The sequence below is a fragment of the Sphingomonas sp. 3-13AW genome, from assembly GCF_049311085.1.
GTDB lineage: Bacteria > Pseudomonadota > Alphaproteobacteria > Sphingomonadales > Sphingomonadaceae > Sphingomonas.
This window is the reverse complement of sequence record NZ_JASNVZ010000011.1, coordinates 1-57,671: the sequence shown is the minus strand read 5'-3', so window position 1 is coordinate 57,671 and position 57,671 is coordinate 1. Positions and strand designations below refer to the sequence as shown.

General features: G+C 68.0%; 48 protein-coding genes (1 of these 48 running past the window's edge). 13 read left to right on the top strand and 35 right to left on the bottom strand.

The features are described from left to right. The 8 genes from QP045_RS12870 to QP045_RS12835 all read right to left on the bottom strand — a co-directional run. A protein-coding gene (locus tag QP045_RS12870) for an NAD(P)/FAD-dependent oxidoreductase (RefSeq protein WP_422515390.1) crosses the window boundary here: on the bottom strand, positions 1-1,173 show its 5' portion. The gene continues 57 nt to the left of window position 1, outside the view; 1,173 of the gene's 1,230 nt are visible here — the first part of the coding sequence; the start codon lies at positions 1,171-1,173; its stop codon lies beyond the left edge, outside the window. After that, on the bottom strand, positions 1,170-2,210 hold the full coding sequence (locus QP045_RS12865; protein ID WP_422515389.1) for a Rieske 2Fe-2S domain-containing protein: 1,041 nt from the start codon (positions 2,208-2,210) through the stop codon (positions 1,170-1,172). Before QP045_RS12865 ends, QP045_RS12870 begins: the two co-directional genes overlap by 4 nt. A 70-nt stretch (positions 2,211-2,280) precedes the next feature. Further along, complete coding sequence (locus tag QP045_RS12860) at positions 2,281-2,727, bottom strand: MarR family winged helix-turn-helix transcriptional regulator (protein WP_422515388.1); 447 nt, start codon at positions 2,725-2,727, stop codon at positions 2,281-2,283. A gap of 38 nt (positions 2,728-2,765) precedes the next feature. Then, entirely contained in the window at positions 2,766-4,079 is a 1,314-nt protein-coding gene (locus tag QP045_RS12855; RefSeq protein ID WP_422515387.1) for an MFS transporter, read from the bottom strand. A gap of 38 nt (positions 4,080-4,117) precedes the next feature. Then, the gene (locus QP045_RS12850) at positions 4,118-6,265 is read right to left on the bottom strand and encodes an acetate--CoA ligase family protein (RefSeq protein ID WP_422515386.1); all 2,148 of its coding nucleotides are present in this window, start codon (positions 6,263-6,265) and stop codon (positions 4,118-4,120) included. Between the two features lie 13 nt (positions 6,266-6,278). Next, on the bottom strand, positions 6,279-7,115 hold the full coding sequence (locus QP045_RS12845; protein ID WP_422515385.1) for a p-hydroxycinnamoyl CoA hydratase/lyase: 837 nt from the start codon (positions 7,113-7,115) through the stop codon (positions 6,279-6,281). A gap of 66 nt (positions 7,116-7,181) precedes the next feature. Further along, positions 7,182-8,612, bottom strand: coding sequence for an aldehyde dehydrogenase (locus QP045_RS12840; RefSeq protein WP_422515384.1), 1,431 nt, complete (start codon positions 8,610-8,612; stop codon positions 7,182-7,184). Between the two features lie 84 nt (positions 8,613-8,696). Further along, complete coding sequence (locus QP045_RS12835) at positions 8,697-9,152, bottom strand: MarR family winged helix-turn-helix transcriptional regulator (RefSeq protein ID WP_422515383.1); 456 nt, start codon at positions 9,150-9,152, stop codon at positions 8,697-8,699. A gap of 185 nt (positions 9,153-9,337) precedes the next feature. Between QP045_RS12835 and QP045_RS12830 the strand changes: the two genes are divergently transcribed. Further along, on the top strand, positions 9,338-10,591 hold the full coding sequence (locus QP045_RS12830; RefSeq protein ID WP_422515382.1) for an alpha/beta hydrolase family protein: 1,254 nt from the start codon (positions 9,338-9,340) through the stop codon (positions 10,589-10,591). Between the two features lie 45 nt (positions 10,592-10,636). Here QP045_RS12830 and QP045_RS12825 read toward each other — a convergent pair whose 3' ends face one another. Next, entirely contained in the window at positions 10,637-11,605 is a 969-nt protein-coding gene (locus QP045_RS12825) for a hypothetical protein (RefSeq protein ID WP_422515381.1), read from the bottom strand. A gap of 64 nt (positions 11,606-11,669) precedes the next feature. Beyond that, positions 11,670-12,665 (bottom strand): LacI family DNA-binding transcriptional regulator, encoded by a 996-nt coding sequence (locus QP045_RS12820; RefSeq protein WP_422515380.1) that lies wholly within the window; start codon positions 12,663-12,665, stop codon positions 11,670-11,672. 77 nt (positions 12,666-12,742) lie between these two features. Here QP045_RS12820 and QP045_RS12815 point away from each other — a divergent pair, with 77 nt between their 5' ends. The 6 genes from QP045_RS12815 to QP045_RS12790 all read left to right on the top strand — a co-directional run bounded on the left by QP045_RS12815 (position 12,743) and on the right by QP045_RS12790 (position 21,670). Beyond that, positions 12,743-13,921, top strand: coding sequence for a cytochrome P450 (locus QP045_RS12815; RefSeq protein WP_422515379.1), 1,179 nt, complete (start codon positions 12,743-12,745; stop codon positions 13,919-13,921). Continuing rightward, positions 13,918-15,039 carry a CapA family protein gene (locus tag QP045_RS12810; protein ID WP_422515378.1) on the top strand — a complete coding sequence of 374 codons (1,122 nt, stop codon included), beginning with the start codon at positions 13,918-13,920 and terminating at the stop codon, positions 15,037-15,039. Before QP045_RS12815 ends, QP045_RS12810 begins: the two co-directional genes overlap by 4 nt. Further along, entirely contained in the window at positions 15,036-16,064 is a 1,029-nt protein-coding gene (locus QP045_RS12805; protein ID WP_422515377.1) for a hypothetical protein, read from the top strand. Before QP045_RS12810 ends, QP045_RS12805 begins: the two co-directional genes overlap by 4 nt. 73 nt (positions 16,065-16,137) lie before the next feature. Next, on the top strand, positions 16,138-18,810 hold the full coding sequence (locus QP045_RS12800; RefSeq protein ID WP_422515376.1) for a TonB-dependent receptor: 2,673 nt from the start codon (positions 16,138-16,140) through the stop codon (positions 18,808-18,810). Next, on the top strand, positions 18,810-20,315 hold the full coding sequence (locus QP045_RS12795; RefSeq protein WP_422515375.1) for a tannase/feruloyl esterase family alpha/beta hydrolase: 1,506 nt from the start codon (positions 18,810-18,812) through the stop codon (positions 20,313-20,315). The genes QP045_RS12800 and QP045_RS12795 overlap by 1 nt, the downstream gene beginning before the upstream one ends. Continuing rightward, positions 20,312-21,670, top strand: a complete 1,359-nt coding sequence (locus QP045_RS12790) for an MmgE/PrpD family protein (RefSeq protein WP_422515374.1) — start codon at positions 20,312-20,314, stop codon at positions 21,668-21,670. The genes QP045_RS12795 and QP045_RS12790 overlap by 4 nt, the downstream gene beginning before the upstream one ends. Here the strand turns inward: QP045_RS12790 and QP045_RS12785 are convergent. Genes QP045_RS12785 through QP045_RS12775 form a run of 3 tightly spaced genes read right to left on the bottom strand, consistent with a single transcriptional unit; the run spans position 21,667 to position 24,463 of the window. Next, a complete protein-coding gene (locus QP045_RS12785; protein ID WP_422515373.1) occupies positions 21,667-22,554 on the bottom strand; it encodes an amidohydrolase family protein in 888 nt (295 codons plus the stop codon). The two genes, QP045_RS12790 and QP045_RS12785, sit on opposite strands and share 4 nt — an antisense overlap. Then, positions 22,554-23,576, bottom strand: a complete 1,023-nt coding sequence (locus tag QP045_RS12780) for an amidohydrolase family protein (RefSeq protein WP_422515372.1) — start codon at positions 23,574-23,576, stop codon at positions 22,554-22,556. The genes QP045_RS12785 and QP045_RS12780 overlap by 1 nt, the downstream gene beginning before the upstream one ends. Next, on the bottom strand, positions 23,573-24,463 hold the full coding sequence (locus QP045_RS12775; RefSeq protein ID WP_422515442.1) for a DUF1932 domain-containing protein: 891 nt from the start codon (positions 24,461-24,463) through the stop codon (positions 23,573-23,575). The genes QP045_RS12780 and QP045_RS12775 overlap by 4 nt, the downstream gene beginning before the upstream one ends. A 269-nt stretch (positions 24,464-24,732) precedes the next feature. Here QP045_RS12775 and QP045_RS12770 point away from each other — a divergent pair, with 269 nt between their 5' ends. Beyond that, complete coding sequence (locus tag QP045_RS12770; RefSeq protein ID WP_422515371.1) at positions 24,733-27,576, top strand: TonB-dependent receptor; 2,844 nt, start codon at positions 24,733-24,735, stop codon at positions 27,574-27,576. A 54-nt stretch (positions 27,577-27,630) separates the two neighbouring features. Here the strand turns inward: QP045_RS12770 and QP045_RS12765 are convergent, their stop codons facing one another. The 5 genes from QP045_RS12765 to QP045_RS12745 all read right to left on the bottom strand — a co-directional run bounded on the left by QP045_RS12765 (position 27,631) and on the right by QP045_RS12745 (position 33,078). After that, positions 27,631-28,305, bottom strand: coding sequence for a fumarylacetoacetate hydrolase family protein (locus tag QP045_RS12765; RefSeq protein WP_422515370.1), 675 nt, complete (start codon positions 28,303-28,305; stop codon positions 27,631-27,633). Positions 28,306-28,430: 125 nt separating this feature from the next. Continuing rightward, complete coding sequence (locus QP045_RS12760) at positions 28,431-29,009, bottom strand: opacity protein (RefSeq protein WP_422515369.1); 579 nt, start codon at positions 29,007-29,009, stop codon at positions 28,431-28,433. A 337-nt stretch (positions 29,010-29,346) separates the two neighbouring features. After that, positions 29,347-29,649, bottom strand: a complete 303-nt coding sequence (locus tag QP045_RS12755; protein ID WP_422515368.1) for a hypothetical protein — start codon at positions 29,647-29,649, stop codon at positions 29,347-29,349. 11 nt (positions 29,650-29,660) lie between these two features. Continuing rightward, on the bottom strand, positions 29,661-32,558 hold the full coding sequence (locus tag QP045_RS12750; protein WP_422515367.1) for a M16 family metallopeptidase: 2,898 nt from the start codon (positions 32,556-32,558) through the stop codon (positions 29,661-29,663). A 208-nt stretch (positions 32,559-32,766) separates the two neighbouring features. Then, positions 32,767-33,078, bottom strand: coding sequence for a hypothetical protein (locus tag QP045_RS12745; protein ID WP_422515366.1), 312 nt, complete (start codon positions 33,076-33,078; stop codon positions 32,767-32,769). A gap of 65 nt (positions 33,079-33,143) precedes the next feature. Here QP045_RS12745 and clpB point away from each other — a divergent pair, with 65 nt between their 5' ends. Beyond that, positions 33,144-35,723: an ATP-dependent chaperone ClpB gene (gene clpB / locus QP045_RS12740; protein ID WP_422515365.1), complete on the top strand. Its 2,580-nt coding sequence runs from the start codon at positions 33,144-33,146 to the stop codon at positions 35,721-35,723. Between the two features lie 78 nt (positions 35,724-35,801). Here clpB and QP045_RS12735 read toward each other — a convergent pair whose 3' ends face one another. The 8 genes from QP045_RS12735 to QP045_RS12700 all read right to left on the bottom strand — a co-directional run bounded on the left by QP045_RS12735 (position 35,802) and on the right by QP045_RS12700 (position 43,143). Beyond that, positions 35,802-38,804, bottom strand: a complete 3,003-nt coding sequence (locus tag QP045_RS12735; protein ID WP_422515364.1) for a TonB-dependent receptor domain-containing protein — start codon at positions 38,802-38,804, stop codon at positions 35,802-35,804. 193 nt (positions 38,805-38,997) lie between these two features. Beyond that, entirely contained in the window at positions 38,998-39,618 is a 621-nt protein-coding gene (locus QP045_RS12730; protein ID WP_422515363.1) for a MarC family protein, read from the bottom strand. A gap of 12 nt (positions 39,619-39,630) precedes the next feature. Next, entirely contained in the window at positions 39,631-40,506 is an 876-nt protein-coding gene (gene folD, locus QP045_RS12725; RefSeq protein ID WP_422515362.1) for a bifunctional methylenetetrahydrofolate dehydrogenase/methenyltetrahydrofolate cyclohydrolase FolD, read from the bottom strand. After that, positions 40,503-40,814 carry a DUF167 domain-containing protein gene (locus QP045_RS12720; RefSeq protein ID WP_422515361.1) on the bottom strand — a complete coding sequence of 104 codons (312 nt, stop codon included), beginning with the start codon at positions 40,812-40,814 and terminating at the stop codon, positions 40,503-40,505. Before QP045_RS12720 ends, folD begins: the two co-directional genes overlap by 4 nt. Further along, positions 40,814-41,110 carry a YggT family protein gene (locus QP045_RS12715; RefSeq protein ID WP_422515441.1) on the bottom strand — a complete coding sequence of 99 codons (297 nt, stop codon included), beginning with the start codon at positions 41,108-41,110 and terminating at the stop codon, positions 40,814-40,816. Before QP045_RS12715 ends, QP045_RS12720 begins: the two co-directional genes overlap by 1 nt. Positions 41,111-41,207: 97 nt before the next feature. Further along, on the bottom strand, positions 41,208-42,107 hold the full coding sequence (gene argB / locus QP045_RS12710; protein ID WP_422515360.1) for an acetylglutamate kinase: 900 nt from the start codon (positions 42,105-42,107) through the stop codon (positions 41,208-41,210). A gap of 74 nt (positions 42,108-42,181) precedes the next feature. Next, positions 42,182-42,490 (bottom strand): zinc ribbon domain-containing protein YjdM, encoded by a 309-nt coding sequence (locus QP045_RS12705; RefSeq protein ID WP_422515359.1) that lies wholly within the window; start codon positions 42,488-42,490, stop codon positions 42,182-42,184. Beyond that, positions 42,487-43,143 carry a queuosine precursor transporter gene (locus QP045_RS12700; RefSeq protein ID WP_422515358.1) on the bottom strand — a complete coding sequence of 219 codons (657 nt, stop codon included), beginning with the start codon at positions 43,141-43,143 and terminating at the stop codon, positions 42,487-42,489. The genes QP045_RS12705 and QP045_RS12700 overlap by 4 nt, the downstream gene beginning before the upstream one ends. Positions 43,144-43,328: 185 nt before the next feature. Here QP045_RS12700 and QP045_RS12695 point away from each other — a divergent pair, with 185 nt between their 5' ends. After that, positions 43,329-44,597, top strand: a complete 1,269-nt coding sequence (locus QP045_RS12695) for a NupC/NupG family nucleoside CNT transporter (protein WP_422515357.1) — start codon at positions 43,329-43,331, stop codon at positions 44,595-44,597. A gap of 56 nt (positions 44,598-44,653) precedes the next feature. On the opposite strand, the gene QP045_RS12690 is transcribed toward QP045_RS12695, so the two are convergent. The 4 genes from QP045_RS12690 to QP045_RS12675 form a co-directional block, all read right to left on the bottom strand. Continuing rightward, positions 44,654-46,048, bottom strand: coding sequence for an alpha,alpha-trehalose-phosphate synthase (UDP-forming) (locus QP045_RS12690; protein ID WP_422515356.1), 1,395 nt, complete (start codon positions 46,046-46,048; stop codon positions 44,654-44,656). Continuing rightward, on the bottom strand, positions 46,045-47,844 hold the full coding sequence (locus QP045_RS12685) for a glycoside hydrolase family 15 protein (protein ID WP_422515355.1): 1,800 nt from the start codon (positions 47,842-47,844) through the stop codon (positions 46,045-46,047). Before QP045_RS12685 ends, QP045_RS12690 begins: the two co-directional genes overlap by 4 nt. Continuing rightward, complete coding sequence (otsB, locus tag QP045_RS12680) at positions 47,841-48,596, bottom strand: trehalose-phosphatase (RefSeq protein WP_422515354.1); 756 nt, start codon at positions 48,594-48,596, stop codon at positions 47,841-47,843. The genes QP045_RS12685 and otsB overlap by 4 nt, the downstream gene beginning before the upstream one ends. Before the next feature lie 170 nt (positions 48,597-48,766). Further along, positions 48,767-49,636, bottom strand: a complete 870-nt coding sequence (locus QP045_RS12675; protein ID WP_422515440.1) for a 3-hydroxyacyl-CoA dehydrogenase NAD-binding domain-containing protein — start codon at positions 49,634-49,636, stop codon at positions 48,767-48,769. 73 nt (positions 49,637-49,709) lie between these two features. On the opposite strand from QP045_RS12675, the gene QP045_RS12670 reads away from it, so the two are divergent. After that, positions 49,710-50,807 carry a DUF1176 domain-containing protein gene (locus QP045_RS12670; RefSeq protein WP_422515353.1) on the top strand — a complete coding sequence of 366 codons (1,098 nt, stop codon included), beginning with the start codon at positions 49,710-49,712 and terminating at the stop codon, positions 50,805-50,807. A gap of 12 nt (positions 50,808-50,819) precedes the next feature. Here the strand turns inward: QP045_RS12670 and egtD are convergent, their stop codons facing one another. From egtD to gluQRS, 5 genes are read right to left on the bottom strand one after another with little or no spacing between them, the layout of a single operon-like run. Next, complete coding sequence (gene egtD, locus QP045_RS12665) at positions 50,820-51,791, bottom strand: L-histidine N(alpha)-methyltransferase (RefSeq protein WP_422515352.1); 972 nt, start codon at positions 51,789-51,791, stop codon at positions 50,820-50,822. A gap of 8 nt (positions 51,792-51,799) precedes the next feature. Then, positions 51,800-53,056 carry an ergothioneine biosynthesis protein EgtB gene (gene egtB / locus QP045_RS12660; RefSeq protein ID WP_422515351.1) on the bottom strand — a complete coding sequence of 419 codons (1,257 nt, stop codon included), beginning with the start codon at positions 53,054-53,056 and terminating at the stop codon, positions 51,800-51,802. Between the two features lie 15 nt (positions 53,057-53,071). Then, positions 53,072-53,641, bottom strand: a complete 570-nt coding sequence (locus QP045_RS12655) for a cob(I)yrinic acid a,c-diamide adenosyltransferase (protein WP_422515350.1) — start codon at positions 53,639-53,641, stop codon at positions 53,072-53,074. Further along, positions 53,641-53,868: a twin transmembrane helix small protein gene (locus QP045_RS12650; RefSeq protein WP_422515349.1), complete on the bottom strand. Its 228-nt coding sequence runs from the start codon at positions 53,866-53,868 to the stop codon at positions 53,641-53,643. Before QP045_RS12650 ends, QP045_RS12655 begins: the two co-directional genes overlap by 1 nt. 9 nt (positions 53,869-53,877) lie before the next feature. Next, on the bottom strand, positions 53,878-54,759 hold the full coding sequence (gene gluQRS / locus QP045_RS12645) for a tRNA glutamyl-Q(34) synthetase GluQRS (RefSeq protein ID WP_422515348.1): 882 nt from the start codon (positions 54,757-54,759) through the stop codon (positions 53,878-53,880). Positions 54,760-54,855: 96 nt separating this feature from the next. On the opposite strand from gluQRS, the gene QP045_RS12640 reads away from it, so the two are divergent. Together QP045_RS12640 and QP045_RS12635 are read left to right on the top strand one after the other, a co-directional pair. Next, positions 54,856-55,422: an HNH endonuclease gene (locus QP045_RS12640; protein ID WP_422515347.1), complete on the top strand. Its 567-nt coding sequence runs from the start codon at positions 54,856-54,858 to the stop codon at positions 55,420-55,422. A gap of 66 nt (positions 55,423-55,488) precedes the next feature. Further along, positions 55,489-57,671 (top strand): transglycosylase domain-containing protein (locus QP045_RS12635; protein ID WP_422515346.1); only part of this gene is annotated, 2,183 nt, incomplete at its 3' end.

Genomic DNA, 57,671 nt, shown 5'->3' with positions numbered 1-57,671 from the left:
CACCCGCGCCCCCGCCACCACCAGCGCGCGTCCCTGCACGAAGTCCTTCATCGCGTTGACGCAGTCGAGCGCGATCACCCGCCCGCCCCGCAAATAGATCACGGAAAAGCTGCGGCTGTCCGGATCCCCGCGAACCACCGCCTGGTCGTGGCCGGTCGACAGGCCCATCGTCTGCAACTTCAGCTCGTATTGGGCGGACCAGAACCACGGCACCGCATCATAGGTCGTGGCGACGCCCGCGATGGTCTTGGCCGCCACGATCGCCTGGTCGTTGGCGTTCTGCACCGATTCCAGCCGGATCTCGACACCGTCCGCATAGGGGTTGGCATGGAGCGCGCAGTCGCCGATCGCGAACACGCGCGGCAGGCTGGTGCGGCATCGTCCGTCGACGCGCACACCGTTGCCGGCGGCCGCCCCGGCTTCGACCAGCGGCGCGACCGCCGGCTCGATCCCGACGCCGACGATCACCATTTGCGCAGGCAGCAGCGTATGGTCGCCCAGGCGGACGCCAGTCACGCGGCCCGCCGCCCCCTCGATGCAGGTGACAGTCGCCGCCAGCCGCACGTCGACGCCCTGCGCGCGATGTTCGGCCTCGAAGAAGCGCGACAGGGCCTCGCCGGCGACCCGGGAAAGCACCCGCTCCTGCGCCTCCAGCACCGTCACCCGCTTGCCCAGCTTGGTCAGGACCGCCGCCGCTTCCAGCCCGATGTAGCCGCCGCCGACCACGGCAACCTGCTCGGTGGTGGCAAGCTCCGCTTCCAGCCGGTCGACGTCGGCGCGGGTCCGGATCGAGTGTACCCCCGCCAGCTCCGTGCCCGTACAGCCAAGCCGCCGCGGCGCGCCGCCTGCAGCCCAGATGAGCCAGTCATAGCCGATCTCGCTTCCCTCGGCCGTCCGCACGCGCTGCGCGGTCGCATCGACCGCCACCACGCGTACGCCCGGCATCAGCGTGATCGACCGGTTCAACCAGAAGGAAGCCGGCCGGATCAGCAGGCGCTCGAACGGCTTGTCCCGCTGCAGATACTCCTTCGACAGGGGTGGCCGCTCATAGGGCAGGTCCGGCTCGTCGCCGATCAGGGCAATGCTGCCGTCATATCCCGCCTGGCGCAGCGCGATGCACGCCTGCGCACCACCATGGCCGGCACCGACGACGACCACCCCGAAGTGCGTCACTCCGCGGCTTCCAGACTGGGAGCCGCCTGTGCCTTGATCAGCCGTTCGAGCAGCAGGCGCGATCGCACCCCGCCTGAATCGATCGAGAAGGCGCGCAGCTTCATCGTCGGATTGGCCTCGATCGACCGCTGCTGCGCTTCCAAGACCTCGACGTCCTCTGCGAACACCCGCCCCTGCTGCGCCTTGAACCGCTCGGTAAAGCCCTGGTCGCGAATGTCGAAGTTGCGCGCCATCCCCCAGAAATAATGGGTCGAGGTCTCCGTCTCCGGGGTGAGCGCATCAATCACCATGCCCCGCACGCCCTGGTCGTGGTTCTCAATCGTGGCCCCGGCGCCGACGGGTGCCACGCCCACGTCGATCAGGATCGAGGACGGCGCAATATACTGGCAGATCTGCCAGCGATCGACCGGCCCTTCCCTCTTCAGCGCGTCCCGCCAGAACGGCGGCGCGTTGACCCCCGGCATCCAGCGCGTGACGAACACTTCCTCGCCGCGCACCTCCGTATGGATGGGCGCTTCCATCAGCTCGGGTTGTCCGATCGACCCCTGGTGGGTGTAGGTCTCGTGCGTCAGGTCCATGAGATTGTCGATCACCAGCCGATAGTCGCACTTGATGGGGTAGTAGCCGCCATCAAAGGTCCAGTCGGGATGCGAGCAGGGCCAGAAATCGGGGATCAGCGCCGGATCCGCCTGGGCGGCCTCGCCGATCCACACCCAGATCAGCCGGTGCCGCTCGACCACGGGATAGCTGCGCGCGCAGGCACCCTGGTTCGGCCGCTCCGTCTTGATCGGCATTTCGAGCACCGCGCCGTCGGGTGAGAACAACATGCCGTGGTAGCGACAGCGCAGGTTGTCGCCTTCCTTGATCCCCATCGACAGCGGCAGCAGCCGGTGCGGGCAGGCATCCTGCAGCGCCGCGATCGACCGATCGAACTTGCGATACAGGACGATGGGTTCGCCACAGATGGTGCGACCCATGGGTTGGCGATCGACCTCATGGTCCCAGGCGGCGACATACCAGCGGTTCTTCAGGAACATGCGACTCTCCGTTCGACACGGCTCCTCGACCGGGAGCCTGCGGACAGATCACGCCAGTTTAGTTGACATGTCAACTATCCTCATCGAGCACCCCGACATTGGTGTAGAGCCGCCGCAGCAACTCGATGAGCTGCGCGCGCTCGGCCTCGTCGAAGCCGGTCAGCAGCACGCGTTCGCGTTCCAGTGCGGCATCGATGATGCGATCGTGCAGCGCCTCGCCCGCCGGGGTCAGCGCCAGCAGGCGGGCGCGCCCGTCGCGTGTCTCGATGGTGTCGATGCAGCCGAGCGCGTCCAGCCGCCCTACCGCCCGGCTCGCGGCCGCCTTGTCGATCCCGCTCGCCTGGCAGATCGCGCCCGCGGTCGCCCTGCCCTGCACCTTCAGGTTGGCGAGCAGCCGCCACTCGTTCACCCCCACGCCAAAGCGCGCGAGATACACGCGGGAGGCACCGCGCGAGAGCTTGTTGCCGATCGAGGAGAGGAAAAACGGGACGTACCGGTCGAGGTCGAGCTGCGTCATGCACCCGGCATGACGCCTCCCCCGGCGCTGGGCAAGCGTCAGGCGGTCGCGCCGCCCACCTCCCGGCGGCGGGTCAGTGCCAAGAGGGCGACTGCCGCGATCCCCGAGCCCAGCGCCATGCAGATCGCGACCATCGGCAGGCTCGCGCCGGCCGCGAACAGCGCGCCGGCGACGATCGGGCCGAGCGCCGCACCGCCGCGCCCGATCCCGATGACAAAGCCGGTGCCGCTGCCTCGCACGGCCGTCGGAAAGGCCTGCGCGATCAGGGCATAGAGGCCGACCACGCCGGCGTTGGTGAAGAAGCCGGCGCACGCCGCCACCAGCGCAAGTCCGCTCAGGCTGTCCTGCCCCTGGCCGAACCACGCGACCATCGCCGCCGATCCGATCAGCGCTGCAAGGATGAGCAACCGCAGCGGCACCCGTCGCGTGAGCAGGCTGAGCGCCAGCGCGCCGGCCAGCCCGCCGACATTCGCCCACACCAGCACCCCGCCGGCGGTCGAGGGCGCGTATCCCATGTCGACGACGATCTTGGGCACCCATTTCAGGATGAAGTAGAAGGTCATGATGTGCGCGAAATAGGCGACCGTCAGCAGCACGGTCGTGCCCACCAGTCCCGGCGAGAACAGCGCGCGCAGGGAAGCGGCAGTGCCGGTGACCGGCGCGGGCAACGCGTCCACCGTCGCATGCCCCATCTTGCTCAGCGTCTGGTTGACCCGCGCCAGCGCATTGCGCGGGCGTTTCTGGACCAGGAAGCCGATCGATTCAGGCAGCAGCCACCAGGTCAGCGGCAGGAACAAGGCCGTCACGCACGCGCCGAAGGTGAAGACGTCGCGCCACCCTCCGCTGGCGAGCAGCGCGGACGCAATCGAGCCGCCGACGATCGCGCCGACGGGGTAGCCCGCCGCCATCACCGCCACCGCCAGCGCGCGATTGCGCAGGTTTGCGAACTCGGCGACCATCGCGTTCGTGCACGCGAGCATCCCGCCGATGCCCAGGCCCGTGAACAGCCGGATCACCGACAGCGCGAACACGCTGCCCGAAAGCGGCGCCGCCGCCATGCCCACCGCCATCACCACCAGGCAGCCCAGGATCGTCGGCCGGCGCCCGATCCGGTCGGCAAGGTTGCCGATCAGGACCGAGCCCACCGCCATGCCGATCAGCTCCATCGACAGGACAAGGCCCAGCGCCGCCCGGTCGATGCCCCATTCGGCGGCAATCCCCGGCGACGCGAAGCTGATCGCCAGCACGTCGAAGCCGTCGAGGGCGTTGAGCAGCACGCACAGGCCCACCGCGAGCACCTGCAGCCGGCGCATCGGCTCCCGATCCAGGATCACCCGCGGATCTCGTTCCATCTCGTCTCCTCCCCCGCCGCCGGCCCCGCCCTCGTCCTTTAGCTCGGATCGACCAGCATCAGCGCATCCAGCGCCACCACGCCCTGTCCCTGTGGGTACAGGATCACCGGGTTGAGGTCGATTTCCCGGATGCGCGGATTGGCGAGCATGACCGCCCCCAGCCGCTCGACCAGGGCGGCGAGCGCGTCGAGGTCGAGTGCGGGTGAGCCGCGCCAGCCGTGCAGCAGCGCCGCGGCCTTCAGCTGCCCGATCTCGGCCAGGATCGCGCTCCGCGACATGCCGGGCGCGATCAGGCGAACGTCCTTCAGGATTTCTGCCTGAACCCCGCCGAACCCGACCAGGATCACCGGCCCCCAGTCGGGATCGCTGCGCGCGCCGACGATCAATTCGACCCCGCGCGCGCCCATCTTCTCGACCAGGATGCCGTCGAGCGCGACGCCCGGCAGGTGCCCGGCGACGTCCGCCACCATCCGGTGCCATCCCGCTTCGACCGCGTCAGCGTCGCGCAGGTTGAGCAGCACGCCGCCTGCGTCCGACTTGTGGCTGAGCGCGCTCGACTGCGCCTTCAGGACGACGGGGAAACTGAGCTGCTCGGCCAGCGCGCGCGCCTCGGCCGGACTGGTGGCGAGATGCGACGGTGGAAACGCAAAGCCGAACGGCGCCAGCAGCGCCTTCGCCGCATGTTCGGGGATGACGCCGCCGGCGTCCGGAAGGCGCAGCGCCGCCTCGCCGGATGGCGTTGCCCCCTGCGGTGACGCTGCCTGCGCCCGGATCAGGCGGGTGACGGCGCGAAGGGCGCGCTCGCTTGCCGGGAAATAGGGAATGCCCAGCGAACGCAGCGCCTCGACATGCTCGGCGGGGATCGGTGCCCCTTCGTCCAGGCCGGCGAAGATCACCGGCTTGTCGCCGTCGCGTTCCTGCATCGCGCGCAGGATCGGCGGCACCTTGATGCCGATGGTGACGGGGTCGGTCTGGATGATCCCGATGATGATGGTGCCGATGCGGTCGTCGCCGAACAGCGCCGTCAGCGTCCGCGCGTAGAGGTCCGGATCGACCAGCCCCTGCGCCGTCAGGTCGAGCGGGTTGCTGACCCCGACGAACTCGGGCAGCGCCGCCCGCAGTGCCGGCGAACAGGCGTCCGTCAGCGCCGGGAGCGGCAGCGCCAGTTCCTCGGCAAGGTCGAGCATCAGCGCCTTGAAGGCGCCGGACTCGCCCAGCACCGCCGTGCCGCCGGAGGGCAGCGCCGGGCTGCGCGCGACAATCTCGGCAATGTCGCTGAGTTCCTCGAGCGTCTCGGCAACCACGACGCCCGCTTGCGCGACCAGCAGCCGCATGACGGCATAGTCCCCGGCCATCGCCCCGGTGTGCGTGGCGGCACTTTCGCGCGCGGCGCTCGACTTGCCGGGATGCAGCAGCACGATCGTCTTGCCGGCTGCGGCGGCGGCGCGAGCCGCTGCCAGGAACCGTTGCGGCTGGCGAAACTGCTCGACGATCATCGTGATGACGCGGGTGCCCGCATCGCCCACCAGATATTCGACATAGTCCTCGACGCCGCTTCCCGCCTCGTTGCCGGTGGAAACGGAGAAGGTGAGCCCCAGCCCGCGCGAGGCGATGGTGGTGCCGAGCACCGCTGCCATTGCCCCCGATTGCGACACGATGCCGATGCCGGCTGCGCCGCCGACCGGCGGCGTCACTGCGGTTTCGACAAAGGTCAGGGGCACGCCGTCATAGTGGTTGACCATCCCCAGGCAGTTGGGCCCTTCGATCAACATGCCGGCTTCGGCAGCAATCCGGGCGATGTCGCGCTGTTCGGCAAGCCCGGCCTCACCCCCTTCGGCAAAACCCGCCGAAAAGATCACCGCCGATCCGACGCCGCGCGCCGCAAGCTGACGGATCGCGTCCACCACGCCCGCGCGCGGGATGGCGAGCACCGCCGCATCGACACCCCACGGAAGCGCCTCGATGCCGGGCAGGCAGGCGCGACCGGCGATCTCTGCGCGCTTGGGATTGATGAGGTGGATCTCCCCGGCAAAGCCGTTGCGCTCCAGGTTGGCGAGCACCGAGGCGCCGAGCGCCCCGGGCTTTTCGGAGGCACCGACAATGGCGACGGATCGGGGGCGCAGCAGCCGGTCGATCGACCGCTCCGCTCTGGATTGAACAGGCGCTTCGAGCGTCTCGACCGGCATGGCGCCCTCTCCCTCAGCGCTGCTTGGACTTGTCGTACGCGCCGAGGCCCGGCTTGTACGTCTTGTCGTCGATGAACTGCTTGATGCCTTCCTTGCGACCCTCGCTGTCATAGCTGTTGGCCGCCTCCTGCGCGCGGATCAGATAATCCTCGGCCTCGTCATAGGTCATCACCCCGACGCGCCGCACGGCATCCTTGGTCGCCTTCAGCGCGACCGGGTTCTTCGCCAGCAGCACCTTGGCCACTTCGGTCACGCGCGCCTTCAGGTCGGCGAGCGGCACGGCCTCGTTGACCAGTCCCCATTCGGCGGCCGTCTTGCCGTCGACATTCTCGCCCATCATCGCATGGTACATCGCCTTGCGGAACGGCAGCAGTTCGACCGCGACCTTGGTGGCGCCGCCGCCCGGCAGGATGCCCCAGTTGATCTCCGACAGGCCGAACTGCGCCTCGTTCGCCGCAAAGGCGAGGTCGCACGCGAACAACGGACCATAGCCGCCGCCGAAACACCAGCCGTTGACCATCGCGATCGTCGGCTTCTGGTACCAGCGTAGCCGCCGCCACCAGCCATAGCTTTCGCGCTGCGCCTTGCGCGTGCCCTTCAGGCCCTCTGCCTCGGTGTCGCGGAAATATTCCTTCAGGTCCATGCCCGCGGACCAGGCGACGCCCTCGCCGGTCAGCACCAGCACGCCGACGTCGTCCCGAAACTCCAATTCCTCGAGAACACGGCCCATCTGGCGATTGAGCTTGGGGCTCATGGCATTGCGCTTTTCGGGGCGATTGAAGCTCACCCAGGCGATGCCGTCCTCGACGGTGTAGGCGACGGTTTCCTCTTCGGTACGTTCGATGCTCATGGCGTAGCTCTCCGGTCCGCCGCGGGCGATCCGCGGCGGGGATGATGGTTTGAAACTGGGTTCGCGTCAGATCGGGAAGTGGCCCGGCTGCGTCTCGATGGTGATCCAGCGAAGCTCGGTGAAGGCATCGATCCCGGCCTTGCCGCCGAACCGGCCGTAGCCCGATCCTTTGACCCCTCCGAACGGCATCTGCGCTTCGTCATGCACGGTCGGCCCGTTCACGTGGCAGATGCCTGACTTGATCGCCCGCGCGACCCGCAGGCCGCGCGCAGTGTCGCGGGTGAACACCGCCGCCGACAGGCCGTATTCGGTGTCGTTGGCGAGCTCGATCGCGTGCGCCTCGTCGCGTGCGCGGATGATGCCGACGACGGGGCCAAAGCTCTCGTCGCGGAACAGCCGCATGTCGGGGGTGACATGGTCGATCACATGGGCGGGCATCAACACGCCGTCCGCCTCGCCGCCGACCAGCTGCCGGGCGCCGTTCGCCAGGGCATCCTCGATCAGGCCGCGGACGCATTGGACCGTCCTGGTATCCACCACCGCGCCCAGCGGCGTCTTGCCCGCGCGCGGATCGCCGACCGGCATCGTACCAACCTTGGCCGCGAACTTCTCTGCAAAGGCGTCGGCGACGGCATCCACCACGATGATCCGCTCGGTGGACATGCAGATCTGGCCCTGGTTCATGAACGCGCCGAACGCCGCGGCCTTGACCGCCTCGTCGAGGTCGGCGTCCTCCAGCACCAGCAACGGGGCCTTGCCGCCCAGTTCCAGCAGCACCGGCTTCAGATGCTCGGCGCAACGCTTGGCGATGATGCGCCCGACATGGGTCGATCCGGTGAAGTTCACGCGGCGCACGGCCGGATGGTCGATCAGCGCGCCGACCACGTCGGCCGCGTCGGCCGGTGCGTTGGTGACGATCTGGACGACGCCCTCGGGCATCGCCTCCGCAAAGCTCTCGACGATCAGCTGGTGGGTGCGCGGGCATTGCTCGGATGCCTTGAGCACCACCGTGTTGCCGCAGGCGAGCGGCGTCGCGATCGCCCGCACGCCCAGGATGATCGGCGCATTCCAGGGAGCGATCCCCACCACCACGCCGGCCGGCTCTCGCAGCGCCATGGCGATGCACCCCGGCTTGTCGGAGGGGATGACCTCTCCCGAAATCTGCGTCGTCAACGCGGCGGCTTCGCGGATCATCCCGGCCGCCAGCATCAGGTTGAAACGGGCCCAGCCCTCGGTCGCGCCGATTTCGGACATCATCGCATCGACAAAGGCGTCCGCGCGGGATTCGAGTGCGACCGCGGCCTTGTTGAGCGCCGCGCGGCGCGCATTGGGACCCAACACGCTCCAGGTCGGGAACGCCGCCTCCGCGGCGTCGCACGCTTCACTCGCCTGCTCGGGCGTCTGCGCCGGAGAGGTCGTCGCCACTTCTCCGGTCACCGGGTTGATGCGCGTGAACGTAGCAGCACCGCTTGCTGCCTTGGGATCTGCCTCAGCCATCTCCGCTCCTCATTCTTATTTGTTATGGAGCATATCGATATGGACGAGACGTGCAAGCGCTATCGCGCCGCAAATCATGCACGATCAGCCGCCGCCGGCGCCGATCCGCGAAAGGAGCTGGATCAGGCTCGCCCGCTCCTGAGCCGAAAGGTCCGACAGCAGCATGTCCTCATGCTCGCGAATCCGGCCGATCGCCTCTTCGACGCAGCGTTCCCCGGCGGGCGTCAGCCGTAGTTCAAAGGCGCGCCGGTCCTCGGCCGCAACCCGGCGATCGATCAGCTCGCGGTCCACCAATTCATTGACAAGGCTCACCATGTTGGCGCGCTGAATGCCCAGCGCCTTGCCGACCTCGCCCTGGTTGATGCCGGGGTTTCCGCCCACGATCGACAGGATGCCGAACAGCACCTGGCGAAGCCCGAGATCACCGACCGCATTTGCGAAATCCGTCGCGAACAGCGTCGACAGACGACGCATATGATATCCGACCAGGGTGTCGAGGACGCCGAGCGAAACGCGGTCTTCCTGCTCTTCTTCAATCAACGGCGTTCCTCCAAACCTTGCTGATAGGGGGCTCGTTTCCTGTGATCAATCGCCGCCGCGTCTCCCCCGCACGCAATGACCACAGACATTCGGTAGTATGAGGTCGGCATGGGCACGCCTGTTGGGAGAGTTGCCAAGCATCCATCGATTGGCCAAGATGGATGCAAGCGCTTTCAGGAGGGTTCATGCGCCGTTTGATTTGCAGCCTTGTCGCAGCAACCTGCCTTGCGACGCCCGCCGCTTCCGGTCCGGTCGAACCGACACCTGCCGCCCAGCAATCGCCGCAGTTTGTCGACTCCCTGCCTGCGCAATGGAACGGGACGCTGCTGCTCTATTCCCGGGGCTATTCCCCCCGCCCCTCCGTAGAGGCTGCTCCCGCCCCTGTCCGCCAAGCCCTGCTCGACGCCGGCTATGCGCTCATCGCCAGCGATTATGGCGCTGGCGGCTGGTCGCTGGCAGAGGCCGTGCCCGCGCAGCTCGCGGCGATCGAGCGCTTCACCGCGCTGCACGGCAAGCCGCGCCGGATCATCGCGTGGGGGGAATCGATGGGTGGCCTGGTCACGACCCAGCTCGCCGAACAGCATGCGAACCGGATCGACGGCGCGGTCGCGGCCTGCGCCTCGATCGGCGGCGCGCTCGGCATGATGAACATGGCGCTCGACGGTGCCTATGCCTTCCGCACGCTGGTGGCGCCCGACGCCGGGCTGGAACTGGTCCGCATCACCGATGATCGCGTCAATGGCGGACGCGCGCAGGAAGCGGTGCAGCAGGCGCTTGCAACGCCGGAAGGGCGCGCGCGGGTAGCGCTGGCGAGCGTGCTTGCGGGGCTGCCGGGCTGGACCGACCCTGCCACGCCCCAGCCGGCCGTGGGCGACGCGGCCGGTCAGGCCGCGCAGATGGCAAAGGCGTTCGTGCGCGGCACCTTCCTGCCCCGCACCGATCAGGAACAGCGCGCGGGCGGCGTCTTTTCGTGGAACACCGGCATCGACTATCGCGCCCAGCTGCGGCGCTCGGGCCGTGCCGCCCTGGTCGAGCGCCTCTATCGGGAGGCGGGGATCGATCTGCAGGCGGACCTGAAACGTCTGAACGCCGGCGAGCGCGTCGCCGCCGACCCCGATGCCGTCGCCTATATGCGCGCGCACTATACCCCCAATGCCCGGCCGCAGGTGCCGCTGGTGGCGATGCAAAAGATCGGCGACGGGATGACCGCCCCCGCCCTCCAACGCGGCTATGCGGAGGCCGCCGGGACGCGGGCGCAGAGCCTGTGGCTGGCGGAGGCCGGTCATTGCGGCTTCACCGCGCCGCAACTGCTCGCCGCGATCCGGCAGGTCGAACAACGGCTGGACCGGGGGAAGTGGCCGGCGGTGCCGGCGGGCTTCGTGCCTCATCGCGCGGAACCGATGCTTCGGCCCTGCATCACCGGGGGACGGTGCGAGTAGCGGCATAAAAGGGGGCGCCCGGACGGCGCCCCCCTCCCTTTCCGGTCATCCGATCCGCTTGCGCTCGATCTTCCACTGCGGGTCCGCGCACAGGCCGCAGTCGGTCCCTACGAACGTCTTGGCCGCCTTTGCGTCGCCGGAAAGCTGCCACTCCAGCCAATCGGCACTGATCCGCCCGACGCGGCCGCCATTCGGCTCCCCGAACGTGCCGCCATGACCCACGTCGGCCCAGACCAGAGCCGCGGGCACATGGTCGATCCGCTTGAAATCGTCAGTGCCGTTCGGCCAGGCGACGTCGCTCTCCCCGCCCAGCACATAGAGGACCGGCGTGTGCAGCCGGCCGAGCAGCGCCTTGTTCACGTTGATGCCCGGGATCGGGTTGCTGCCGTCCGCAAAGATGCCGCTGTTGTGGACGATGACTGCGCGAATGCGGGGGTCTTGCGCCACCTGCAGCGCCTGCAATCCGCCGCAGCTGTGTCCGGCGACGGCGACCTTGGCCGGATCGATGCGGCCTTTCAGCGGACTCCCCGAACGGGCGTTCTCGGCCAGTGCCCAGTCGAGCCCGCGCGTCACATCCGCGGCCGTCGTCGCGGCCGGCGGCAAGCTACCGCCAGCGTCAGGCCGGCGACCCGGCCCGGTCCTGGGCGGGGCACCCGGGCCTGAAAGAATGCGGCCCGGTGCCACCACCACATAGCCGTAGGAAGCGAGTTCCAGCAGGTGATGCCGGGCACTGGCGCCATCCGGCGCACAGCCGCCGTTGCCCCACACCACCACGCCCAGCTTCTTCTTCCCAAGCGCGTCGAGATTGCGGGGCTGGTAGATCACATGGTCCGGCAATGCGGGATCGGCCCGCTTCATGGCTGCAAAGGGCCCGGTGCCTGAACTATCCGGCACCGCATCGCGCTGCCGGGCAGCGGCGGCCTGGTCGGCCGGCGCCGGTCCTGGCGCTCCTTGCTGCGCGAGCGCCGCCGTTCCTGCAAACGCCAGCGCGACCGCCAAATATGATGTGCGCATCATCCCCTCCGGTTATTGTTATCCGGTACAGCAGATCACGCGGCCTTTAGCTATGCAAGCCCTTTCATGCGCTCTCACGGGCAATGATGCGCGTGCCGACATCGATGCGTCGTTCGACCGGTTCGCCCGCCGCGCGTGCCTGCAGGACCCGCAGCACCTCCCGCGCAATCCGCCGCCCGTCGACGTCGACAGAGGTGATCGTAGGCCGCATATCGCCGGCGAGGCGGAGGTTGCCGAATCCGGTGACGGCCAGCCGGTCGGGCACGCGGACCCCGGCCGCCTGCGCCTCCACGATCAACCCTTGCGCGATCCAGTCCGACCCGCAGACGACCACGTCCGGCTGTTCCGGCAGGTCGGCCAGCGCCCGGAAGCTCAGTCGCCCCTGCCCGAAGTGACTCGGCACGTTGACTTCCAGGCGCGTCGGCGGAGCCCCGCCGTCGGAGACCCATTGCGTCGCGAACCCCTCCGCGCGCCGCTCCGACCGCGCCGAACACGGCACCACCAAATGCGGGCGGCGATAGCCGCGCCCGCGCAGGAAGCGCGCCATCTCATGCCCTGCCGAACGATGCGAGAAGCCCACCGCCACGTCGATGGGATCGTCGGGCAACCCCCAGGTCTCGATCACCGTCACGCCCTGTGCCCGCAACCGGTCGCGCGTCTCCGGGTCGCTGACGATGCCGGTCAGGATGATCGCGTCGACTCGCCGGGCAAGCGCGGTGTGGATTTCGGTCAGCAGGCGGCTGTTGTCCGCCCCGGTCAGCGCCAGCATCACGCTGTTGCCGTCGGAGGCGAGCACGTCGATCATCGCCTCCATCGTGTCGTTGAAGATCGACTGCGCGATGTCCGGCACCAGCGCGGCGATCAGGCGTGAGCGCCCGCCCGCCAGCGCACCCGCGGTCAGGTTGGGAACATAGCCCGTCGCCTCGATCGCGGCGCGGATGCGCTCTCCCGTGGCCGGAGCCACGATGGAAGGATTGTTGAGAAAGCGCGACACCGTCGCGGGCGACACGCCCGCCGCCCCGGCAACGTCCTCAAGTCTCGGCGATCGCTGACCATTCATCGCCCTTGTCTTTCTACGCTCACGGCCAATCCCGCAACCGGCTTGCAAGCGCTTTCATTCCGCGATACGAGATTGCTATGTCGCATGACTTTGATCCGCTCCAGCCCGAGCAATTCGACAGCGCGCACGCCGATTATGCCCGGCTGCGCCAGCAATGTCCCGTCGCCCACAGCGAAGCATGGGGCGGTTTCTGGGCATTGATGAAGCACGAAGACGTCGCCGCGGCTGCCGCAGACTGGCAGACCTTCGTCACGTCAAAGCAGAACGTCATCCCCAAGGTCGCGTTTACCGGGCGGCGCCCCCCGCTTCATCTCGATCCGCCCGAACACACCCCCTATCGCCGCGCGCTGGCGCCCTTGTTTACGGAGCGGCGCATCAACCGGCTGGAGCCGGACGTCCGCCGCATCTGTCGGGATCTGCTCGCGGACATGGTGGCCAAGGGTGGCGGCGACATCGTCGGCGACTTTTCCGCGCACATGCCGATCGCGACCTTTGCGACCTGGATGAACCTCTCGCCCGAGGCGGTGGCAGAACTTACCCGCGTCGGCCGCGACTATAATGTCGCCGTCCAGTCCGCCGACATGGACACGACCAAAACTTCGAGCCTGCTCCTGTACGACATGGCACGCGCGATCGTGGCGGAACGCCGCGCCTCCCCCCTGCCGGTGGAGGAGGACGCGACCAGCGCGCTCCTCGCCGTCCGCGTCGACGGGGCGCCGCTACCCGATGAGATGATCGTCGGCACCATCCGTCAGGTGCTGGTCGTCGGCATCATCGCGCCCAGCGTCCTGATCGGCTCCATCGCCGTTCACCTCGCCCGCGATCCGGCGCTCCAGCAGCAGCTGCGCGCGGATCCGTCGCTGATCCCCGCCGCGACCGAGGAATTCCTGCGGCTCTATGCGCCGTATCGCGGCTTTGCCCGCACTGCCGTCCACGACGTGACCATCCGCGGCCGCACCATCCCCGCCGACGAGCCGATCGCGCTGGTCTATGCCTCCGCGAACCGCGACGCCGAGGTGTTCCCGGAACCGGACCGCTTCCAGCTCGACCGCCCGAACATGAAGGATTCGCTCGCCTTCGGGCGCGGCCCGCACAACTGCATCGGGGCCGGGCTTGCGCGTCTGGAATTGCGCGTCGCGATCGAGGAACTGCTTGCCGCAGCACCCGGCTTTGAACTCGCCGGCGAACCGCTGCCGACGCGCTTTCCCGAAATCGGCGCGCTCAACGTGCCCGTTCGTTTTCAGGGTGCCGCATGACCCAGGTTCTGCTCGCCACCGGCGATCTCGCGCTCGACCGCGAGAATTATGACGAGAGCTTCGTCGCCACCGGCGACACGCTGCGCGCGGCCGACATCGTCTTTGGGCAGCTCGAAACCAGCTTCGCCGAAAAAGGCGTCCGCGCGCCCCAGGCGCGGCACGCCGTGCTGGCGCGGCCGGATGGCGCAGTCGCGCTCGCGCGCGCCGGGTTCGACTGCATCTCGATGGCGGGCAACCATGTACTCGACTGGGGCAATGACGCCTTCTTCGAGACGAAGCGCAATCTGGAGTCCACCGGCATCCAGGTCGTCGGCGCCGGCGCCAGCATCCATGAGGCGCGCCAACCGGCCCGCTTCAACCTGCCGGACGGCACCCGCGTGGCGATCCTCGCCTATTCCAGCATCCTGCCGATGAGCTACTGGGCCGACGAACGCCGGCCGGGCTGTGCCCCGATGCGCGCGTTCACCGTCTATGAGCAGATCGAGCATGATCAGCCGGGCACGCCGCCGCGCATCCACACCTATCCCCACCGCGAGGATCTGGCCGCGATGGAGGACGATATCCGCAGTGCCAAGGCGGAGGCCGATGTCGTCGTCGTCTCCCAGCACTGGGGGATCCATTTCGTCCGCGCCGCCATCGCCGACTATCAGCGCGACGTCGCCCGTGCGGCCATCGCCGCCGGTGCCGACGCGATCCTGGGCGGGCACGCACACATATTGAAGGGGTGCGAGGTGATCGACGGCGCCCCCGTCTTCCACTCGCTGTGCAACTTCGCGACGGACCTGCGCATGGACCCGGTCCATGCCGCATCCAAGAGCTTCAACGAGATCCGGGTGCTTGCAGAGGAGTGGGAGCCAGACTTCGACAGCCTCTACAATTTTCCCAAGGCGTCGCGCCTGTCGATGGTGGCGCGGCTGGAGATCGCCGACGGCCGGATTACCCGGTCGGGCTTTTTCCCGCTCTACATCGATCGCGACGCCGTGCCGCGCATCGTCACCCCGGACGATCCGCGCCACAAAGAAGTGGTCGATTACATGCGCGCGATCACGCGCGAAGCGGGGCTGAACGCCGGCTACCGCGTCACTCCCGAAATGGTCGAACTGGTGGAGGCCGAATGATGCGCTGGAAAAGCCTTCCGATCGAAGGGTTCGTGGGGCTCTATTTCCTCGCGTACATCCCCAACATCCTGATCACCAAGCTGCTGACGAGCGCCCCGGACCCGACGCTTGGTCGTCCGCTGACCGGTCTCGAGACGCTGCCGGCATCGCTTATCCTTAACCTGGTGCTTACCTATCTCTTCATCTGGTGGTCCGGCTGGCACAAGGACGCCAACGCGGTCGAGATCGCCGGCCGGCGCGTGCCGATCCCCACCCGCTACACCTTCCTGTCCGGCATCGGCACCGCCCTGGTGCTGTTCACGGTGCCGCTGTCCTTCACGTTCCAGGGCGTCAGCATCCCCTTCATCCAGCTGGTGATGCGCGGCGACATCCTCATCATCGCGCCCCTGGTCGACATCATGTTCGGCCGGCGCGTGCGCTGGTGGAGCTGGGTGGCGCTGGTCATGGTCCTGATAGCGCTGGGCATCACGTTGCAGGCCCGCGGGGAGCTGGGGCTGCCGCCGCTCGCGATCGCGACCGTGGTTCTCTACACGCTGGGCTACTTCATCCGCCTCGCCGTGATGACCCGGGTGTCAAAGTCTGGCGATCCCGCCTCGATCCGCAAATATTTCGTCGAGGAAAAGATGATCGCCCTGCCGATGTCGGTTGCCGCCCTGGCACTGCTCGGCGCCTCCGGGCTCGGCACCCAGGCGGGTGAACTCGAATGGGGTTTCCTCGGCATCTGGACCAGCCCTGCGCTGCTGCCGATCATCGGGATCGCGGTCACCCTCACCATCGTCTCGATCTTTGCCGCCATCATCCTCCTGGATGCGCGCGAGAACAGCTATTGCGTCCCGCTGGAGCGTGCGGCGAGCCTGCTTGCCGGCATCCTTGCCGCCTATCTGCTCGCATATGGCTGGGGCCTGCGTGCGCCCACGGCTGCCGAGACCACCGGCGCCGCCATCCTGATCGGGGCCATCGTGCTGCTGTCGCTCGCGCCGCGCCTCAGTCGCCGCGTGAACGCGGCCCAGGCGGAGGCGACCTGACCTGAACTGACCGATCCACGACATCACCGTTCGACCGGCACGCAGATGCTGGCGGGCGCAAGAGGAGAGAGAGATGCTGAACACCGCTCGCTGGACCTGCGGCGCTGCAATCATTGCGCTTGCCGTCGGCTACACCGCACCTGCCCTTGCCCAGACTGCGCAGCCCGTGCCGGACGCGACCGTCCCCGACGACAGCGCGGCCGATCCGGCCCCGTTGTACGAACCCGCACAGGCAGATGCCGGCGGCGATGTCGTCGTCACCGGAAGCCGCATCCGCGGGGTGGCGCCGGTCGGATCGAACGTCATCGCGATCGATCAGGAACGCATCGCGCAGGAGCCGGTGACCTCCGTCAACGACCTGTTGCGGCGCGTACCGCAGGTGGTGTCGCTGGGCGCCAATCGCGCCGGCGGCAGCAGCCAGAACGGCGCCGCGAACGCGACGCGCGGCGCGGGCATCAACCTGCGCGGGCTCAGCACCAATGCGACGCTGCTCCTCTATGACGGTCGCCGTTTCCCGCCGCAGGGAACGCAGGGGCAGTTCACCGACCCGTCCGTGATCCCGTCGATCGCGCTCAGCCGGGTGGAGGTAGTCGCCGACGGCGCATCGGCGATCTACGGGTCCGACGCGGTCGCCGGCGTGGTCAACTTCATCCTGCGCAAGGATTTCGACGGGCTGGAAGCGCGGGCGCGCTACGGCTTCACCGACAATTCCTACGACGAGAAGCAGATCGCACTCCTGGCCGGGAAGCGCTGGGACGGCGGCTGGGCGATGATCTCGGGCGAATGGACCCGCAACTCCGCGCTCTTTGGCGATCGCCTCGGCTTCTACCAGGACGACAACCGCGATCGCGGTGGCCGTGACCTGCGCGTCACCACCTGCAACCCTGGCACCATCACCGCGGGTGGGCGCACCTATGCCATCCCAGAGGGCGGCGTAACCGCGGCGAACGTCGGCGCGCTCACCCCGGGAACCGCAAACCGCTGCTTCTACAGCGGCGCCGAAGCCGTCATCCCCGAACAGGATCGCTACAGCGTGGTCGCGGCCGCCAGCCAGGAACTGGCCGAAGGCGTACGCGTGTTCGCCGACGGCTTCTGGTCGCGGCGGGAGGGCGTGATCCCCGCCGTCCTCTCCACCACCGCCACGGTGCGCAACACCAACCCGTTCTTCGTCTCGCCGGTGCCCGGCGCGACCTCGGTGCAGGTCGGCTATTCCTTCTTCCCCGAAATCGGCACGGTCAAATGGCCCTACTGGGCCGAAACCTGGAACGCCGTTGCCGGTGTCGAGGCAAAGCTGTTCGGCAACTTCCGCGCCACCGCTTACTATCAGCATGGCGAGGCGGAGGAGGTCGCCGACCGCCGCACCGGCATCAACACCGGCGCGCTGAACGCGGCGCTTGCGGACACCAACCCGGCAACCGCACTCAACCTGTTCGGCGGGCCCAACAATCCCGACACCCTCGCCCGGGTGACCGACAATCTCTTCATCATCACCGGTCGTACCAAGCTGGACGTGTTCAACGCCCAGGTCGACGGCTCGCTCTTCGCGCTTGCCGGTGGCGAGGTGCGGCTCGCGGTCGGGTATGAACACCGGATCGAATACACTTTCACCAACCTCACCACGGGTCAGGCGGCGACGCCGGTCAACCTGGGCGACGACGGGAAGCGCAATGTCGACGCGGTGTTCGGCGAGCTGTTCGTGCCGCTGGTCGGCAGCGCCAACGCCATGCGCGGGATCGAGCGGCTGTCGCTCAGCCTCGCCCTGCGGCACGAGCATTACAGCGACTTCGGCAGCACCACCAATCCGAAGATCGGCCTGACCTACCAGCCGTTCCAGGGCCTGTCGCTGAAGGGCACCTATGGCACATCGTTCCGCGCGCCGACCTTCACCGAAGTCTCCACGGTCGGCGGCGGTGCGGGGCTCTATTTCGACACCTTGCCCGGCCTCAACGGCAACGCGATCGGGATCGGCATCGCCGGGGGCAATCCGGGCCTTCGTCCGGAAACCGCCACCACCTGGTCCTTTGGCGTGGAGGCGGCACCGCCCGAAATTCCGGGCCTGGTCGCCAGCCTGACCTATTTCCGCATCGACTATTCGGACCAGATCCAGGCACTGCGCGGCACGCCGGGCCTGCTGACCAATCCGCTCTATGCCGATTTCGTCAACCTGAACCCGACCCAGGCACAGATCGCCGCGCTGATCGCGTCGGGATTGCCCCTCAACGCCGCGATCAATGCGGATGCCGTTACCTTCATCGCCGACGGCCGCCGCCAGAACCTGGGCAGCACCAAGCTGCGCGGGCTCGACTTCGGCCTCAACTACCGCTGGGAATGGGGCGGCGCCAATCTCGACGCCGGCATCCAGGGCACCAAGTACCTGACCTATGACTTCAAGGCGGTACCGCTCGCGCCCTATTCCAGGGTTCTCGACACCTTCGGCTTCTCCCAGAACTTCCGGGTGCAGGCCGACGCCGGAATTTCGTTCGGCGCGTTCCGGGCGCGGGCGACGCTCAACCACCTTGCCGGCTATCTCAACAACACCGTCACGCCCGGCCAGCGCGTCCGCAACTACGACACCGTCGACCTCTATTTCGGCTATGACGTGACGCCGCGGCTTACGCTGTCCGCAGATGCCCGCAACCTGCTGAACGAGAGGCCGCCGTTCGTCGACACCGCGCGCGGCTATGATCCACAGTCCGCCAACCCGATCCCGCGGGTGATCTCCCTCACCGCGGCGGTCAAATTCTGATGAGCCTGCTCGCCGCGCTGTTTGCACTTGCTGCACCCGAAAATGGCTGCGCGGCGCTCGTCGGTCGCGATGGTGCGGTGGTGGTCGATACCGCCACCCCCATCGTGCCGGCACCGCGCTGGACGGCACAAAGCGACAGCGGCTACCGCCCGCGCCCCGTCTCGCGCCCGCTGTGCCGCGTCCAGGGCAGGATCGAAGGGAATATCGGCTTCGACCTGTGGATGCCGGTTCCGGCGCAATGGAATGGGCGCCTGCTTGCAGCGGGCGTGGGCGGCGACGCCGGGCAGTTCAACCATTCCGACATGGCCCGCCGACTGGAAGAAGGCTTCGCCACTTTCTCCACCGACAGCGGCCACAAGAAGACGCAGACGCGCTGGATGGCGGATGCCAAGGCGCGCGACGATTACGCCCATCGCGCCACCCACCTCACCACGGTCGCGGTCAAGCGCCTGGTCCAGCGCTTCTACGGCAGGTCCGCCGACCGCAGCTATTTCCTCGGCTGCTCGGGGGGCGGGCGCCAGGGCCTGAAGGAAATGCAGGAATATCCGCGCGACTTCGACGGGATCGTCGCAGGCGCGCCGGGGCCCTACATGCCGCTGCAGTCGGTGCGCATGATGTGGTTCGCGCTTCAGCAAAAGCGCAATCCCGCCGCCGCGCTGACCGACGCCGACTGGACGCTCTATGAGAATGCGGTCACGCGCCAGTGCGACGCCATCGACGGCGTGCGCGACGGCATCGTCGCCGATCCGCGCGCCTGCCGGTTCGATACCCGCATCCTCGAGTGCAAGCCCGGCACCGACGGGGCGTGCCTCACCGCGCCCAAGCGCGCGATGCTCGACCAGATCATCGCCCCCCTGCGCGACGAGAACGGGCGCGCGCTGGACGGCGGCCTGCTCCCCGGCGTGCGGACCCGGCCGGGACCGCCCTCCCCCTTGCTGCGCGCCATGTGGGCCGATGCCGTCTATGACGATCCGGATTGGAACGAGGACAGCTTCCGCCGCACCGCGGACCTGGCCGCGATCAACCGCATCATGCCGCAACTGCGTGCCGACAGCACCCGCATCACCCCTTTCCTGAAGGCCGGCGGCAAGGCGATCCTCTACCAGGGCTGGGCTGACCCTTCGACCAATGCCGGGCCGACCGTCACCTATTATGAATCGCTGCTGGGCGTGCATGGCGCAACAAGGCTGTCGAGCGCGGTCCGGCTGTTCATGGTCCCGGGCATGTACCATTGCCAGGGCGGTCCCGGCGCGGACGGGTTCGGCGGCTCGGGGCAGCCGAGCTGGCCCGGCGACCCGTCCCGCGACATCCTCTGGGCGGTGATCCACTGGGTGGAAAAGGGCATCGCCCCGGATCGCCTTACCGCCACCAAGCAGATCGAGGGCAAGGATCGCTTCCGCCGCCTGCTGTGCCCCTTCCCGAAGGTCGCCCGGTTCGACGGCCGCGGCAGCCCCGACGATGCCGCAAGCTACCGCTGCGTCGCCGAAGGTAGCCCGCCGTCGTGAACGTCTCCCTCGCCCTCTCCGAACACATCGCCGGCTTCAGAGCCGCCGACCTCCCGAAGACCACGCTTGCCGCGACGGCGCGGGCGCTGCTCGACGGGGTCGGCGTGATCCTCGCCGCCAGCGGGACGAGCGCCGACGTACAGCCGTTTCTCCACCTCGCCGCCGGGGAAGCCGGGCTCTGCACGGTCCTGGGCACCGACATCCGCAGCACGCCGGCACTGGCGGCGTCCGCCAATGGCGCGATGGCCCATGCGCTCGACTTCGGCGATACCTTCGATCGCGGCGCCCTCCACCCGCATGCCTCGGCCATTCCCGCAGCCCTGGCGCTCGCACAGGCGCGCGGCGGCGTCGACGGGCGCAGCTTCCTTACCGCACTCGCGGTCGGCTGCGACCTCACCTGCCGGCTCGGCCTGGCATTGCGCCAGCCGATGGAGCAGGCCGGCTGGTATCCGCCGCCGCTGCTGGGCGCGCTCGGCGCTACCGCCACGGCCGCGCGCATTATCGGCCTCAACGCGGATCAGCTTCGCGCCGCCCTGTCGCTGACCCTGTGCGCCGTGACCGCGCCGGGGGCGATCGGTTCCGACCCGCACAGCACCCTGCGCGCGACGCGGGAGGCATTCGCCGCCCGGGCCGCAGTCGAAAGCGTGCTGCTTGCCGAAGCGGGCGTGCGCGGCTTTGCCGACCCCATCGGCGGCAAGGGCGGCTTCTACGCGCTCTATGCCGGTGGCGCCTTTGACCCGGACGTCCTGTTCGACGGGCTCGGGGAGCGTTTCTGGGGCGAAGCGCTCAGCTTCAAGCCCTGGCCGGCCTGCCGCGGCACCCACGCCTTCATCGAGCTCGCGCTGGAGGCGCGCACCGCCATCCCCGATCTCGCGTCGATCGAGCGGATCGAGGTCGACGTCGGAGAGGTGCAGCAGATGCTCATCGAGCCGCTAGCGGCCAAGGCCGCGCCCGCAACCGCCATCGCCGCCAGGTTCAGCATCCCATTCACGGTCGCGCTCGCGCTCCGCACCGGCGACGTCACGCTCGACGACTTCGGCCCGGAAAGCCTCGCGGACCCCGCCATCCTGATGCTGAGCGCGCGCGTCGTGCCGCGCAACCGCCCCGACTGGGGACGCGACCGCGCCACCGCGGGCGCCATGACCCTTCACGTCAGCAGGCAAGCGCCCTGGCAGGGCGAACGGCTTCAGCCGCTCGGCCACCCCAGCAATCCGCTCTCCAGCGAAGCACTGGTGGAGAAGTTCGTCGCCTGCGCGGCCAAGGCGCGCGCGCCCGTCCCGGATCCCCGCGCCCTTGCAGACCGGCTGCTGTCGCTCGGCACGGCCCCCACCATCGCCTCGGCGTTCGGCGACTAGCTCCAGTAGAGGCGCGCCGGATTGTCCACCAGCAGAGCCTGTTGAAGGGCTTCGGTCGGCGCGATCCGCGGGATGATGTCCACCAGCGCCCCGTCGTCGGGCATGTGGCTGGTCATGTTCGGGTGCGGCCAGTCGGTGCCCCACAGCACCCGATCGGGAAAGCGCTCGACGAGCTTGCGGGCAAACGGCACGACATCATCATAGGTCGGCGGCCCCGACTTCGAAAGGCGTTCGGGGCAGCTCACCTTGCTCCAGACATTGGGATGCTCCGCCATCAGCCGCACGAAGCGGCCGAATTCGGGCCCGTCCACCGGCTTGGTCACATCGGGGCGCCCCATATGGTCGACCACGACCGTCGTGGGCAGCGAGGTGAAGAAATCCCACCGCTCCTCCAGGTCCGCCGCCTCGAAATAGATCACGACATGCCAGCCGAGCGGCGCGATCCGGTCGATGATCGCGCGGTAATAGGCGTCGGGCTTGGGATCGACCAGCCTGCGGACGAAGTTGAAGCGGACGCCGCGCATCCCGGCCGCGTCCAGCGCCGCCAGTTCCGCGTCCGTCACCGTGTCCCGCACCGTCGCCACGCCGCGCGCCCTGCCCTGCGACGCCTGCAGCGCATCGACCAGCGCGCGGTTGTCGGCGCCGTGGCACGTCGCCTGCACGATCACGTTGCGCGTAAAGCCCAGGTGATCGCGCAGCGCAAACAGCTGTTCCTTGCTCGCGTCACAAGGCGTGTACTTGCGCTCGGGCGCATAGGGAAACACGTCGCCCGGGCCAAACACATGGCAATGCGCATCGACCGCGCCCGGCGGCGGCGCAAAGCGCGGCGTGCTCGGGCTCGGGTCCCAGCACAGCCAGTTCGGGTCCATCTGGAAGTCTGCCATCAGAGTCCCCGTGCCTTCAGCTGCGCGTCCAGCCGTGGATAGACGCGACGGGCGTTGCCCTCGAACACCTTTTGCTTGTCCGCCTCCGGAATCGCGAGCGCGTCGATGTAGCGCTTGGTGTCGTCGAAATACTGGCCGGTCTGCGGATCGATCCCGCGCACGGCGCCGACCATCTCGGACCCGAACAGGATGTTGTCGACGTCGATCACCTCGAACAACAGGTCGATGCCGGGCTGGTGATAGACACAGGTGTCGAAGAACACGTTCTTCATGACATGCTCCGACAGCGGCGGGCGCTTGAGCATGTCCGACAGCCCGCGATAGCGGCCCCAGTGATAGGGCACCGCCCCGCCCCCATGCGGGATGATGAACCGCAGGTCCGGGAAGTCCCGGAACAGGTCGCCCTCGATGAACTGCATGAACGCGATGGTGTCGGCGGCAATGTAATAGGCGCCGGTCGCGTGCATCGCCGGGTTGCAGCTGCCCGATACGTGGATCATCGCCGGCACGTCCAGCTCGACCATCTTCTCGAAGAACGGATACCAGGCGCGGTCGGTGAGCGGCGGCGCGCTGAACTTGCCGCCCGAGGGATCGGGATTGAGGTTGCAGCCGACAAATCCCAGCTCGGTCACGCACCGCTCCAGCTCGGCGATCGACTGGTCGATCGACAGCTCCGGCGTCTGCGGCAGCTGGCACACCCCCACGAACGTCTCGGGATAGAGGTCGACGACGCGCTTGATGAGGTCGTTCGAACGCTGCGCCCAGACGCGGTTGGTCGCGGCATCGCCGATGTGCGGTGCCATCGCCGACGCCCGCGGCGAAAAGATCGTCATGTCGGCGCCGCGTTCGCGCAGCAGCCGCAGCTGGTTGGCCTCGATCGTTTCGCGGATCTCGTCGTCGCTGATCGCGGGATAGGCGGGATCGATGTCCCCGCCCGCCTTGAACGCGCCCTTCTGCTGCTCACGCCATTCGGTGTGCTTGGCAGGGGCGGTCGTATAATGGCCGTGGCAGTCGATGATCATGTGTCGTGCTTTCGTGTGGCGGCGAGGACGGCGTCGGCCTTGGCGTTCAGCCCCTCGGGAAGCGGCAACAGGTCGAGGCTACCGAGGCGCTGCTGCCAATCGGCGGTGGCGGTCGCCATGGCGCCCAACTGGCCGAGCCCAGCGGCCGTCGCCGCGGACTCGCGCATTTCGGCGGCCCGGCGCAGCCCGTGGACGAGCATCCGGTCGAGGTTGTAATCGGCGCGCGTCCGCCAGTCCCAGCCCGGAAAGCTCGCATCGAGCGAGGCGAGCACTTCCTCCTCCACACCCGCCGCGCGCGCGGAGAGCAGGCATTCGGCGGTCAGAGCCTCCAGCCCCTTGATGACGATCGAGCGCAGCATCTTGATCGCGCTTGCGGTGCCGACGTCGCCGGCCACCACGCGCGGCGCAAACCCGAGTTGGGCGAGCAGCGCCTGCCCCGCCCCCGCATGGGGCCCGGACAGCAACAGCGGCACCGACAGCCGCGCCGGCTGCACCGGCGCCATCACCGCCACGTCGACATAGCGGCCGCCTGCGGCCTCGATCACGGCTGCGGCAGCGCGCTTGGTCTCGGGCGCGACGCTGTTCATGTCAAAGTACAGGGCGTCGGGCGGCAGCGCCGCTGCCACCGCGTGGGCAGCGGCAAGCGCCTGATCCGCCGTGACGACGCTCAGCACCGCTGCCGCGTCACGGACGGCACCGGCGGTATCCACATGGCCGTTCACGCCATAGAGGGCAAAGTCCGCGCGCTTGGCCGCTGCGCCCTCAGGGTCAGTAATCTTCTGGTCATACGCAGCGATCGGCGCAGGCGGCGCCTCGCCCCAGCCCTCGCAAAAGGCCTGGCCCGCCTCCCCGAAACCGATGAACGCGATCTGTCGGCCGTCCTGCATGTCCAATTGCTAGTCCGTGCAGCCTGTTCCGGCGTATTGAAATGGCTCCCCCGCCATTGCTTTTTCCAAAGTGGGTGTAACGCGTGGGTGCCGCGCACAGGCTCTTAGGCTCTGCCAGACCAGTTGTTGCAGAAAAGCCGCATCCCGCCCCGCCGCAGAAAAATCGATCTCGACTACTTGCGGAATCGAAGTCATGGGCGCTGTAATCAGATCAATAAACAAGCGGCACAACGCCGTGGCATCAACGATATTCCTTGGGGAGGATTATGATGGACCTGCGCCGTCTCTGCGTCACCACTTCGGCACTCGCATTGCTCGCGGCGTCGCCCGCCGCCTGGGCGCAGGACGCACAGGTGCCGGATGCCGGCCAGACCTCCACCGATACGGGCGCGCCCACCCCAGATCAGGTGCCCGTCGCCGGCCCCGCCGAACCCGACGCTTCCGGTGAAGTCGTCGTCACCGGCCTGCGCCGCAGTCTCGAGAGTGCCGCCGCGATCAAGCGCAATTCGGACGCCATTGTCGACGCGATCGTTGCCGAGGATATCGGCAAGCTCCCCGACACCTTCGCCTCGGCAGCGCTGGCGCGCGTTTCGGGCGTGCAGGTGACGCGCGGCGCCGGCGAGGCGGCGGGGGTGCAGGTGCGCGGCCTCCCCGATCTTTCCACCACCTACAACGGGCGCGAGATCTTCACTGCCGAAGGCCGCTTCGTCGCGATCCAGGATTTCCCCGCCGGCACCGTCGCCGCGCTGGAAGTCTATAAGAACGGCACCGCCAACCTGATCGAGGGCGGCATCGGCGGCCAGGTCAACGTGCGCGGCCGCCGCCCCTTCGACTTCAAGGACCTGGAAGTCTCGGGCTCGCTCAACGGCGTCAATTGGGAACAGTCGGGCAAGCTCACCTGGAACGGCAACGTGCTCGTCAGCGACCGGTGGGACACCGGCATCGGGGAGATGGGCCTCCTGGTCAATGCTTCCTACGTTGGCCTGAACTATCTCGATGCGACGCGCGAACAGTCGCTCGTGATCGGCACGACCAACGACACCAATGCGCCCGGGGCCGCCGCCGGTATCCGCTATCCCGACGCACAGGGCCGCTTCACCAGCAATGGCGAGCGCTTCCGCCCCTCCGCCAATTTCGCCTTCCAGTGGAAGCCGAGTTCCGAGCTCGAGATCTACGTCGACGGGCTCTACCAGGGCTTCCGCGGCAAGGACGAGAACCAGTGGATGTTCGTGCCGATCTTTGGCGGTGCCGACTTCCAGCTCCGCAACCTCACCACGCGGGAGGGCAACCCCACCGTCGGGCAGAGCGCCACCGTCGTCGGCGCCAATGCGCCGGACGGCTACTACACCTCTGCCAAGGGCCATACCGACACCTATCAGGTTGGCGGCGGCGCCATCTGGAACCGCGGCAACCTGCAGATCTCGGGCGACATCGCCTATACCGACAGCAAATACACCTTCGATCTCGTCAACCTCGACTATGCCTTTGCGAGTTCGCCCACGCGCAACGTGGTGTTCGAATCCCCGGGCAAGGACGGCGGCCCGAGCTTCGAGTTCGTCGATTTCGACGTCACCGACCCCGCTAACTTCATCGCGCGCGGCCTGTTCCAGGAATATCTGGAAGTCAGCGGCAAGGATCTCCAGACCCGCGGCGACATCCAGTATGACTTCGATAACGGCTTCCTGAAGCGCATCCAGGTCGGCTTCCGCTACAACGACCGAGACGCCACGCGCGATCGCGGCGCCCCCTATATCGACCAGCTCAACGGCGCGTCAGTGCTCAGCCAGCGCATCCCCATCTCCAGCCTTCCGGTCGATGTCCGCAGCACCCGGCCGGCATTCTCGTTCAACGACACCTTCCCGGTCCACACCTTTGCCGGCGTCTCGGCGGAAAGCATGCGCGACAATATCGGGGAGCTGCGCAGCTTCTTCGGCGCTCCCGCGGGCCTGCCCGCCTTCAACCCGACCGAGAACTTCCGCGCCAATGAAAAGGCCTATGCCGCCTATGCGCAGCTCAAATACGGCTTCGACCTCGGCGGCTCGATGAGCGTCGACGGCCTCGTCGGCCTGCGCGCCATCAAGACCAAAACCCGGATCAGCGGCTTCGTCCGCGACGAGACCACCGGCGCCGGGACGCCCACCTTCAATCCGACAACCGCGCGCAACGACTATACCGACTATCTGCCCAACGTGAGCGCACGCATCCGCTTCACCGAAGAGCTCCAGATGCGGCTCAACTATAACCAGACGCGGACCCGGCCCAACTTCCTCGACCTCAACCCGACGCTCACGGTCGGCCCGCCGCCGTCGATTCCGGCCGAATGCGCCCAGGACCCCAGCCTTCCGCAGTGCGGCCCCACCAGTAACCTGCGCAGCATCACCGGCGGCAATCCCAACCTGAAGGCGCTGACCTCCGACAACTACGACATCGGCCTCGAATGGTATTTCTCCCGTTCCGGCTCACTGACGGGCGCAGTGTTCCGCCGCGATGCGCAGGGCTTCATCTCGCGCGTGGCCCGCGCCCCCATCGACATCGGCTATGGCCCCTCGCGGCTCGACCTGCCGGAAAATACCGGCAAGACCCGCTTCGACGGTGCCGAGGTGTCGTTCACGACCTTCCTCGACATCGACGGCCTTCCCGACTGGGCAAAGGGGTTCGGCATCCAGGCGAACGGCACCTACATTGATTCCAAGGGGGATCTCGCCACCGGGCTTGCGAGCTCGCCCAATGTGCTCGGCGAACAGCAGCGATTCACCGGCGTCTCCAAATGGACCGCCAACCTCGTCGGCCTGTACGAGCGCGAATTCTTCTCGGCACGCCTCGCCTATAATTATCGCTCGGACTTCGTCAGCTTCTACAGCGTCGAGCCCCTCGACGTCGGCACCGACGGATCGCCGCGCACCCGCCCGGTCATCGAAAAGGCGCGCGGGCAGCTCGACTTCTCGACCACCGTCACCCCCATCCCCAATGTGACGCTGGCGTTCGATATCGTGAACCTGCTCGGCAATCCCATCAAGCGGACGCGCCAGTTCAACGATGCCGGCGACAGCTACACGCGCCAGGTCTTCTATCTGGAGCGGTCCTATTCGCTGGGACTGCGCTTCCGCTTCTGACCGGCGGAGATGGCGATGGGAGGCGCGGTCCGCTGGGCCGTGCCTCTCGCGCGTTCAGGCCAGGTCGAACGTCAGCGCGGGCAGCCCCGCTACCGCGGCCGCAACCGCGTCGCCGCGCTCCAGCCGACCGACGCCGGCCGGGGTGCCGGTGAAGATCAGGTCCCCCGGCGCCAAGCGCACATAGGTCGACAGGATCGCGATGATCTCGGCCGGGGCCCAGATCATGTCCGCCAGCACGCCCGACTGGCGGCGGTCGCCGTTGACGTCGAGCGTGATCGCGGCCGCGCGCTCCGGCACCGCTCCCGGCAGGATCGCGCCGATCGGGGCGGACCGGTCGAAACCCTTTGCCATGTCCCACGGACGACCGGCCTTCTTGGCCACGGCCTGCAGGTCGCGCCGGGTGAGGTCCACGCCCACCGCGCAGCCAAAGATCAGGCGCTCGGCCGCGTCCACCGCGACATCCGCCCCGCCGCCGGCCAGCGCGATCACCAGTTCCACTTCATGGTGCAGGTCTTCGGTCCGGCCGGGGAACGGGATCGTCGCGCCGCTCGGCACCACCGCGTCGGCGGGCTTGGAGAAGAAGAACGGCTGTTGCCGCTCGGGGTCGCCGCCCATCTCGCGGGCATGCTCGGCATAGTTCTGGCCGACGCAAAAGATGCGGCGCACCGGAAAGCGCGCATCGCTGTCGTGGATGGCGACGCTGGGTGCGGAAACGGTCGGGATGTTCATGCCGCGGGGATAACCCTCGGGCGCGGCATCGACCAGCCCCGAGGCACGGGCCCCAAAAAGCAGAAGGGCGGGGCCCGGCATTGCCGAACCCCGCCCTCCCGGTACGCAGTTACGCGATCGCGCGCTTAGAAGTGCGCGACCAGACCCGCCATCGGGCGGAGGCTGTGGGCGTCGCCAAAGGTGGTGACTTCGCCACGGAAGCGAAGGCCGCCGTTACCGGTCACGCCGCCCAGACCGATGTCCTTCGGGCCGACTTCAAAGCCGAGGCCGTAGGTCATGGCGTGATAGTCGGGGCTGTCCTTGCCGAACGCTGCAAAGTTGACCCACTGGTAGCCGACCTTGCCAAAGATCAGGCCGCTCTCACCGGCGCGCACACCCGCGCGGCCAGCAACGCCGTACTGCCAGTCGATGTCGCCCGAGATGCCCTTGGCGACGTTGCCTTCGGCGCCCACGAACACGGGGCCGAGCGGCACGTTGAAACCAACGATGCCCTGAACCAGGCTGCCGTCGAGACGGCCACGAGCCGGAGCCGGAATGCCGGGCTCGTTGGGCTCGTTGTCAAACTGCTCCCAGCCGCCCAGAACTGCGACATACGGATCGATGCCGAACGCGCGGCTGCCGTCGGGTGCCGTGTCCTGCGCAAAGGCCGGAGCGGAGACGAAGGCTGCTGCTGCGGCGGCGGCCGCGAGCGTGAACTTACGCATACTAGTGTACCTCTGTTACTCGATGGATCCGGTGTCGTTGGTGCGCCGGCTTTCCGAGGCTGCGTTAACCGGCCAGCTTCGGGAATGTTGCACTGCGATCGTTTCCTGCAGCGATACAATCGGAACCTGTGGCCTTTCGGCAACACAATGCGGCGAGGTCGCGGCCGCGGCTCTCCGACTGCGGCAGAGAACCTGCAAAAATAGGGCAATGATGTGGCGATCCCGCCCGTTGGTCCCGCGGCCAAATCCCCTCTCGCACCATGCAAAAGGGCCCGCCTGCCGGGTGGCAGACGAGCCCCAATTGCGTGCGCGCTCGCCTGTGCGAGCCGCTTGCGGTTCAGGCGGTGCGCGTTCCCGACATCGGGAAGCTGCCGAATGCGCCGGCCGCGACGTCGCCCGTGATGGTGTCGCCATCGACCCGGGCGGTGCAGTCCAGCGTCAGCGGCATCGGCACGGTGACCGCGACCTTCCAACGCAGCGTGTCACCCTCGACCTCGCCATTCTCGATGTCGACCGAGCCCATCGGCCCGGAATAGGTGCCCACCAGGCTGCTGCCTTCCTGCCGGATGGTCAGCGTCGCGCGCTGGTCGCCCAGCGGCGTCTTGGTCACCGTATCCCAGCTGCCGTCGATGTCTGCCATGCTACGCTCTCCTACTTGCCGCCCTGCGTCGTAACCGCGGGCGGTGCCGGCATCACCTCGACCGGGAGGCCCAGGCTGTCAAGCTGGGGCCGGACCAGCTTGGCATCGCCGACGACGACATAGACGAACCGGTCCGGACGCAGCGCCTTGCGCGCGGCGGCGTTGAGCTGGTCGAGGGTGAAGCCCCGATATTTCTCGGTCAGCCTGGCATTATAGTCGTCGGGCCGCTTGAGCAGGTCGTTGGAGATCATCGCGTTCAGCACCGCGGACGACGTCTCGAACTGGCCGGTCAGCTCGCGGGTCTCGCCGGTGATGGTCCGGTCGAATTCCTGCTGGGTCATGCCGTTCGTGGTCAGGAAGTCGCCGATCTGCTGCTGCAGGGCCGCGATCGAATCCCCGGTACGGTCGGCCTGCACCGGTGCCGAGACGACATAGCTGACAGCATTGGGCAGCTGCGTGACCGAACCGCCCGCGCCATAGGACCAGTGCTTCGTCTCGCGCAGGTCCATGTTGATCCGCGACAGGAAATTGCCGCCCAGCGCGTCGTTCGCGGTGATCAGCGCCAGCAGGTCGTCGGTCCCCTTCTCCGGCGTCAGCTGCGCGCCATAGATAAGGGACTGCGGCGAATCCGGCCGATCGATCAGCACGATCTTGGGCGCCACCTGCGTCGGTGCGGAGGCGAAGCTCTTGACGCCGCCCTGCCCGGTCGCCCGCCAGTTGCCGAAGCCCTTCTCGAGCGCAGCCTGCACTTCGGCAAGCGGACGGTCGCTGGTGACAAAGATCTTGGCCTTGTCCGGGCGCAGCCAGTTGCGGTGGAACGCGATCAGGTCGTCGCGCGTCAGCGCCTTCACTGCGTCCGGATCGCCACTGCCCGCCGCCAGCTTCGCATAGGGCGAGTCCTTGCCATACAGCAGCGGCGGCATCGCCCGGCGGGCGAGGCCGGCCGGGTTCGTCAGCTCCTGCCCGATGCGGGCGAGCTGCGTTGCCCTCACCCGCTCGACCTCGGCCGGCGCGAACGCCGGGTTGCGCACGATGTCGGCAAGCAGCGCGACGCTGCTACCCAGGTTCGCGCTCGGCGCACCCAATCCGACATAGGTGAGATCGGGGGTGCTGGACGTGAAGATGTTGGTGCCCAGCCGCTCCTGTTCCTCGGCCAGCGCGACCGAGTTGCGGGTGGTGGTGCCCTCGTCCATCACCGCCAGCGTCAGCGCCTGCGTGCCGAGCTTGCCCGCCGGGTCTGCCGCCGCACCGGCGTCGAAGCTGACCGCGACCTGCGTCACCGGCACCGCGGTGCGCTGCGCGTAGACCACCTCGATGCCGTTCGACAGGCGCGAGCGCTGGATCGCGGGGAAGCTCAGGTCCTTGACCTCACCCACCTTCGGCAGTTCGCCGCGCGTGCCCTTGGCCGGGCCCTGGGCGGACGCCGGCGTCGGCGCCGCGTCCGCTGCCACCTTGGGTGCGGCCTTGGGCTCCTCATAGGCGTCGCGCTGGCCCGGCTCCACCGTCAGGGCATAGGCCGGGCGCGACAGCCACTTGTTGGCCGCCGCCTTTGCGCTCGCCGGCGTGGTCGTGGCGAGCCGCTGGAGCTGCTTCTTGTAATAGTCGGGATCGCCCAGATAGAGCTGACCCTGCGCCAGCGCGACCGCCTTGCCGCGGAAGCCGCCGACCGACTCCAGCCCCGCGACCGTGTTGGATACGGCGACGGTCGCCACGCGCTGCACTTCCTCGGCCGTCGGGCCCGTGCGCAGGAAGTCGGCGATCACCTCGTCGAGGCGCTTTTCCGCAAGCTTGGGGTCCACCCCGGGGCGAACGTCCATGCTGATGACGAACATTCCCGCCTGCGCCAGCGTCTGGTTGGAGGCGGAGACGGAGGTCGCGAGCTTCTCGTCGCGGACCAGCACATTGTCGAGCCGCGAGCTGCCGAGACCGCCGAGCGCGCCGGCCGCGACATCCAGCGCCGTCGCCTCGGCGCTGTTGTCCATGCCCGGCACCGCCCACATCCGCATGATGCGGGTGGCGGCAACGCGATCGCGGATCGTCTCCGCCTTGGGCGCGGCCAGCGTCGGCACGGTGATGTTGGGACGGGGCGACTGGGGGCCCTTGGGAATGCTGCCGAAGTATTTCTCGACCAGCGGCCGCGCCTCGGCAGCCGTGATATCGCCGGCCAGCACCAGCACGGCGTTGTTGGGCCCGTAATGGCTGCGGAACCAGGTCTTCACGTCCTCGAGATCGGCCGCGTCCAGGTCGGCCATCGATCCGATCACCGAGTGGCGATACGGGTGCCCCTCGGGGAACAGCCCCTCGGTCATCTTGTAGCGGACGAGGCCATAGGGCTGGGTGTCGCCCTGGCGCTTCTCGTTCTGGACGACGCCGCGCTGCTCATCGAGCACCTCCTGCGTCACCGCGCCGAGCAGATAGCCCATCCGGTCGCTCTCCAGGAACAGCGCCCGGTCGAGCGCCGCACGCGGCACCGTCTCGAAATAGTTGGTGCGATCGAACGAGGTCGTGCCGTTGAAATCGGTCGCGCCCACTTCGCGCAGCGGCGCGAAGAAGTCGCCCGGCGCATTCTCGGACCCGTTGAACATCAAATGCTCGAACAGGTGCGCAAAGCCGGTCTTGCCCTTGGGCTCGTGCTTGGAACCGACATCGTACCAGGTCGACACCGCCACGATCGGCGCCTTGCGATCGGTGTGAACGATCACGGTCAGCCCGTTGGGCAGCGTGAACTTCTCATAAGGGATGTCGACAGGCCGGATCAGCTCGGAGAGCGGCGCGGCAGGAAGCCGGGCGGCGGTCTTCTCGGCAGCGGCCTTCTGAGCAGTGGCTTTCTGTGCTGCCGGCGCCGCGAAGGCCAGCGAACCGGTGGCAAGCGCAGTGGATGCGGTGAGAAGTGCGACAATGCGGAGCATGGAACCTCGAGCGTCGGGAAGGATGACGCAAACCTATGAGGTTACAGAGAATGTTACAACGGTAGCACAGCTCGTCGTGCGAGCATTTCGTATCGTCGTGCGCCCACACCGTGTCCATGCGCACGGCCACGGCGGCGCCGTCCTTCATGATGTTCAATCAGAACGATGCCCCCCGTGGCGAACCAGGCGGCCGGCATCGGCGCGCGCGTCAGTCGCCCTCGACGCCGGAAAAGGCTTCGTTGTCGACAAAGGCGATCGGGAATTTCTCCCCGGCCCCGGCCGCAGCCAGGATCTTGAGCACGTCCTGCATGCATGCCTCGGTCGTCTTGGCATTCGGCTCGAAGCGTACGTGGCGGTTGGTGGCGGCCCATCGCGCGGTGGCGGCACGCAGCCCGTCGAGCGTCACCGAAGTGCCGTCGATCGAGGGCTTGCACGGCCCTGCCGGGAGGACCAGCTTAACGGCTGCAGGCTGCGGCGCATCCTGTACGGCAGCCAAGGTCATCAACCAGAGTATCAGCATCACGCACCTCTTGTGTTGCACAATGGCAACACCATCTTGCTACCCAAAGGTAACAGGGATTCGCCATGAACCTAGAGAAATTCACGGACCGCGCGAAGGGCTTCCTGCAAGCCGCGCAAACAGTAGCCATCCGGCTCAATCACCAGCGCATCGCGCCCGAGCATCTGCTCAAGGCGTTGCTCGACGATGACCAGGGCATGGCGGCCGGACTGATCCAGAGGGCGGGGGGCGACGCCCGGCTGGCAGTCGCGGAAACCGACGCCGCGCTCGCGCGCATTCCGGCAGTGTCGGGCAGCGGCGCGCAGCAGACGCCGGGCCTCGACAATGACAGCGTCCGCGTTCTCGATCAGGCGGAGCAGGTCGCGCAAAAAGCCGGTGACAGTTATGTCACGGTCGAGCGGCTGCTGCTGGCGCTGGTCCTCTCCCCCACCACCGCCGCCGGCAAGGCGCTTGCCGCCGCCGGGGTGAAGGCGGAGGCGCTCAACACCGCGATCAACGACCTGCGCGGCGGCCGCACGGCCGACACCGCCACCGCCGAGGATCGCTACGACGCGCTCAAGAAATTCGCCCGCGACCTCACGGAGGCGGCGCGCGACGGCAAGCTCGACCCCGTGATCGGCCGCGACGAGGAAATCCGCCGCACGATCCAGGTGCTCGCCCGCCGTACCAAGAACAACCCCGTCCTCATCGGCGAGCCCGGCGTCGGCAAGACCGCCATCGCCGAGGGCCTCGCCCTGCGCATCGCCAATGGCGACGTGCCCGACACGCTCAAGAACAAGACGCTGATGGCGCTCGACATGGGCTCGCTGATCGCCGGCGCGAAATATCGCGGCGAGTTCGAGGAGCGGCTGAAGGGCGTGATCGACGAGGTGAAGGCTGCCGAGGGCGACGTCATCCTCTTCATCGACGAGATGCACCAGCTGATCGGCGCCGGCAAATCCGAAGGCGCGATGGACGCGGGCAACCTGCTGAAGCCGGCACTCGCCCGCGGTGAGCTGCACTGCGTCGGCGCGACCACGCTCGACGAGTATCGCAAATATGTCGAAAAGGACCCCGCGCTCCAGCGGCGGTTCCAGCCCGTGTTCGTCGGCGAGCCCACGGTCGAGGATACCATCTCGATCCTGCGCGGGCTGAAGGAGAAGTACGAGCTTCACCACGGCGTGCGCATCACCGACGGGGCGCTGGTCGCGGCGGCGACGCTCTCCAACCGCTACATCACCGACCGCTTCCTCCCCGACAAGGCGATCGACCTGATGGATGAGGCGGCGAGCCGCATCCGCATGGAGGTGGAGTCCAAGCCCGAGGAGATCGAGAACCTCGACCGCCGCATCATCCAGCTCAAGATCGAGCGGGAGGCCCTGCGCCGCGAGAGCGATGCCGCCTCCCAGGAGCGGCTCGCCGCGCTGGAGGAGGAACTCGCCAACCTCGAGCAGCAGTCCTCCGAGCTCACCCAGCGCTGGCAGGGCGAGAAGGACAAGATCGGCGCCGAGGCCAAGCTGAAGGAACAGCTGGACGCAGCCCGCGTCGAGCTGGAACAGGCGCAGCGCCAGGGCGACCTCGCCCGTGCGGGCGAGCTTTCCTATGGCCGCATCCCCGACCTCACCCGCCAGCTCCAGGAAGCGCAGAGCCAGACCAAGGGCGCGATGCTGCGCGAGGAAGTCACCGCAGACGACATCGCCAATGTTGTCAGCCGCTGGACCGGCATCCCGATGGAACGCATGCTCGAGGGCCAGCGCGAAAAGCTGCTCGCGATGGAGGAACAGCTCGGCAAGCGCGTGATCGGCCAGAGCGAGGCGGTGCACGCCGTCTCGACCGCGGTCCGCCGCAGCCGCGCGGGGCTGCAGGACCCGAACCGGCCGCTCGGCTCGTTCCTGTTCCTGGGCCCGACGGGCGTCGGCAAGACCGAGCTGACCAAGGCGCTGGCCGAATTCCTGTTCGACGATCCCAACGCGATGGTCCGCATCGACATGAGCGAGTTCATGGAGAAGCACGCCGTTTCGCGCCTGATCGGTGCCCCGCCGGGCTATGTCGGCTATGAGGAAGGCGGCGTGCTGACCGAGGCGGTCCGGCGCCGGCCCTATCAGGTCGTGCTGTTCGACGAGGTCGAAAAGGCGCACAGCGACGTCTTCAACGTACTCCTCCAGGTGCTCGACGACGGGCGGCTGACGGACGGCCAGGGCCGCACCGTCGACTTCTCGAACACGATCATCATCCTGACGTCGAACCTCGGCAGCCAGTATCTGACCAACCTTGCCGAGGGGCAGTCGGTCGAGGACGTCGAGCCGCAGGTGATGGACGTGGTGCGCGCGCACTTCCGCCCGGAATTCCTCAACCGGCTGGACGAGATCATCCTGTTCCACCGGCTGGGCAGCGCCCACATGGCGCCGATCGTCGACATCCAGGTCGGCCGCGTCGCCAAGCTGCTGGCGGACCGCAAGGTGACGATCGAGCTCACCGACGCAGCACGCGAATGGCTCGGCCGCGTCGGCTACGACCCGGTCTACGGCGCCCGGCCGCTCAAGCGCGCCGTCCAGCGCTACCTGCAGGACCCCCTCGCCGACCTCATCCTCAAGGGCGAGATCCGCGACGGTTCGACGGTAACCGTGGACGAAGGCGACGGCGCCCTGCGGCTGACCGTCAGCTGAGGCGACGGAGGCTCCGGGCAAAAGAAAAGGGGCTGCTCCTCGCGGAGCTGCCCCTTCCTTTTTACACCCGTCCGCCGATTAGAAGCGGAACGAAGCGCCTGCCCGGAACGTGCGGCCGATGACGCCCGCCATATGCCAGGTCGGCAGGTAGTTGGTGCCCGAGTAGGACGCCGGTGCGATCGGCGCGCGCTCGTTGGTGACGTTCCCCACGTTACCAAAGAACGTGAAGCTGTCGTTGACACGGTACGACAGGTTCAGGTCCGCATAGATGAAGCGCTTGATGTAGCACGCGTCTTCACCAGTACCGTACAAGTTCTGGTCGCACGACAGGTCGATCTGACCCGAGGCGTCGGGATCAACCTCGTCCGCGGCGACCGCCTTGATGCGGGAAACATAGTAGGCCGTCGCGCTGACCGAGAAGTCACCGAACTGCAGCGTGTTCTGCCAGTTGCCGCGCCACTCCGGCGTACCGGCGCCCGACGACAGCTCGTACGGCCCGAGCGTACCGACATACTTGCGCGTGGCCCCGTCACCGAAGTCGACGTTGAACCGCAGGATCTTGGTCACGTCGAGACGGCTGATGAACCGGATACCATCGGTGATCGGAAGATCGACGTTCGCAGAGAAGTCGAGGCCTTCGGTCTTGAAGTAGCCGGCGTTGACGTACGGGCCGTTGATGATGAGCGGCCGCGGAAGGGCGTTCGGGAAGAGCGGATCGATTGCGTCGACCGCGCCTACCGAATAGCCCGCCGGAAGCGGCTGACCCGCAAAATACGCTGCGCGCGCAGCACCCGCATCCGGGCCTGCAACGATCACGTCCTTCTTCTTCACGTTGTAATAGTCGATCGTCAGGCTGACGCCGCGCGTCGGCTCGACGACGATACCGCCGGTGAAGGCGCGCGAGGTTTCCGGCTTCAGGTCCGGATTGCCCGAGAAGCCGCCGCCGATGCTGTAGGACTGTGCATACGGGTTCGTGTTGCCCGCACTGATCAGGCCACCATGGGCCAGCTGGAAGCTCGCCGGGGGCGTGAACGTCACGAAGCCCGGGTAGCTGGACCGCGGATTATTCTCTGCGAACGTCGGTGCGCGGAAGCCCTCCGAATAGGTGCCGCGGACAGCAACCTGACGGATCGGCGTAAACTTCGCGCCGACTTTCGGAGAGAATTTCGAGAAGCCGTCCGAATAGTGATCGTACCGGCCAGAACCACTCAGCTCGAGCGTCTCAAGGACGGGCGCGCTGATTTCGAAATAGCCTGCGGTGACGGTGCGGGCACCAAAGGCAGCCGCCGTGTTCGCATAGTTCGCACGGTCCGGGTTGAGCCCCGGGTTGTCCAGCGTCTCACGACGGATCTGGCCACCCACTGCCACCTGCAGCGGCCCGCCGCGCAGTTCGAAGAACGCCCGGCTGATCGAGGCGTCCAGCGACGCGAGCGACGTGCTCGCGCGGTTCGTGATCATCGGTGCGATGAGGTTACGCACCTCCGCCGTGTTCAGCTCCGGATTGACGAAGTTGTACGCGCCGGTGTTCACCGCCTGGCGAAGCCCGGCGATGTTGATCGTGCCATAGGCATTCAGTTCAAGGTTATCGCGAGCGCCGACGGCCTCGACGCGCCAGTTGGTCTTGTCATCGATCTGGCCATTGAAGCCGATGACGCCACGAATGACCTCGTTCCCGCGCTTGGTTTCGTTGGGAATGTCACCGAACAGATAATAGATGCGCGCCGCATTTGCCGCCGCATCTGCGGGGGTGGCAAGCACGTTGGTCGCATAGGGATTGTTCGGGTTCACCCGCCGATCGACCGCGGTGACGCAATCGATGCCGGCCGCACAAACGAAGTACGGAAGCACGATGCCGGGGTTGTTCGACGCGGTCGACGGAGGTGCACCATAGGGCTGGCGCTGGCGGATCGCCTGCGGAGTGCCCATGATGTTGACTTGGCTGTGCGAATAGCTGCCGAGCACATAGGCTTCGATGTTGTCGTTCAGCCGGATGCTCAGGCGGCCGTTGACCGAGTAGCGTTCCTGGAACGGCTGAACCTGCCCGAACTCGAGCACGTTGTTGTGCTTGCAGCCGACACCACCGGCCGCGCCGGGCACGGTGTAGGTCCCGGTCGAACAGTTGCCGAGGTTCAGGGTGGTATAGAGACCCGTCGCCGCGACGCCGCCCGTGAACGGATCATTGAGGTTCGTCTGGGTCGTACGCCGAACTACCGCGTTCACCGTGGCGGTGGTCAGCGCGCTGTCCGCCGTATTGTTGTCGATCAGGCCGATCGAGCTCAGGTCCGTCGTGTTATACGGAAAGCCGACTTCGCGCGAAGCGATGCGGCCGTCCTGCTGGTATTCGCCGTTCAGGAAGAAATTCCAGCCGGTCGCCTCATAATCGCCGAAACCGGCAGTGAGGTTCGCGCGATAGCGCTCGCCATAGCCCTTCTCGGAAACGCCGCCCTCGACATTGCCGGCAATGCCGGTGAACTGCTTCTTGAGGATGACGTTGACCACGCCGCCGATCGCCTCGGCGCCATAGGTGGACGATGCGCCGTCCTTCAGCACTTCGACACGGTCGACCATGCTGAACGGAATGGAGTTCAGATCGACGTAGGAATTATGGCCATCGTCGTTGAGCGGGAACTGTGCCGAACGAAGACCATCGATGAGCACGAGCGTCGACGAGACGCCAAGGCCACGGAGCGAGACGGCAGCGCCGCCGGCCGAGAAGCCTCCCTGGAATCCGGTCGGGATGGAGCCCGCGCTATCCGCCGAAACCTGCCGGATCGCGTCCGCAATGGTCGTGGTGCCCGCACGGCTCAGCGTCTCGCTCGTGATCACGGTGACGGGAGATGCCGTTTCCGCATCGGTGCGGCGGAACAGCGAACCGGTCACGACGATATCGGCACCAGGCTCCTGGTCGCTGATACCCTGCGTGGTCGCAGGTGCCTGCTGGATTTCCTGCGCCGCGGGCGTCTGCGGATCACCGGACTGGGCAGTGTCGACCCCCTGAGCCGAGGCGGTGCCAGCCAAGCCAGCACCCATCACGGCAATAACCGTCAGCGCGGCAGCGCCGCGCAACATAGAAAAGCGCATAAAGATGTCGTCCCCTCTTAGGCGCGCGGTCTTCCACGAACCCAACGAATTACAGGCGCCCTCACGCCTGCATCTTGCTTGGATGCCGTGCCCTACAGTCGGTGTAAAGAAAGTTGCTGCGCCTGCGAAATTTTCTTTCGCTGCTGTAGCAGATTCGCAACAAACCCATGCAGCGGCGAAGTAAAGGCGCCAGCTAGAGGAAGCTTGCCCGCAGCCCGTCGATGACAAACTGCGAGGCCAGCGCGGCGAGCAACACGCCCAGCACGCGGGTGATCACCGCCTCGATCTTCGCGCCCAGCAGGCGCATCAGGGGGGCCGCGGCCAGCAGCGCGACCAGCATGAGCAGCAGGTTGCTGCCCAGCGCGGCCAGCACCACCAGCTTGCCGGTGGACCCGTCGGCCTGGCCCATCATCAGCATCACGCTGGCGATCGAGCCGGGTCCGGCGATCATCGGCATCGCCATCGGAAAGATCGAGACGTCCTCGACCTCCTCGGTCTCGATGATCTTGGCCGCGCGATCCTCGCGGCGCTGGGTACGCTTCTCGAACACCATCTCCAGCGCGATCAGGAACAGCATGATGCCGCCGGCAATGCGGAAGCTGTCGAGGCTGATGCCCAGCGCATGGAGCAGCCCGCGCCCGAACAGTGCGAACACCAGCAGGATCGCCGTCGCGGTCAGCACCGCGCGGATCGCCATGCTCCGGCGCTGGATCTCGCTCGCGCCTGCGGTCAGCCCGGCATAGATGGGGGCGCAACCGGGGGGATCGATCACCACGAAGAAGGTGATCAGCGCGGAGATGAACAGCTCGAGCACGGGCGGCAGCCTTTAGAGCGTGGGGTCGGCAAGCGGCACGCCGGCGCGGCGATGCGCCGCAACCAGCGTGTTGCGCAGCAGCACGGCGATCGTCATCGGCCCCACCCCGCCCGGCACTGGCGTGATCGCGCCCGCGACTTCCACCGCAGAGGCGAAGTCGACGTCCCCGACCAGCCCGCCGTCGACGCGGTTGATGCCGACGTCGATCACCGTCGCCCCGGGCTTGAGCCAGGCGCCCTGCACGAAGTTCGGGCGGCCCACCGCTGCGACCACGATATCGGCGCGGCCGACATGACCCGGCAGGTCACGGGTGCGCGAGTGCGCCAGCGTCACGGTCGCGCTGTCGGCGGTCAGCAGCGCGGCCATCGGCTTGCCGACGATGTTGGAGCGGCCGATCACCAGCGCCTCCATCCCCGACAGGTCGCCCCGCCGGTCGCGCAGCAGCATCAGGCAGCCGAGCGGCGTGCACGGCACGAACCCCGGCAGTCCCGAGGCCAGCCGCCCGGCATTGACCGGGTGGAAGCCATCGACATCCTTGTCCGGGTCGATGCGCAGCAGCACGGCGTCCGCGTCCAGGTGGCGCGGCAGCGGCAATTGCACGAGAATGCCGTCGACGGCGGGATCGGCGTTGAGCTGGTCGACCAGCGCCTCCAGCGTCGCCTGGTCGGTGTCGGCGGGCAGGCGGTGCTCGAAACTCGCCATGCCGGCGGCGACGGTCGCCTTCCCCTTGGAGCGGACATAGACGGCCGATGCCGGGTCTTCGCCCACCAGCACCACCGCCAGGCCGGCGGGACGCCCTGCCGCCTGGGCGAATACTTCCGCGGCTTCGCCTACCCGGCCCCGCAACTTGGCCGCAAAGGCCTTTCCGTCGATGATGTCAGCGCTCATGCCTTTGTCGCATAGAGGCTCGCGGCCGTCTGTTCCAGCGCCGCAACATCCCCCTCGACCCGCAACCGCTTCAGCCGGGCGGTGTCACCGGCAATCAGAGTCACCGCCCGCTTGGGCACGCCAAAGCTGCGCGCGACGAGCTGGATGAGCGCGGCATTGGCAGCGCCTTCGACCGGCGGCGCGGTCAGCCGCGCGGCGAAATGCCCGGCGTCGCTGCCCCCGAACGCCTCTCGCGAGGATCGCGGCGTCACCCGCACCGCGATGCGGATGCCGGCCTCGTCCGCAGACCAGGCCGCCCCGCCCCGCATCAGATCGCGTAGGGCAGCGTCGCCCGGTACAGCGCCGGCAGGACGATCGTCTGCAGGATGCCCATCGTCACGAGCACGGCCATCGGCGCGAGATCGATCGTGCCCAGATCCGGGAGGACCCGGCGGAACGGCCGATAGATCGGCTCGGTGATCACGTTCAGCCCTCGCCACACGCTGCGCACGAAGTCGCTGTGCGTGTTGATCACGTTGAACGCGATCAGGATCGACAGCACGAACTGGATGATGATGATCCACCACAGGACGCTGAGCAGATAATCAATGATTTGGATCAGGATATTCAACGGTGCGGCTCCGAAACGGTCTTAGGCGGGGATACCCCACCCGCCCGGCAGCGGACAAGCCGTCCCCTGCCCGGGCGAGCGATCGGAAGGGTCAGGCGCGCACCAGCGTGCCCGCCCCCTGCCGCGTGAAGATCTCGAGCAGCAGCCCGTGGGGGATGCGCCCGTCCAGGATCACCGCCGCATCCACGCCCGCGCCGACCGCGCCGACGCAGGTCTCGACCTTGGGGATCATGCCGCCGCGGATCGTGCCATCCTCCTTGAGCGCAGCGATGTCGCCCGGCTTCAGGTCGGTGAGCAGTTCGCCTTCCTTATCCAGCACGCCCGGCACGTCGGTCAGCAGGAAGAAGCGCGCCGCGCCGATCGCGCCGGCGATGGCGCCCGCCATGGTGTCGGCGTTGACGTTATAGGTGTGGCCGTCGGCGCCCAGCGCCACCGGCGCCACGACCGGGATGAAGCCGTCGCGGGCAAGGCTGTTGAGCAGCGTCGGATCGACCGCCACCGGCTCGCCGACGAAGCCCAAGTCGACGTGGCGCTCGATGCCCTGGGTCAGGTCGGGCTCCGAACGCTGGACCTTTTCGGCGCGCACCAGCCCGGCGTCCTTGCCGGAAATGCCGACGGCGCGGCCGCCGGCAGCGGCGATCCAGGACACGATTTCCTTGTTGATCTTGCCCGCTAAAACCATCTCAGCGACTTCGGCAGTCGCTGCATCGGTGACGCGCAGGCCGTCGACGAAGCGGCTTTCGACGCCCAGGCGCTTCAGCATCGCGCCGATCTGCGGCCCGCCGCCGTGCACGACGACCGGGTTGATTCCCACCGCCTTCAGCAGCACGACGTCCTCGGCAAAGTCGCGCTGCAGTTCGGGGTCGCCCATCGCGTGGCCGCCGTATTTCACGACAAAGGTCTTGCCCGCATAACGCTGCAGATAGGGCAGCGCTTCGGTGAGAGTCTCTGCCTTGGCAAGCATTGCGGGATGGGGGGCATGGTCGGTCATGCGCGCGCCTGTAGCGCCATGCGCGCCACGATCCAAAGTTTTTGAATAGGGGGGGGTGGCCGGCCGCCCCGGACTCAGCGCTTGCGCACGAACTCCGCGCGCAGGACCAGGCCCTTGATCCCCTCGAACCGGCAGTCGATCTCCTGCGAGTCGCCGGTCAGGCGGATCGACTTGATGACGGTCCCGCGCTTCAGCGTCTGGTTGGCGCCCTTGACCTTCAGGTCCTTGACCAGCGTCACGCTGTCGCCGTCGGCGAGCAGGTTACCGGCGGCGTCGCGCACCTCGACCGCGTCGTCGTTCGCCGCGGCGGGCTGCGCCGCGGCGGCATCGGCCGGGCTGATCCACTCGCCCGTAGCCTCGTCATAGATATATTCGTCGCTCATGCTGCCGTCTCCGTGCGGGTGCCGTCCAGCCGGCGGCCGAGCGCCACGAAGAAATAGATCAGCGGCGGCACCAGCACGATCGACAGCACCACCTTGGCGATCATCTGCCCCACGATCAGCTGCCCGATCGGGAAAGCGCCATAAAAGGCGATGGTGATGAAGAGCAGCGTGTCGACGATCTGCGACAATGCGCTGGCGGTACCGGCGCGCAGCCACAGGAACTTGCCCGCGCCGCGCCGCATCGCGGCAAAGATGGTGACGTTCAGGGTCTGCGACACGCCATAGGCGATGATGCCCGCGCCCCAGATCCGCGGCGTCGCCCGCATCATCAGGTCGAACGCCGCCAGCCGCTCGGGCTCCATGTCCGGCGCCGCCGGGACGCTCAGCACCGCCAGCAGCAGCAGGATCGAAAAGACCAGCGGAATGAAGCCGAACTGCACCAGCCGGTTGGCGGTGGCGCGCCCGTGCAGTTCCGCAACCGCGCTGGACACGGTGACCAGCAGCAGGAAGGCGAAGATTCCCGCCTCCACCGCCAGCGGCCCCAGCGCGACCTGCTTGTTGCCGAGCACGCCTGCGATGCAGACCATGCCGCCGTAGAAAATGGAAAATGCGAACAACGACCGCGGGATGGCCGTGGATTGGGAGGGAATCATCGGCGCGACGCTAGACGCTTTCCCCGGCCGGTCAATGCGCGCAACCACCTGAAACGGAACGGCTCGCGACGAAAGGGCTGTTGCGGCGGGGGCCGCTTGGCCATAGTCCCGCCGCGCTTGTACAGCAGAGGCGCTGCGCAACCAATCTTTACGCCTGTCGAGCGGGCACGGGGCCGGAACCAAGAATGAACCGTTTACTGATCGGCGCGGCCGGTATCGTCGTGATCCTCCTGATCGCCTTCGCGATCTCGACGAACCGGCGGGCAATCCGGCTGCGCGTCGTGGGTGCGGCCTTTGCGCTTCAGGTCGGAATCGCGGTGCTGGTGCTCTACGTTCCCTTCGGGCGGCGGCTGATCGAGGGCGCCGCGACCGGGGTCTCGGCACTGCTCGGCTATGCGCAGGCCGGCACCAATTTTGTGTTCGGGCCTCTCGCCCGCCCCGACATGGGCGGCCAGAGCTTCGCCATCTCGGCGCTGCCGGTCATCATCTTCTTCGCGGCCCTGGTCTCGATTCTCTACCACCTGCGCATCATGCAGTTCGTGATCCGCTGGGTTGGCGGCGGCATCGAAAAGGTCACCGGCGTCTCCAAGGTCGAGTCGCTGTGCGCCGCCGCCAACATCTTCGTCGGCCAGAGCGAGTCGCCGCTGGTGATCCGCCCCTATCTCGCAAGCCTCACTCCGCCGCAGCTGTTCGCGGTGATGACGGTCGGCATGTCCGGCGTCGCCGGCACGATCCTTGCGGCCTATGCCTCGTTCCTCGGGCCGCAGTCGCTTCCCTTCCTGCTCGCCGCCTCGTTCATGGCGGCGCCGGGCGGGCTGCTGATGGCAAAGATCATCATGCCCGACACCCCGGCCGCACCCGGGAGCCTGACCTCGGCCGAGGTCGCGCACGAGGACGCGGTGATCCGCGCCGCCGAGGAGCATGTTGAGGAGGAAAAGGCCGCGAACCTCATCATGGCGGCCGCCTCCGGCGCACAGGTCGGCGTGAAGATCGCGGTGGCGGTCGGCGCGATGGTGCTGGCGTTCGTCGCCCTCGTCGCGCTCGCCAACGGGCTGCTCGGCGTGGTCGGCGGCTGGTTCGGCTTCCCGGACCTCAGCTTCCAGATGCTCATCGGCGCGGTGTTCCAGCCGGTGATGTACCTGCTCAACATCCCCTGGCACGAAGCCGGGCTCGCCGGCGGCCTGTTCGGCAGCAAGATGGTGCTCAACGAATTCGTCGCCTTCATCGAGCTCGGCAATCTGCGCGATCAGCTGTCGCCGCGCACCGTCGCGATCGTCACCTTTGCGCTGTGCGGCTTTGCCAATTTCAGCTCGATCGCGATCCAGATGGCCGCCACCGGCAGCCTCGCGCCCAACCAGCGGCCGATGATCGCCAAGCTCGGCGTCCGTGCGCTCGTCGCCGGCAGCCTCGCGAACCTCATGTCGGCGGCGCTGGCGGGCCTGCTGCTGCCCTGACCCTCGCCCCGGCCATCCCGGCCCAGCCGGGATGACCGTCGGGGACCGCCGCCGCCTCAGATCGCCTTCCGCTCGCTCTTTGGCGCTTCGGCAAGGGTGTCGAGGAAGCGGCGGCGCCACCACAGCACATCCTCGCGGCGGACATTCTCGAACATCGGCTGCCACCGCGCGATCCGCTCGTCGCGCGGCATCCGCAGCGCCTTGTCGATCGCATCCGAGATATCCTCGGCGCTATAGGGATTACACAGGATCGCCTGCGGCATCTGCGCCGCCGCACCGGCAAAGCGCGACAGGATCAGGACGCCGGGGTCGTGCGGGTCCTGGGCCGCGACGAACTCCTTGGCGACCAGGTTCATGCCATCGCGCAGCGGCGTGACAAGCCCGATCCGGGCCGCCCGGTAGATGCCGGCCAGCATGTCGCGCGGATAGCCCTGGTTCACATAGCGGATCGGCACCCAGTCGATGTCCGCATAGGCGCCGTTGATCCGCCCGGACATGGAATCGAGATTGTCGCGAATGTCGCGATAGCTCTGCACCGCGGTCCGCGACGGCGGCGCGATCTGCAACAGATAGACCAGCGCGCGCCGGTCGGGATGGTTCTGCAGGAACCGCTCGTAGCCCGAAAAGCGCTCGGCCAGCCCCTTGGAATAATCGAGCCGGTCGACGCCCACCATCATGCTGCGGCCGATGCCGCTTTCCAGCATTCGCATCTGCGCCGCCTTGGCGACGGGGCCGTTGGCGGCGGCGATGAACGATTCGGCGTCCACACCGATCGGGCAGGTGATTGCGCGAATGGTCCGCCCGCCGACGGTCACGCAATTCCCTTCCGACAGCACCGCACCCATTTCGGTCACGGCATAGTGGCGGAACGACTCCAGCCACTCCTCGGTCTGGAAGCCGATCACGTCATAGGCGAACAGCGATTCCACCAGGCGCCGGTGCTGCGGCAGTGCCACCAGCAGCCGGGTCGGCGGCCACGGAATGTGCAGGAAAAAGCCCATTCGGTTGGTCACGCCCTGCTGGCGCAGCACCCAGCCGAGCGGGATCATGTGATAATCATGGACCCACACCACGTCGTCGGGCTTGATGTGTGGGCCGATCGCCTCGCCGAACACCCGGTTGACCCGCTCATAACCGCCCTGGAAGTCGCGCTCGAACTCGGTCAGGTCCAGCCGATAGTGGAACAGCGGCCATAGCGTCCGGTTCGCATAGCCGTCGTAATATTCCTCCACGTCCTGTTCGGACAGGTCCATCACCGCAGAGGTCACGCCGTCATAGGTCTCGAAGCGCAGCTCGTGGTCCTGCCCGGTTTCCCCCGACCAGCCGAACCAGATCCCGTTCTCCTCGCGCAGCGCCGCCGTCAGCGCGACCGCCAGCCCGCCCTGCGCCCCGCCCGCATCGGCCGCCGTCGGGGCCTGCACGCGGTTCGAAATCACAATCAGGCGGCTCATCGTACCTCCGTCCACGGCTTGCTGAGCAGCATCGCCGAATTGATCAGCCCGACCAGCGAATAGGTCTGGGGATAATTGCCCCACAGCTCGCCGGTATTGGGATCGATATCTTCTGAAAGAAGCCCTGCACGCGTCCGCCGGTCGACCATCTCCTCCAGCAGGACGCGGGCGTCATCGACTCGTCCGGTCGCGTGCAACGCCTCGATCAACCAGAAGGTGCATACGTTGAAGGCGGTGTGCGGCAGGCCGAAATCATCTTCGGTCGCATAGCGCAGCATGTGCGATCCGCGCCGCAATCCGGCCTCGACTGCCTCGAGCGTGCCGCGGAAGCGCGGATCGTCGGGTGCCACGAACCGCAGGTCGAGCAGCTGGATCAGGCTGGCATCCAGGTCGTCGCCGCTGAAGGTGGCGGACATCCGGTTTGTCTCCGGCCGCCACGCCGCTGCCTCGATCCGCGCCCGCATCATATCGGCGCGCTCCTGCCAGAAGCTCGCCCGCTCCCCCAGGTCCAGGTGCCGCGCAACACTCGCCAGCCGGTCGCACGCCGCCCAGCACATCGCCGCCGAATAGGTGTGGACGTGGCTGCGCGTCCGAAGCTCCCACAGGCCCGCGTCCGGCTTGTCGAACGATTCCCATGCCCGCTCGCCGACCGGCTCCAGCGCCTCGAACTCGTGCTCGCCCGCCATCTTGAGCAGCCGCTTGTCAAAGAACGCCTGCGCATTGGACAGGACGATCTGGCCATAGGCATCGTGCTGGACCTGCTCATAGGCCTGGTTGCCGACGCGCACCGGGCCCATCCCGCGATAGCCGGTCAGTGCCTCGGCCACGCCTTCGGGCAGCTGCGCCTCGCCGCCGACGCCGTACAGCGGCTGGATATGCCCGCCCTTGGCGTTGTCGACGATGTTGCGCAGATACTCCAGATAGCCTTCGAGCACGTCGAGCGCACCCAGCCGGTTCAGCGCCTGGACCGTGTAATAGGCGTCCCGAATCCAGCAGAAGCGATAGTCCCAGTTCCGCTCGGAATCGGCATGTTCGGGGATCGAGGTGGTGAGCGCCGCGACGATCGCGCCCGTCTCCTCATGCTGGCACAGCTTCAGCGTGATCGCGGCGCGGATCACCGCGTCCTGCCACTCCGCCGGCGTCGCCAGGCCCCGCACCCACCGCCGCCAGCCGGCAACCGTATGATCGAGCATCGCCTCCATCGCGGTCGGCAGCTCGGTCGAGAAACTCTCGTCCGGCCCCAGGAAGAAATACAGCGGCCGCTCGACGCGGAACAGCCGTTCGTCCTCGATCCAGCCGACCGGCGCGTTGGTCGACAGCCGCAGGGTCATCTCGCCCAGGATGTAGCGGATATGGTTGCTGCCCCGCGTCCGCTCGGGATCGTTCGCGCCCCAACCGCGGGACGGCCGCAGCCGCACGCGGATACGGGGCGACCCGGCGATCGGTCGCACGATCCGGCACAGCGCCACCGGCCGGTACATCCGCCCGTTCCGGTAAAAGCGTGGCGCGAAGTCGATCACCTCGATCGCGTTGCCGTCCGCATCGCGGTGCTCGGTCCGCAGCACCGGCGTGTTGCGGATATAGTCCTGGTGCGTTTCCACGCAGCCGTCGAGGTCGACGTCCCAGAACCCGCGCGAACCCGGCTCGCCGCCCTTGGGCCGGTTGTCGAGCAGCGAGCAGAAGGTGGGCTCTCCGTCCACGCGCGGCACGCATCCCCACACGAACCGCCCGGCGCGGTCGACCAACGCGGAAACCTGGCAATTGCCGATCGGCCAGAGGTCGAGCGTCGCCGTCACGCCGCCGCCTCCAGCCAGCGGCGGAACTGCGTCACATCGGCGATGCCATAGCGCGCGGAGGTGCCACGGCGCGCGCCGATCAGGATGCCGGCACCGCCGTGATGCTCGCAGAACAGGAAACCCGGCTCATCGGTCAGGTCGTCGCCGACAAACACGGGCGCATGGCCCAGGAACGGCTCGGTCTCGGCCAGGGTCGCGATCGCGGTGCCCTTGTCATGGCCGGCCATCCGCAGCTCGGCCATCATCTTCCCGTGCTGCACTTCCAGCCCGTCGTGGCGGGCAAAGGCCTCGACCAGCGCCCGCGCCTCCGCCTCGGCTTCGGGTGCCATGCGATAGTGGAGCGCCACGCCCAGCGACTTCACCTCGATGACGACGCCCGGATGATCGCCGAACTGCTTGAGGAACGCCGCCTCCGCTTCTTCCAGTTCGATCGGCCGCGCAGGCCGGACGATCTCGCCGCCGGCGCGCCGGACCTCGGCGCCGTGGCTGCCCACTACCGCAATGTCGGCGAGCGTCTCGCCCAGGAAATCGTCGATCTGGGCCACGGACCGTCCGCTGACGATCGCCACCCGGCCCTCGAGCCGATCGGCCAGCCGCAGCAGCAGCGCGTGCAGCGCGTCGTCAACGGCAACGCCGTCCGGCCGATCGGCCAGTTCGACCAGCGTTCCGTCGAAATCCAGGAACAGGCTTGCATCACGAAGCAGGGAAACAGGTGGCTCGACCAGAGCCGCGAACGTCGTTGGTGGTTGCATGCCACTCCTAACCCGACAGCCGCGCAGATGTTTCGCGTCGGCGGTCATTTCGTCTCGGAAACGAGTCTAAACCTTCCGGGGGCCTGTCTGCCACCCGCTTGGCGGGCGGAAAATCGCCCGCCGGCATGTCAGCCGTGCCCGGCAAAGGCCAGGCACGGCTATCCACGCGATTACCGCGTCGGCACCGGCTCCGCGCCCGAATAGTCATAGAAGCCGCGCTTGGTCTTGCGGCCATACCAGCCGGCCTCGACATATTTCACCAGCAGCGGCGCCGGCCGGAACTTGGGATCGCCGGTGCCCTCGAACAGCACGCGCGTGATCTCCAGGCACGTGTCGAGGCCGATGAAGTCGGCGAGCGTGAACGGCCCCATCGGGTGGTTGAGCCCCAGCTGGCAGGCGGCATCGATGTCGGGGATGGTCGCCACCCCCTCGCCCAGCGCGAAGCACGCCTCGTTGAGCATCGGCATCAGCACGCGGTTGACGATGAAGCCCGGCGCGTCGTTGGCATGGACGATCCGCTTGCCCAGCGACTGGCCGAACGCCTCGACCCGCGCCACCGTCTCATCCGAAGTGGCAAGGCCGCGGATCAGCTCGATCAGCCCCATCACCGGCACCGGGTTGAAGAAGTGCACGCCCATGAAGCGCGCCGGGTCCGGCGACGCCTGCGCCAGCCGCGTGATCGGGATCGAGGAGGTGTTGCTCGCCAGGATCGCGTCCGCGCCCAGCACCTTGCCGACATTCTCAAAGATCGCGCGCTTGATCTCCTCGCGCTCGGTCGCGGCCTCGATCACCAGGTCGCACACCCCCATCGCGGCGACGTCGCCCACCGCCTCGATCCGGCCGAGCGCCGCGTCCCGATCGTCGGCGCTGATCTTTTCCTTCTCGACCGCACGGGCGAGTTGCTTGGCGATTCCCGCCTTGCCCGCCTCGGCGCGCTCGACCGAGACATCGGACAGCAGCACGCGATAGCCGGCCTGCGCGGCTACCTGCGCGATCCCTGCGCCCATCTGTCCCGAACCGATCACTCCAACTGCCTGCATCATCCATTCTCCATGTCTTTCGTGTGGGGATAGCGGGTTTCGAGAGCCGGCGCAGCGCGATAGTGTTGCCGCCATGCATCGTCAGACCCTGCTCGCCCCCGCCCTCCTCCTTTCGCTCGCTGGCTGCGGCGGCAACACCCCTGAATCCGCACCGCCAGACGCCGCCGCGCCCGCCGCCTCGCAGCAGCAGGCCGCAGCAGGGCAGTCCGATGCGGACACCGGCGCGACGCCGCAACCGACCGAGCCCAAGACCTTCCGCGACTGGGTTGTCGCCTGCGACAATGGCCTTGCCTGTCGCGCGGTCGCGCTCGCGCCCGAACATGCGACCGAACCCGCAGTGACGCTCGTCCTCGATCGCGCGGCCGGCCCCGGCGCCACGCCGATCCTCAGCTTCTCGAGCGACGAGGACCAGACCCCGCCACTCGCGATCTCGGTCGACGGCAAGCAGCTTGTCCGCGGCGGCATCGCGCGGGACGGCGCCGTGGCGTTCGAGGGCGACGACGCCATGACGATCGCCGCCGCGCTCGGCAACGGCCGGCGGCTGACCGTCGCGGATACCGCCGGCAAGGTGCTCGGCGACGTCAGCCTGTTTGGCGCCGCGGCGGCGCTCCGCTGGATCGATGCGCAGCAGGATCGCGCCGGCACCACCGGCGCCCTTGTCGCGCGCGGCAAGGAAGCGGACGCCGCACCCGCGCCCGCGCTGCCGGTGGTCCGCGCTGCCTCGCTCGGCGGCGAAGCGGCCTTGCTGGACCCGGCCCGCGTCGCGGCAATGAAGCGCGAAGCGGGGTGCGAGACCGATCGCGACCTCGGCAGTCCGCAGGCATTTCCGCTCGACGGCAGGACGCTGGTCCTGCTCCCCTGCTCCTCGGGCGCCTACAACCTCATGATGGCGGTGTTCCTGGTGCGCGACGGCAAGCACGCGCCGGCCGAGTTCGACGTACCCTCCGGCATGTCGGAAGAGGGCGCGCCCGTGCAGAACGTCGTCGACGGCGGCTTCACCGACGGCGTCCTCACCAGCTTCGCGCGCGGCCGGGGCCTGGGCGATTGCGGCGTCAAGCAGCAGTTCGTCTGGGACGGCCACCGCTTCCGGCTCTCCCTTCAGGAGGAGATGCCCGAATGCCGCGGCAGCCGGAATTATCTCCCCACCTGGCGCGCCCGGGTGGCCCGCTAACCCGGGTGGCGGCTAGGGCGCAGCCGGAAAGGGCTGCGCCTCCGCCAGGATCAGCGCGAACCAGCCCTGCGGATCGCGCCACTCCCCGATCGGCGTCCAGCCGCCGCCGCGCAGCAGCACCCGGGTCCCCCGCTCGCCATATTTGTGGCTGTTCTCGGTGTGGATCGTCTCGCCCGCACCAATCTCGAACGCCTCCCCCGCGACCGTGAAGCGCAGGTCGGAAAGCGCCTCCAGGTGCATCTCGATGCGCGACATGGCGTCGTTCCATACCGCGCGATGCGCGAACGCCTCGACCGGGATCGTGCCGTCGAGCTCGCGGTTGATGCGCTCCAGCAGGTTGCGGTTGAACGCCGCCGTCACTCCTTGCGCGTCATCATAGGCCGGCACCAGCACGTCTACGGGCTTCACCCGGTCGATGCCGATCAGCAATTGCGCGCCCTCGCCCAGCGATCCGCGCATCGCCCGCAACAGGTCGACCGCGGCATAGGGCTCCATGTTGCCGATGGTGGAACCGGGGAAGAAGCCGAGCCTGGGCTTGTCCGCCAGCACGTCCGGCAGCGTCACCGGGTTGAGGAAGTCCGCCTCCACCGCGTGCACCGGCAGCGCCGGGAAAGCCTTTTGCAACTGGGCGGCGGCATCGCGCAGGAAGTCGCCCGAAATGTCGATCGGCACATAGGCGGCGGGCGCGATGCCGCTCAGCAGTACCGGCGTCTTTGCCGAGGATCCCGACCCGAACTCCACTACCGCCCGCCCGGGGCCGGTCCGCCGCGCGACTTCCGGCATCGCCGCATGGAGCAGCGCGGTTTCCGTGCGGGTGGGGTAATATTCCGGCAGCCGGGTGATCGCCTCGAACAGCTCGGACCCCTTGCGGTCATAGAACCAGCGCGCCGGGATGGCGCGCGGGCGCATGGCTAGGCCGGCAAGCACGTCGGCGCGAAAGCGCGGATCGACGGCAGCGGGCGCGGCAACTTCGCGGTCCTGCATGTCGGGAATCAAAGGTCCTTTGCCAGTCGTACGCCGGTGAACTGCCAACGCTGGTGGGGGTAGAAGAAGTTGCGGTAGCTGGCCCGCACATGCCCGCGCGGGGTCGCGCACGAACCGCCGCGCAGCACGAACTGCCCGCTCATGAACTTGCCGTTATACTCGCCGACCGCCCCCTCGACGGGGTGGAAGCCGGGATAGGGACGATAGGCGCTGCCGGTCCATTCCCACACGTCCCCGAAAAAGCCCGGGCCCGCGCGCGCCGGGCGCGGCTCCACCGGCCCCGGCCCGTCGAGCTGGTTGCCGCCGTCGGGATCCGCGCCCGCGGCCGCCGCTTCCCACTCCTGCTCGGTCGGCAGCCGCGCGCCTGCCCAGCTCGCATAGGCGTCCGCCTCGTAAAAGCTGACATGCGTGACCGGCGCGGCCGGGTCGATCGGCCGCCGGCCGTCCAGGCCAAAGCGGGTCCAGCCGCCCTCGCCCTCCGCCCAGTATAGCGGCGCGGCGATCTTTTCGCGCTGCACCCATGCCCAGCCATCGGCCAGCCAGTGGCGGGGCTCGCGATAGCCGCCGTCCGCGATGAACGCCGCCCATTCGCCATTGGTGACGGTGCGGTCGGCAACGGCGTGGGGCGCGAGCAGCGCCTGGTGGCGCGGCCCCTCGCAATCGAAGGCGAAGCCCTCGCCATCATGGCCCAGCTCGACGATGCCGCCCGCATGCCCGATCCAGCCGACCGGCGGCGGCACCGCCACCGGCTGCTTGCGGGATGCGGGCCACAGCGCCGGCTCAATCGGGTTTTCGGAAAACAGGTGCAGGATGTCGGTGAGCAGCAGTTCCTGATGCTGTTGCTCGTGGTGGCAGCCAAGCTCCACCAGCGCGGTCGCCGCGGCGGGGAGCCGCTCCCACCCGTCGAGCACCGCCTGCGTCACCGCGCGGCGGTAGGCCAGCACCTCATCCAGCGAGGGTCGCGTGACCATGCCCCGCCGGTCGCGGGCATGGCGGCTCCCCTCCGCCTCGTAATAGCTGTTGAACAGGAACGGAAAGCGCGGGTCGTGCAGCACATAGCCCGGCAGATGATCGCGCAGCACGAAGGTCTCGAAGAACCAGCTGGTGTGCGCCAGGTGCCATTTGGCGGGCGACGCATCCGGCATCGACTGAACGGTCGCGTCCGCGTCGGAAAGCGGCGCGACCAGCGCCTCGGTCAGCGCGCGCGTCTCGACGAAGCGATGCTGTAGCGGATGCCGGCCGGGCTCTTGCTGGATCCGCTGCATCGCTGCCGCCTTCGTCTATCGTTGTGCTCCAGGAACCCATAGAACGTCGCCGGCCCCCGCTTGGTTCACCCAGCGCGAGGCAACGAACAGATAATCCGACAGGCGATTGAGATAGGTGAGCGCCAGCGGGTTGAGCGCGTCCTCGCGCGCCGCCGCCACCGCAGACCGCTCGGCCCGCCGCGCGATCGCGCGGGCCAGGTGCAACGCCGCCGCCGCCGGCTCGCCCGCGGGCAGCACAAAGCTGTTCAGCGGGGCCAGGTCGCCATTCAGTGCATCGATCTCGCGCTCCAGCCGCTCGACCTGCGAGGGTGCGATGCGCAGCGCACTGCCCGGCGCCTCGTCGTCGGCAAGCGGTGTCGCCACGTCCGCGCCCAGGTCGAACAGGTCGTTCTGGATGCGCGCCAGCGCTTCCTCGACCACGCCCGATCCAAGCGCCACCCGCGCCACCCCGATCGCGCTGTTCGCCTCGTCCACATCGCCGATCGCGCCCATGCGCGCCGAAGCCTTGGACGTGCGCGACCCGTCCGACAGGCCGCTGGTGCCGTCGTCGCCGGTGCGCGTGTAGATCTTGTTGAGCTTGACCATCAGGTGCGCCCCGCCGCGAACAGGATCAGGACGACGATCAGGATCGCGATCGCCTGGAACAGCACGCGCGCCTGCATCATCTTGTTGGATTTCAGGTCGGCAGCGCTCGGCCCCTCGCCCCGCGCCTCCTGGCCCGACGCCTGGAGAAAGGTGATCACGCCACGCACCAGCGCCACCACGGTCGCGATCATCGCCGCGATCAGGAGCAGGACAAGAAAGGTGTTCATTTCGTGAGCCTAGGCGGTTGCCAGCGCGAAGCCAAGCGGCAGTCGCCCGGCCCGCAGATCCGCCGCCAGCGCCCTGCCATCGACCCCCGCCAGCCGCATCGATTCCAGCGTCGGCGCGCCATGCCGCTTGGCCAGCCGCGCGCCGTCGCTCCCCACCAGCAGCGGGTGATGGTGATAGTCCGGCGTCGGCAGGTCGAGCAGCGCCTGGAGCAGCCGGTGGACATGGGTCGCCGCGAACAGGTCGCGCCCGCGCACCACGTCGGTCACGCCCTGCGCGGCATCGTCCACCGTCACCGCCAGGTGATAGCTCACCCCCGCATCCTTGCGCGCCAGCACCACGTCGCCCTGCGCCGCCGGATCGGCAATCACGGTCCCCGCCCCCGCGTCGTGCCACGTCAGCGGCCCCGCCCCCGCGACGGCCCGGGCCATGTCGATCCGCCAGGCATGGGGTTCCCCTGCCAGCCGCTCGGCGCGCACCGCCTCCGACAGGGAGCGGCAGGTCCCGGGATAGACCGGCCCGTCGCTGCCGTGCGGGGCGGAGGCACTCGCCGCGACCTCGCGCGCAATGTCCGCGCGCGTGCAGAAACAGGGATAGACCAGCCCCTGCGCCTTCAGCTGTTCCAGCGCCTGCGCATAGAGGGCCAGCCGCTGCGACTGGAACACCGCCGGCCCGTCATGGTCGATCCCCAGCCATGCGAGGTCCGCCAGGATTGCCTCGACATGCTCCGGCCGGCTGCGCCCCTGGTCGATATCCTCGATCCTCAGCAGGAAGCGGCCGCCGCCCGTTGCGCCATCGCCGCGCGCCAGCGCATGCGCCTGCACCGCCGACCAGGCGTGGCCCAGATGCAGCCGCCCCGTCGGGCTGGGTGCGAAACGGCTGGTACGGCTCATGAAACTCCCCCTTGACCGCGGCTTGCGGCCCATGCTGTCATGCTCATGTCACCACGCGCTGCCAACAGCAGCCGGGAACGAGGGCGAGGGGAACGCATGTTTCATCCCGATCTGATGCGCCATCCGGACAGTTGCCCGGCCCTTGTGCTGAACGCCGATTATACGCCGCTCAGCTACTACCCCTTGAGCCTGTGGCCCTGGCAAACCGCGATCAAGGCGGTGTTCCTCGACCGGGTCGACATCGTCGCCCATTACGAACGCGAAGTGCACAGTCCCACCGCCTCGCTGAAACTCCCCTCGGTCATCGCGCTCAAGCAATATGTAAGGCCATCGGCCTTTCCCGCCTTCACCCGCTTCAACCTCTTCCTGCGCGACCGCTTCGCCTGCCAATATTGCGGCTGTCCCCGCGACCTCACCTTCGACCATGTCGTACCGCGCGCCCAGGGCGGCCGCACCACCTGGGAAAATGTCGTCACCGCCTGCGCCCCCTGCAACCTCAAAAAGGGTGGCCGCACCCCCCGCCAGGCGGCGATGCCGCTCCACATCGCGCCGATCCGGCCGACCAACTGGCAGCTGCAGGAACACGGCCGCCGTTTCCCGCCCAACCATCTCCACGACACCTGGCACGACTGGCTCTACTGGGACGCCGAGCTCGAGGCCTGACGCCGGCTTTCACCCGCGCGCATGTGCTTGCGAATGCTGTGCTAGACGAGTAATACAGCCTTCCAAATGCACGACGATTCCTTCCCGCAGGGCCGCTCGCTCGATCCGGCCCGCGTCGGCCGCTCCTCCGCCGCCCTGCGTGAGCTTGAGGTGCAGCGCCGCGCACGGATGGCGCAGTTCGATGCCGCACTCGCAGAGTTCGACCTGACCGCAGGGACCGGCGCCACCACCGCAAAGCCGGTCGGCAACGGCGGCGGCTTCGGCGCACCCCCGCCCCCGCCGCCACCCCCGGTTCCGCCGGTCCGCAGCAGTCGCCCGCGCTGGCTGCGCTGGACGATCCGCGCGATTGCCGCCGGCATCATCCTGCTCGTGCTCGCCATCGCCTGGCTGGCGCTTACCGCGCCGATGTCGAAGTCGCTGCAGCCGCCGCTGCCGCCGTCGATCACCTTGCTCTCGGCAGAGGGTACGCCGATTGCGCAGCGCGGCGCCAACATCGGCAAGCCGGTGGACGCGGCCAAGCTGCCCAAACACGTCACCCAGGCGTTCATCGCCGTGGAGGACCGCCGCTTCTACAGCCACTGGGGCATCGACCCGCGCGGGATCCTGCGCGCCGCCGTGCACAACGCCATGTCGGGCGGCGTGCGCGAGGGCGGCAGCACCATCACCCAGCAGCTTGCGAAGAACGCCTTCCTCGATTCCGATCGCACCGCCGCGCGCAAGCTGCGCGAAGTGATGATCGCCTTCTGGATCGAGGCGTGGCTGACCAAGGACGAGATCCTCTCGCGCTATCTCTCCAACGTCTATTTCGGCGACAACGCCTATGGCCTGTCGGCCGCCTCCCAGCATTATTTCAGCCGCAAGCCGCAGGACCTGACGACGGCACAGGCAGCGATGCTCGCCGGGCTGGTCAAGGCGCCGTCGCGCCTCGCCCCCACCGGCAACCTCAAGGGCGCGCGCGAACGCCAGGCCGTGGTCGTCTCGACCATGAAGGCGGCCGGCTTCCTGACCCCGGCAGAGGCAAAGGCGGTGCAGCCGGCCAGGCTCAAGGTGTCGAAGGGCGACGATCTCCCCAGCGGCACCTATTTCGCCGACTGGGTGCTGCCCGCCGCGCGCGACCGCGCCGGCGGTGTCGGCACCGACCTGCGCGTCACCACCACGCTCGAAAGCCGCATCCAGCGCGCGGCCGAACGCGCGATCCGCCGCGCCGGACTCCGCCAGACTCAGGTTGCTCTGGTGGCCATGCACCCCGACGGCCGCGTGATCGCGATGGTCGGGGGCAAGAACTACAAGGAAAGCCCGTTCAACCGCGCCGTCCAGGCCCGGCGCCAGCCCGGCTCCACCTTCAAGCTGTTCGTCTATCTCGCGGCGCTGCGCTCGGGCCTCAGCCCGGACTCGCCGGTGCAGGATGAAAAGGTCACCATCGGCGACTGGAGCCCCAAGAACAGCGACGGCCGCTATCTCGGCACCATCCCGCTCACCCGCGCCTTCGCCCGCTCCAGCAACGTCGCCTCGGCGCGACTGACGCAGGAAGTCGGCGTCCGCAACGTCATCCGCGCCGCCCGCGACCTCGGCATCTCGACGCCGATCCCCAGCGAGGCGACGATCTCGCTCGGCACCGCCAACGTCTCGCTGCTCGAACTCACCGCCGCCTATGCCGCGATCGCGGCCGGCGAGGCGCCGGTCCGCCCGCACGGGCTGAAGGACGAGGAACAGACCAGCTGGTTCGAGCGGCTGCGCAACAGCAGCCGTCCGCTCGGCCGCCGCGAGCTTGAGGGCATGCGCGAGCTGCTTGCCGCCTCGATCCGCGGCACCGGGCATCAGGCGAACCTGCCGATCCAGGCGTTCGGCAAGACCGGCACCACCCAGGATTCCCGCGACGCGCTGTTCGTGGGCTATGCCGGCGACATCGTCGCGGGCGTGTGGCTGGGCAACGACGACAACACGCCCAATCCCGGCCTTGCCGGCGGCGGGCTTCCGGCGCGCATCTGGCGCGACTTCATGACGGAGGCGCTCGGCGTCCAGCTGCCGCCGCCCCCGCCGGAAGTGAACGAGGACATCGACGAGGCGATCGAGGACAATGTCGATGCCGCCGGCGACGCCCTCGACGAAGCCGGAATGGCGATCGACGACGCCCGCGCCCAGATCGAGGACCAGGTACAGGGCCTCGGCCTCGACCTGCGCTTCGACCGCGACGGCGGCATCCAGGTCGAACGCGCCCCCGGCCGCCGCGGCCCGCCACCCCCACCGCC

Coding starts and splice junctions, on each gene's coding strand:
- QP045_RS12820 (WP_422515380.1), bottom strand. CDS start 12,665: ATGAATGGTCAGCGATCGCCGAGACTTGAGGACGTTGCCGGGGCGGCG.
- QP045_RS12840 (WP_422515384.1), bottom strand. CDS start 8,612: ATGGCTGAGGCAGATCCCAAGGCAGCAAGCGGTGCTGCTACGTTCACG.
- argB (WP_422515360.1), bottom strand. CDS start 42,107: ATGACCGACCATGCCCCCCATCCCGCAATGCTTGCCAAGGCAGAGACT.
- QP045_RS12690 (WP_422515356.1), bottom strand. CDS start 46,048: ATGAGCCGCCTGATTGTGATTTCGAACCGCGTGCAGGCCCCGACGGCG.
- QP045_RS12785 (WP_422515373.1), bottom strand. CDS start 22,554: ATGGCAGACTTCCAGATGGACCCGAACTGGCTGTGCTGGGACCCGAGC.
- QP045_RS12735 (WP_422515364.1), bottom strand. CDS start 38,804: ATGCGCTTTTCTATGTTGCGCGGCGCTGCCGCGCTGACGGTTATTGCC.
- clpB (WP_422515365.1), top strand. CDS start 33,144: ATGAACCTAGAGAAATTCACGGACCGCGCGAAGGGCTTCCTGCAAGCC.
- QP045_RS12700 (WP_422515358.1), bottom strand. CDS start 43,143: ATGATTCCCTCCCAATCCACGGCCATCCCGCGGTCGTTGTTCGCATTT.
- QP045_RS12825 (WP_422515381.1), bottom strand. CDS start 11,605: ATGCGCACATCATATTTGGCGGTCGCGCTGGCGTTTGCAGGAACGGCG.
- QP045_RS12750 (WP_422515367.1), bottom strand. CDS start 32,558: ATGCTCCGCATTGTCGCACTTCTCACCGCATCCACTGCGCTTGCCACC.
- QP045_RS12855 (WP_422515387.1), bottom strand. CDS start 4,079: ATGGAACGAGATCCGCGGGTGATCCTGGATCGGGAGCCGATGCGCCGG.
- QP045_RS12780 (WP_422515372.1), bottom strand. CDS start 23,576: ATGATCATCGACTGCCACGGCCATTATACGACCGCCCCTGCCAAGCAC.
- QP045_RS12650 (WP_422515349.1), bottom strand. CDS start 53,868: ATGAACACCTTTCTTGTCCTGCTCCTGATCGCGGCGATGATCGCGACC.
- QP045_RS12845 (WP_422515385.1), bottom strand. CDS start 7,115: ATGAGCATCGAACGTACCGAAGAGGAAACCGTCGCCTACACCGTCGAG.
- QP045_RS12850 (WP_422515386.1), bottom strand. CDS start 6,265: ATGCCGGTCGAGACGCTCGAAGCGCCTGTTCAATCCAGAGCGGAGCGG.
- QP045_RS12755 (WP_422515368.1), bottom strand. CDS start 29,649: ATGGCAGACATCGACGGCAGCTGGGATACGGTGACCAAGACGCCGCTG.
- QP045_RS12810 (WP_422515378.1), top strand. CDS start 13,918: ATGACCCAGGTTCTGCTCGCCACCGGCGATCTCGCGCTCGACCGCGAG.
- gluQRS (WP_422515348.1), bottom strand. CDS start 54,759: ATGAGCCGTACCAGCCGTTTCGCACCCAGCCCGACGGGGCGGCTGCAT.
- QP045_RS12815 (WP_422515379.1), top strand. CDS start 12,743: ATGTCGCATGACTTTGATCCGCTCCAGCCCGAGCAATTCGACAGCGCG.
- QP045_RS12670 (WP_422515353.1), top strand. CDS start 49,710: ATGCATCGTCAGACCCTGCTCGCCCCCGCCCTCCTCCTTTCGCTCGCT.
- QP045_RS12795 (WP_422515375.1), top strand. CDS start 18,810: ATGAGCCTGCTCGCCGCGCTGTTTGCACTTGCTGCACCCGAAAATGGC.
- QP045_RS12800 (WP_422515376.1), top strand. CDS start 16,138: ATGCTGAACACCGCTCGCTGGACCTGCGGCGCTGCAATCATTGCGCTT.
- otsB (WP_422515354.1), bottom strand. CDS start 48,596: ATGCAACCACCAACGACGTTCGCGGCTCTGGTCGAGCCACCTGTTTCC.
- QP045_RS12775 (WP_422515442.1), bottom strand. CDS start 24,463: ATGCAGGACGGCCGACAGATCGCGTTCATCGGTTTCGGGGAGGCGGGC.
- QP045_RS12865 (WP_422515389.1), bottom strand. CDS start 2,210: ATGTTCCTGAAGAACCGCTGGTATGTCGCCGCCTGGGACCATGAGGTC.
- QP045_RS12765 (WP_422515370.1), bottom strand. CDS start 28,305: ATGAACATCCCGACCGTTTCCGCACCCAGCGTCGCCATCCACGACAGC.
- QP045_RS12705 (WP_422515359.1), bottom strand. CDS start 42,490: ATGAGCGACGAATATATCTATGACGAGGCTACGGGCGAGTGGATCAGC.
- QP045_RS12720 (WP_422515361.1), bottom strand. CDS start 40,814: ATGCGGGGCGGGGCGGCCTGGTCTGCGGACGAGGCCGGCATCCGCATC.
- QP045_RS12770 (WP_422515371.1), top strand. CDS start 24,733: ATGGACCTGCGCCGTCTCTGCGTCACCACTTCGGCACTCGCATTGCTC.
- QP045_RS12640 (WP_422515347.1), top strand. CDS start 54,856: ATGTTTCATCCCGATCTGATGCGCCATCCGGACAGTTGCCCGGCCCTT.
- QP045_RS12695 (WP_422515357.1), top strand. CDS start 43,329: ATGAACCGTTTACTGATCGGCGCGGCCGGTATCGTCGTGATCCTCCTG.
- egtD (WP_422515352.1), bottom strand. CDS start 51,791: ATGCAGGACCGCGAAGTTGCCGCGCCCGCTGCCGTCGATCCGCGCTTT.
- egtB (WP_422515351.1), bottom strand. CDS start 53,056: ATGCAGCGGATCCAGCAAGAGCCCGGCCGGCATCCGCTACAGCATCGC.
- folD (WP_422515362.1), bottom strand. CDS start 40,506: ATGAGCGCTGACATCATCGACGGAAAGGCCTTTGCGGCCAAGTTGCGG.
- QP045_RS12860 (WP_422515388.1), bottom strand. CDS start 2,727: ATGACGCAGCTCGACCTCGACCGGTACGTCCCGTTTTTCCTCTCCTCG.
- QP045_RS12760 (WP_422515369.1), bottom strand. CDS start 29,009: ATGCGTAAGTTCACGCTCGCGGCCGCCGCCGCAGCAGCAGCCTTCGTC.
- QP045_RS12805 (WP_422515377.1), top strand. CDS start 15,036: ATGATGCGCTGGAAAAGCCTTCCGATCGAAGGGTTCGTGGGGCTCTAT.
- QP045_RS12655 (WP_422515350.1), bottom strand. CDS start 53,641: ATGGTCAAGCTCAACAAGATCTACACGCGCACCGGCGACGACGGCACC.
- QP045_RS12830 (WP_422515382.1), top strand. CDS start 9,338: ATGCGCCGTTTGATTTGCAGCCTTGTCGCAGCAACCTGCCTTGCGACG.
- QP045_RS12745 (WP_422515366.1), bottom strand. CDS start 33,078: ATGCTGATACTCTGGTTGATGACCTTGGCTGCCGTACAGGATGCGCCG.
- QP045_RS12675 (WP_422515440.1), bottom strand. CDS start 49,636: ATGCAGGCAGTTGGAGTGATCGGTTCGGGACAGATGGGCGCAGGGATC.